This window comes from Caballeronia cordobensis (assembly GCF_001544575.2).
Taxonomy (GTDB): Bacteria; Pseudomonadota; Gammaproteobacteria; order Burkholderiales; family Burkholderiaceae; genus Caballeronia; species Caballeronia cordobensis.
Genome location: NZ_FCNY02000018.1, coordinates 1 through 55,706, shown reverse-complemented (window position 1 = coordinate 55,706; position 55,706 = coordinate 1). Strand labels below are relative to the sequence as shown.

The window sequence follows — 55,706 nt, the reverse complement described above, 5'->3', positions numbered from 1 at the left end:
GGGCGCAACAGACTGAAGAAATTGAAAGTAATTGTTAACGCCATTGCGCCCGGCGGCTCGTGCACTGCACTATGCCGCTGCAAATCTTTCCGGGGACGCATCGAATCGGGCAGATGGACGTCTTTCTCATTATTGTAGAGGCTCGTCCAAAGGCTCGTCCGAAGACCCTTTCGCACTGTCGGCGCCATTTGCCGAATCCGCTTGTCGATTCAAAGGAGATCGTAGATGAACACTAAACTCTTGACCCGTCTGTCCGTATTCGTCGTCGCTGGCGCGCTGCTGGCGGGCTGCCAGACGCAACAGGGCACCAACACGGCGGTCGGCACCGGCGCTGGCGCGGCAACCGGCGCCGCGATCGGCGCGATCTTCGGCGGCGGCAAGGGCGCGGCGATCGGCGCGGCTGCGGGCGCGGCCACGGGCGGCATCGTCGGCTACAACTGGCAGTCGATCAAGAACAAGATTTCGGGCGACTCGAAGGGCACGGGCACGCAAGTGACCGAACAGCAAGACGGCTCGCTCAAGGTGAACATTCCGAATTCGATTTCGTTCGACACGAACAGCTACGCGATCAAGCCGTCGTTCGATCCGGTGCTCAATTCCGTCACGCAGACGATGCAGCAGCATCCCGAGCTGATCGCCAACGTCATCGGCCATACGGATAACACGGGCCAGCCGGCGTACAACCAGACGCTGTCGCAGAATCGCGCGCAGAGCGTCGCTTCGTACATTTCGACGCACGGCGTCCCGGCGCAGCGTTTGTCGTCGCAGGGCATGGGCCAGAACCAGCCGATCGCGGACAACTCGACGGAAGCCGGCCGCGCGCAGAATCGTCGCGTGGAAATCTATCTGCGCGCGACCGCGCAGCCGGGCCAGCAAGTTCAGTAAAGCGCTTGATTTGAAAGAGGAAACCGCCGCCGCGACGATGGCGGCGCGAACCGGCCGGCAGGTGCGCGCATCAGGCTGAAAAAAAATTGAAACTTGGGCGTGCGGCGCTTGTCTGTTCTTACGGTAGGTGGATGGCGAGGCCATCACCTGCCATTCTCCTCTTGTCGTTGTTGCTCCGGGGCCCGATTGGACCCCGGTTTTTTTTGCGCGCGCGATTTTGCGCGACGCTCACGCAACCGAGATATTCAGGCGCTTGCCGAGCGAACGGAAAGCCGCCTCGATCGCTTCGATCTTCGACGAATGACGCGGGTCGAGCAGACGGTCCACCTGAGGCATATGCACGTTCAGACGACGCGCGAGTTCGGACTTGCGCACGCCCTGGCGGATCATTTCGTTCTGAAGCGTCGCCAAAGCCCCGCCACGCCACCCTGCTAAAATCAAAATCCGCGTATTTTCGCAACCCAAGCATTTCAAACCCCAGGCCGCGCCCTCTATGTCAGCACCGATTTCAGCCACTGCCTCCGCCGCGCCGACCGCTTCGGCCCACGAAAGCGGCCGCCGCCAGATCCTCGTCACGTCCGCGCTGCCGTATGCGAACGGTCAGATTCATATCGGCCACATGGTCGAATACATTCAGACGGACATCTGGGTTCGGGCGCTGCGAATGCATGGCCACGAGGTCTACTACGTCGGCGCCGACGACACCCACGGCACGCCGATCATGCTGCGCGCCGAGAAGGAAGGCATCACGCCGAAACAACTGATCGAGCGCGTGTGGAAAGAGCACAAGCGCGACTTCGACAGCTTCGGCATCTCGTTCGACAACTACTATTCGACCGATGCCGAGGAAAACCGCGTCCTGTGCAACTCGATCTACACCTCGCTTCAGGCGGCGGGCCTGATCGAAGCGCGCGATATCGAGCAGGCTTACGACCCGGTCAAGGAAATGTTCCTGCCGGACCGCTTCATTAAGGGCGAGTGCCCCAAGTGCGGCGCGAAGGACCAATACGGCGACAACTGCGAAGTCTGCGGCTCGACCTATCAGCCGACCGAACTCATCAATCCGTATTCGGTCGTCTCGGGCGCGACGCCGATCCGCAAGACGTCGACGCACTACTTCTTCAAACTGTCCGATCCGCGCTGCGAGCAATTCCTGCGCGGCTGGGTCAGCGGCCTTGCGCAGCCGGAAGCGACCAACAAGATGCGCGAGTGGCTCGGCGACGAGGGCGAAGCGAAGCTCGCCGACTGGGACATCTCGCGCGATGCGCCCTACTTCGGCTTCGAGATTCCCGGCGCGCCGGGCAAGTACTTCTACGTCTGGGTCGATGCGCCGGTCGGCTATTACGCGAGCTTCAAGAATCTCGCCGACCGCGCGGGCATCGACTTCGATGCGTGGATCGCGCCCGGCTCGAAAGCCGAGCAGTATCACTTCATCGGCAAGGACATTCTGTATTTCCATACGCTGTTCTGGCCGGCGATGCTCGAATTCTCCGGCCATCGCACGCCGACGAACGTGTTCGCGCACGGCTTTCTCACCGTCGACGGCGCGAAGATGTCGAAGTCGCGCGGCACGTTCATCACCGCGCAGAGCGTGATCGACACGGGCCTCAACCCGGAGTGGCTGCGCTATTACTTCGCGGCGAAGCTCAACAGCACGATGGAAGACATCGACCTCAATCTCGATGACTTCCAGGCGCGCGTGAACAGCGATCTCGTCGGCAAGTACGTAAATATCGCGAGCCGCGCGGCGGGCTTTCTGATCAAGCGCTTCGACGGCCGCGTGCAGGACAGCGCGATGCATCATCCGCTGCTCGGTCAACTGCGCGCCGCGATTTCGCAGATCGCCGCTTTCTACGAATCGCGCGAGTACGGCCGCGCGCTGCGCACGACGATGGAACTCGCCGACGCCGTCAACGCCTACGTCGATACCGCGAAGCCGTGGGAGCAGGCGAAAGACCCGGCGAACGCCGTCGCGCTGCACGAGACATGCAGCGTGAGCCTCGAAGCGTTCCGCCTGCTGTCGCTCGCGCTGAAGCCGGTGTTGCCGAAGCTCATCGAATCGGTCGAGTCGTTCCTGGGCATCGCGCCGCTCGTCTGGGCCGACGCCGCGAAGCCGTTGTCGTCGGAAAACGCGATCAATGCGTACAAGCATCTGACCACGCGGGTCGATCCGAAGCAGATCGAGGCGTTGCTGGCGGCCAATCGCGAATCGCTCGCGCCGGCCGCGGAAACGGCGACAGCGACGGCGGCGGCCGCTCCGGCCAAGACCGTCGCGAAGAAACAGGACGATGCCGGCGTCATTTCCATCGACGACTTCGCGAAGGTCGATCTGCGCATCGCGAAGATCGTCGATTGCAAGGCGGTCGAAGGCTCCGACAAGCTGCTGCAACTGACGCTCGATGTCGGCGAAGAGAAGACGCGCAATGTGTTCTCCGGCATCAAGTCGGCGTATCAGCCGCAAGATCTGATCGGGAAGCTCACCGTGATGGTCGTCAATCTCGCGCCGCGCAAGATGAAGTTCGGCCTGTCCGAAGGGATGGTGCTGGCGGCGTCGGCGGCTGACGAGAAGGCTGAACCGGGCCTGTATATCCTGGAGCCGCACGGCGGCGCAAAGCCGGGCATGCGCGTGAAGTAAGGCGCGCCGTCCCAACGTCCCGCCGCCACGAAAAGGCTACGCACAACGTGCGTGGCCTTTTTTTATGCCAATTGGCAAGCGTTGATTCTTCTGCGCGTCTGCGTTTTACTCTGCTTTCCTGATCAAACAAAAAGCAGACGCGATGACAGATGAACGACCCAAAAATTCATCACGCGCGACGGCGCCGAACGGTGCATTCGTCGACATTCCCGGTGGAAAACGCACCGATTTTCCCGATGGCAGTCAGTTGATCGAAGGCAGAGACGGAGACAAGTACATCCTCACCGAAGACGGATCCATCAGCGGGACGATCCCCGAGATTCGTCAGGTGCAGATCGGCGATCTCGCGCAGGTTTTACGGCATGAAGTCGTGACCACGTCTGATACGACCTCTCACACGCTGCATTTCATCGGCGGCGGCGTGCTCGCTTTTCTGCATCACCGCGATGGCCGCGGCATGTCGTTCGAAGCAAGCCGGATCATGTTGCGCACGCTGCCCAATGGCGTATTCGTTGTCTGCGGCAGTCATGCCTGATCCGGCGATCAGTCCGAATCCACCGCCGTAGCCGATGCCCCGAACGGCGCGCTCACCCCCGACGCGCCCGAAGCTGCCGACGGCTGCACGGCCTGCGTTCCCGGCGAGCCGGACCACAACCGCGCCCACGAATTGAACCTGCGCGTGTACGACAGATCGACGCCCTGATACGTGCCGCCATACGCCGTCACCGACCAGAAGCGCGAGAGGCTCAGCGTCGCCTTGACCGCGTTGCTCGCCGATTGCAGTCCCTGTTCGTAGCCGATCACGAGCCGCTCGTTGATCGCTTTGGACAGCAGCACGACTTGCGGGTCGGTCAGCCCGACTTCGCTCGAACCGACGGTGAACTCGTCGAGCCCGACCGTCTGCGCGATCTTCGCGCCGCCCTTGCTGCCGAGCAGCGCGAGCGCGCTCGTCATGGCACTCTGCTGGCCAACGTTATTGCCCTGATCCGTGCCGTGGCCGAACAGCAGCCACGAGAGCTTTTCGTTGTCGGTCACGTTCGGCTCGGAGATCAGCTTGGCGACGGGCGCCTGCACCGTACCCGTCACCTGCACGCCCGCCTCGACTTCCTGATTGCGCCGCATCGCCAGAATGTTGATGCCGGGATTGGCCACCGGTCCGTTGAACGTGAAGAAGCCGTTCTCGATATTCAGCTTGCGGCCGAACGCCGTGTACGAGGAACCCGGCGTCGTCACGCGGATATTGCCGACCGCGCGCAGCGGCATGTTCGGCGCGCTCGTCGCGGTGATGGTGCCCGCGAGCCCGAGATCCGCGCCCGCGCCCTTGAAGCGGAATTTCTGCCCCAGGTTGATCTCGATGTTCGCGCGCGGCGTGAACGGCCCGACCGGCTTCTCGCTCGCCGCCACGATCTGCTTGTCCGTGTTTTCTCCCTTGATGGTGCCATCGGGGCGTTCGATCACGACATCGTCGCCGAGCGAGGGCGCGGACGATTCGGGCAGATCGATCAGCGCGTGATCGACGGTGAAACTGCCGTCGATCGCCATGCCGCCCTGCAAGCCCGCGTTCGCGATCTTTGCTTCGCCCGACAGCATCAGCTCGCGGTCCGGCGACGCGAACAGTTCCAGCTTGTCCGCGATGATGCTCGCCGTGAGATCGGGGTTTTGCTCGTCGAGCCGCACCTTGCCGGTCGCGCGCAGCGTGCCGCTCGCGCCGTGGAATTCGACGCGCTGGAGATCAACGAGATTCTCCGACAGCGCGATACGGATCGTGCCGTCCTTCAGTTGCACGCCCTGATCGACGACGGTCGCCGAGACGTTGTCGCCGGTGAGCGAGCCCGACAGATTCGGCTTCGCGACGATGCCCGCGATCACCAGCTTGAGCGCGATCTTGCCGCCGAGCAGATAGTTCGCGCCGAGCAGCCCGCCGGTCGTGCGCAGTTCGGGAATGTTCGCGTCGATGCCGCCGGTGAGCGGCGCGTTATCGTCGATCGCGAGCATGCCGTCGCGATTGACGAGCGGCGTGTGCACGTTCGCGTCGATCACGCCGATGCGGCTCGCCTGCGCATGCAGCGACGCGTTCAGGCGATTGCCATCGGTGAAATTGGCGCGCGCCGTGATGTCGGTGATGCCGAGCGCGGCAAGCCCGCGCGCGCCGTCGATGGTCACGTCGCCGCTGCGGCGCTTGATCTGCGCGTAGCCCGTCGCGGTCGCGCCGAGCGCGAAGTTCCAGTCGCCGTCGAAAACGAGATCGGTGCGAATCGGCGGTTCCGCGCCCGTCAGCTCCCGGCGCACTTCGAGCAGATGCGGCACCGACAGGTTCGTGAGCGTCCCCGTCGATTGCACGCGGCCGTTTTCCATTGCGAACGATTTCAGATTCAGCACCGCGCCTTCCGCGACGAGCCGCGTCGCGCCGAGCACGAGCCGCTGCGGGCCGTAGCTCACCGACAGCGGCGCTTCGAGATTCAGCGACGGCGTGCCCTTGTTCGACAGCTTGGTGATCGCGCCGTCCCAGTGCGGGCCGTCGGGCGCGTCGGTGAACTTGCCGTTCGCCGCGGCCGCGAGATTCACCGGCTGGCCGCGCACCTTGCCTGTCGCGGTCAGGTCGAGCGTGTGATGCAGGCGCGTGCCGTTCAGATTCGCGTCGAGATTCGCGACTTCGACGTCTTGCGTGCTGAAATCGCGCGCTTTCAGCGTGAAGACGAGCGGGCCGTTCGCGCCGTCGCGGATATCGGCGTGGCCTTCCGCGTGGCCGAGGCGGTTCGCGCCGAACACGACGCCATCGGCCTGATAGTTCGCCACGACATTCGGATGCGCGATCGAGCCGGTCAGATCGCCGTCCGCCTTCACCGTGCCCGCGATGCCGAAGCCGAGCCGTTCGAGCGCGGGCGCATCGACCTTGAAGCGCAGGCGATCGCCCGGCGCGCCGAAGCTGCCGTTCAGATCGACGTCGTTGCCGGCGACCGAGAGCGACGCCTTGCTCGGCAACAGCCGCGTGCCCGCAACCTGCACGGTGCCTTCGCCCGTGAGCGGCAGGTTGTCGTACATGCTGTCGTTGAGCTTGAACGCGGCTTTCGCCGTGAGCGTCGGCGCGAGCTGGCCGGACGCCGCGAGCGTGCCGTTCACGCGCGCCTCGATCGTGCGCGGCGGCGCAGCCGCCTTTTTCGTCGCACCCTTCTTCGCCGGCGCGGGCTTCGGCGCGATCAACTGCTGTTGCAGCAGAAGCGGATTGAAATCGACGAACTTCGCCTTCAGGTCGTAGCTCGAATGGGCGTCTTTCTTGAGCGCGCCGCTTGCTTCCACGCGGCCTTTGCCGACCGTCAGCTTCACTTCGTCGAGCAATGTCTGCTTCGGGTCGAGCTTGACTTTCGCCTGCGCGCGCAGCGCCGCTTTCGGGTCGTTGAGATCGGCGGTGATCGTCTGTGTGTCGCCCGCGAGCACGACGCTGATCGGCCCGGCGAAATCGGTCGGACGCAGCATGGGTTCGATCGCGTTCAGATCGAGCTTCGCCACCTTCAGGTCGAATTTGCCCTTGCCGCCCGCGAGCGATCCGCCGCCCGTGACGGACGCGTTCTTCAGGAGCCGCACATTCAGATCGGTGATGCTTTGCTCGGCGGCGTCGAGCCGCACGTTCGCGCGCGCGTCGATGAGCGGCAGCAGTTTCTTGTCGATGGAACCGGGCTTCGCGTTCACGATCGACACCGGCCCGGCGACGACGAACGCTTTCGGGTCGGCGCTCTCGACCGGCTTCACTTCGGCGCGCACGGCGAGATCGGCCTCGGGCGCGCCCGGCGCGAACGACTGCGGATTGACGTGATCGAAGGTGACGAGCGCGGACTTGAGCGGCACGTCGGCAAACGGCAGCGCTTCGACGTGCGCCTGGCCCTTGAGCTTCATGCCGCTCGCGTCGATATCGGCGATCAGGTCTTCCAGCGAGCCCGAGAGCCGCGCGCTCACGTTCACCGCTTCGCCGGCGACCTTGCCGGCGTAACCCAGGTCGCCGGACAGCGGAAACGGGCGCGCGCCGCCGTCGAGCTTCGCCGCCGCCGTGACCGAGCCGAACGGCGTGTCGAGGCGCTGGACCGTCGCTTCGTGATGCTGGCCGTCGCTGCGGCCATTGAACAGCAGGCGCGAGAATTCGGTCGTCGTCGTGCCCTGATGCAGACGCAGCTTCTCGACCGACAGATCGCGGATCGCGAGCTGGATCGGAATGCGCAAATCGTTGGGCAACGCCGTTTTCTTGCTCGGCTCGTTCGATGGCGCGATGCGCGCGTCGATCGTCCCGACATGCAGATAGTCGATCGTGAAGCGCAGCGGCTCGCGCGTGAGTGCCCAGCGGCCCGAGACGCTATCCACCGCGATATCCGTGCCCTTGCCGTCTTTCCAGTGCACGTCGCGCAAGCGCAGGCCGGTCGCGATCGCGCCGCCGTCGAGCTTGCCGGTCAACTGCCCTTTGAGAAGCGAGGTCGCCGCGTCCCACGCGTAGCGCGTGCCGCGCTCGGTCGTCAGCACGAACAGCACGCCGCCGGCCGCGAGCGCGGCGATCAGCACGACGACGAGCACGAGCGCGCCGATCCAGCGCGCAAGGCGCCGCCAGCCGCTCTTTTTCGGCGGCGTCTCGTTGTTGCCCGCGTTGCCCGCGTTGCCGTCGCCGGAAGCGGGCGCGTCGGCGGAATGAGTCGAATCCGTCATGCCTTTTCCATCAGAACGCGATGCCGAGCGTCAGATACGGCTTGATGCTCTTGTTCTTCAATCCATACGCCAGGTCGACGTTCACCGGTCCGACCGGGCTGCGCCAGCGCGCGCCGACGCCCACGCCCGGCTGGAACACGCGCTCGCCCCAGGTATCGGTCGCCGTGCCGATGTCGAAAAACACCGCGCCGCCCCAGTCGTGCGTGAACCAGTGCTGATACTCGCTGCTTCCAGTCACCATATATTTGGTCGGCAGAATCGAGCCCGACACGTTATTGCCGATACTCAGATAGCTGTAGCCGCGCACCGAGTTCGCGCCGCCCGCGCGGAACAGCAGCGATGCCGGCACGCCGCTCGACGGCCCGCTCGTGAACACGCCGCCGAACTCCGCGCGAAACAGCAGCAGGTCGTTCTTGCCGAGCGGGAAGTACTGCACCGCGTTGGTATAAAGGCGCGCGAAGGTCTGATCGGTCATCACGCCTTTCACGGCGAAGCCCGCCTCCGCGCGGATGATGTTGCCGCGGCGCGGAAAGAGCGGATCGTCGACGTCGCGCCGCACCCACGTCCACGCGGGCACGAGCGCACGCGCCGACGACGGATTCGGCTCGTTCTGCGTCAGGCGGTCGTCGTAGAACGTGAGCGAAAACGTCGTGTCGATGTTCTGGCGCGAGCGCGAGCGCTGCACGCCGACGCGCGCGCTGTAGATATCCGTGTCGGATACATCCGTGATCGTGTAGGAGCCGAACACCGCGTTCACCCAGCCGTGCGAATCCGGCGGCATGGCGAGCTGCACGCGGCCGTACTGCTGCGTCTGATCGAGCCGGCCCGAGATGGTGAACGGATACGCCGCGTTGAAGGTGTTCAGATAGCTATATGCGCCCTGAATGTGAAATCCCGTGTCCGTCGCGTAGCCCACGCCGTAGCGGATGCTGTTGTACGGATACTCGCTCACCTTCACATGCAGCGTCGTGTCGACCGGCTTGTTGACGTCGGCGTCCGCGTCGATCGCGACGCTCGCGTAATACGGCGTGTTCTGGATCTGGCGCTGCAACTCGTTCACGCGCGCGACATCGTAGATTTCGCCTTGCCGGATCGGATTGACGTGATCGATGATCCACGCGGGATAGCGCTTCGGCCCGCTCACGTCGAGCTTGCCGAGCGTGAAGGTCGGGCCGCTGTCGAACGTGACCGAGAGATCGGCGATATGCGCGCGCGGATTGATGCGCGCCTGCGAGCGCACGATCTTCGCACCCAGATAGCGCCTGGACTGCAGCGCCCGCAGCGCCGCATTTTTCGCGTCGCTCCAGCCGTCTTGCGTGAAGGGATCGCCTTCATTGACCGAAAAAGCGAAACGCGCGGCGTTCTCCTGCGCGCGGTCTTCGGTCGTCACCGCGCCGGTGAAATGCAGTTGCACGGAGGCAACCGTCGTCCGCGGGCCGGGATCGACGCTCACCTTGACCTTGCGCTCGTCGCCCTCGGTCGTCACGTCGGTGCGCACGACCGGCGAGAAATAGCCTTCGGTCGCGACGAGATCGCGCACGTCCTTCGGCGTCGCGGTGACGAGGAACTGGAACTGGTCGTCGCTCACGTCGTCACGCTTGGCGAAACGGGCGATATCGAGGTTCTCCTTGAGGAGCTTCTTCACGCTGCGCGGCGCATCGACATCGACTTCGTATTTGGCGAAAGCGGGCGCGGCGCAGCCGAACGCGGCTAACGCGACGAACACCATCGAGAAGACGGACATGCGCCTCGGGCCATGCGGCTTCACGCGCTTCGCGCGCAGCGTATCAAACGAACGGCCCGCCAAACGTGACCTCCGGCATCGGGATGAGTGACATGGAATGGTAAAACTTGCAGCGCCGCGAATAGGACGCAGGCGCTATTTCACCACATCGGCACGCGCCGACGCCGTAAAGCGGCCCGGCGCGCGCAAAACGTGCGCCATTGGACGGCTTTCCTCCGGCCGGGTTCCACGAAACCGGCACGCGCGTGCGGCGCTCAAGGCACGGAACACATGCGCCACGCGATGCCTTGCCGCGGCACGCTTGCGGTAAAATTGCGGCGCACGGGCGAAAAGCGGCTTGGCCGCCCACGCGAACTTCGCCCCACGAACACGCCTCGACTCAACGGAAGCCGGATCATGTATCAATCGGATATCACCCAGTTCATCAATCAGTTGAAAGAGCAGAAGCCCTCGCTGGAAGAAGAGCAGCGCCGCGGCCGCGCGCTGTTGTGGGACAAGCAGCCGATCGACCTCGACGAGCGCAGCAAGCAGCAGCAATCGCGCGTGAACCAGACGCCTTACGTCTACTACCAGAACTTCTGAACGTGAGCGCAGCCGGCCGCGAACCGCATTCGCCTAACGAGGCGAAGCGGGACGACGCACGCGAAGACCGCGCCGTGGCGCTCGCCACGCCCGCGACCGATTCGACGCCCGACACCGTCGACGGCGTCGCGATCGCGCATCTGTACGGCGAGCCGCTGTGGAAGCTGCCCACCGACCTGTACATCCCGCCCGACGCGCTCGAAATCTTTCTCGAAGCGTTCGAAGGCCCGCTCGACCTGCTGCTCTATCTCATCCGCAAGCAGAATTTCAACGTGCTCGACATTCCGATGACGGATGTCACCGCGCAGTATCTCGGCTATGTCGACCAGATCCGCGAGTCGAATCTGGAGCTCGCGTCGGAATATCTGCTGATGGCGGCCATGCTGATCGAGATCAAGTCGCGCATGCTGCTGCCGGTCAAGAAGGCCGACACCGGCGAGGACGCCGAAGACCCGCGCGCCGAACTCGTGCGCCGCCTGCTCGAATACGAGCAGATGAAACTCGCCGCGCAGAAGATCGACCAGTTGCCGCAACTGGGCCGCGACTTCCTGCGCGCGGACATCTATATCGAGCAGGCCGCGGAGCAGCGTTTTCCCGACGTCGACATGAACGACCTGCGCGCCGCGTGGGCCGACGTCATCAAGCGGGCGAAGCTCGTGCAGCATCACAAGATCACGCGCGAGGAGCTCTCGGTGCGCGAGCACATGAGCGTGATCCTGCGGCGCCTGCAAAGCGCGCGCTTCATGGAATTCACCGAGCTTTTCGACACCTCGCGCGGCGTGCCGGTGGTCGTGGTGAACTTCATCGCCATGCTGGAGCTGTCGCGGGAATCGCTGATCGAGATCACGCAGCCCGAGCCTTACGCGCCCATTTACGTGAGACTCGCGTACTCTCCCGCCTGAGAATTTCCTTTACCCTTGTTTCGCCGCGCCGCGTCCCGCCGCGCAGACAGGAGACACCCGCTCGATGAAAGTCATCAGCTCCATCCATGAACTGCGCGACCAGTTGCGCGGCCAGAACCGAACCGCCTTCGTTCCGACGATGGGCAATCTCCACGAAGGCCATCTTTCGCTGATGCGCCTCGCGCGCCAGCACGGCGATCCGGTCGTGGCGAGCATTTTCGTGAACCGCCTGCAGTTCGGCCCGAACGAAGATTTCGACAAATATCCGCGCACGCTTCAGGACGACATCGAAAAGCTGCAGCGCGAGAACGTCTACGTGCTCTTCGCGCCGACCGAGAAGGACATGTATCCGGAGCCGCAGGAGTATCGCGTGCATCCGCCGCACAATCTCGGCGATATCCTCGAAGGCGAATTCCGCCCCGGCTTCTTCACGGGCGTGTGCACGGTCGTGATGAAGCTGATGTCCTGCGTGCAGCCGCGCGTCGCGGTGTTCGGCAAGAAGGACTATCAGCAGTTGATGATCGTGCGCGCCATGTGCCATCAGTTCGCGCTGCCCACCGAAATCGTCGCGGCGGAGACCGTGCGCGACGAAGACGGCCTCGCGCTGTCCTCGCGCAACCGCTTTTTGTCGGCCGATGAGCGCGCCGAAGCGCCGAAGCTCGCCGAGCAGCTTCAGCGCGTGCGCGAGGCGGTGCTGTCGGGCAATCGCGATATCGCCGCGCTCGAACGCGACGCGATGAACGCGCTCGCCGAACGCGGCTGGAAACCCGATTACATCAGCGTGCGCAAGCGTTCGAACCTGCTCGCGCCCGGCGCGGATGAAACCGGCGCGCCGCTCGTCGTGGTCGCGGCGGCGAAACTGGGCGCGACGCGTCTCATCGACAATCTCGAAATCTGAAGCACATCAAGGCAATTAGGAAGGAGGCGTCATGCAGCGCACCATGCTGAAATCGAAGATTCACCGCGCAACGGTCACGCATTGCGAATTGCACTACGAAGGCTCGTGCGCGATCGACGAAAACCTGCTCGAAGCCGCGAACCTGATGGAGAACGAGCAGATCGACATCTGGAACGTCAATAACGGCGAGCGTCTGACCACGTACGCGATCAAGGGCGAGCGCGGCAGCGGCATGATTTCGCTGAACGGCTCCGCCGCGCGCCGCGCGCAACTGGGCGATCTCGTGATCATCGCGGCGTTCGCGTCGGTCGACGAAGAGGAGATCAAGGCGGGCTGGAAGCCGGACCTCGTGTTTGTCGATGAAAAGAACCGCATCAAGGGCAGCCGCGATCACGTGCCGACGCAGAACTGGACCTGAGCGTTCTCGTCATGCAAGAAAAGCCGGCGTTTTTCACGAAACGCCGGCTTTTTACTTTTTGGCGACCCACTCGATGATCGGCTCCCACTGCTCCAGATCCTTTTCGACGCGGCTCTTCGCCACGTCCCAGATCGTGAGGCCGTGCGCGGCAAGCTGCACGTAGTTCTGGGTATCGCGCACAAAGCCGAGCACCGGCAGATCGAGCCCTTCGACGAAGCGATGCAACTGGTCCGCCGAACGCGTGCGCGCGTCCACGCGCATGCCGACCACGCCGACCTGGATCGAACCTTTGCGCACCGCCTTTTCCTTCGCCAGCTTGGCGAGAAAGTCCTGCGTCGCGAGAATGTCGAACATGGACGGCTGCAGCGGCACGATCACCTTGTCCGCCACGTCCAGCGCGAGCGCGAGCCGGTTGCCGTGCACGCCGGCCGGCGTATCGACGACGGCTTTCTCCAGACCTTTGGGCGGCTTCGCGGGAGAATCGACGTCGATGGCCCATTCCTCGATTTTCGGCAACGTGTCGGCGCGCAGCGTCAGCCACGCATGCGACGAGCGCTGCTTGTCGAGATCGGCGAGCGCGACCCACTCGCCCTGCGCGGCGAAATAGCCCGCCAGGTTGGTTGCGAGCGTGCTTTTGCCGACGCCGCCCTTCGGATTTGCCACCACGATCACGGTCATGAAGTGTCCCGGATTTTGTTGGGCGCGCCGGTTTCGCCGCGCGCACGATTTCGTCTTTAGAAGAACAGGTGCATGAGTCGAGCGTTGATATTATCGGCAAAACGGGTGCATCCGGCATACTGGCCGAACGGCCGTACTCCTTTTTTGTTCATTTTGGATTCAACGCCATGACGACGATGCTCCGCCCCGACGTTACGCTCGACTTCCTGCGCAACCGCCAGAAGGGCCGCCTGCCCGACCTGCTCGGCGTGCAATTGCTCTCGCTCGACCAGGGCCAGTTGACCGGCGAGCTGACGATTCGCCCGGAGCTGCTCGCGCCGAACGGCTTTCTGCATGCGGCGACGGTCGTCGGTCTCGCCGATACGTGCTGCGGCTACGCGTGCATCGCGCATTTGCCGGAGAAGGCGCAGAACTTCACCACGCTCGAACTGAAGAGCAATCACGTCTCGACGGCGCGCGAGGGGAAGATCATCGCGAAGGCAACGGCCGTGCATCTCGGGCGCAGCACGCAAGTCTGGGACGCGACCGTCACGAATGGCGACGGCAAGCTCATCGCCATGTTCCGGTGTACGCAGATGATTCTTTATTGAGCGAAGGCCGCCTGCAACGCGCCCAGATCCAGCGCTTCCGCAAACGAATCCGCCAGCCTGTCCAGCGACGCTTCGCGCAGCGCCGGGTAATCGAGCGGCGCGGCGTCGTTCACGCCCGCCCACGCGAGCAGCGCGGCGCAGGCTTCGGGTGTATCGAAGACACCGTGCAGATACGTCGCGGCAATCTGGCCGTCGTCCGACAACGCGCCGTCCACGCGCCCCGCATCCAGCGCAACGAAAGGCCGCGAAAGCGCCGCGCCATGCGTGCGGCCCATATGGATCTCGTAGCCTCGCACGGGCGCTCGCGTGTCGCCGAACATCAATTGGCCGCTTACGTTCTCCAGTTGCTTGTGCGCCGTGAGCTCGGTGAACAGTTCGAGCAGCGCCAATCCCCGGACGCGCCCCGCCGCGCCTTCGACGCCCGCCGGATCGTCGATCTCGCGCCCGAGCATCTGCATGCCGCCGCAAATGCCGAGCACCTTGCCGCCGTAGCGCAGATGCCGCTCGATCGCGCGATCCCAGCCGTTGTCGCGCAGCCACGCTAAATCGCGCTGCACGCTTTTCGAGCCGGGCAGGACGATGAGATCGGCAGCAGGCGGCGCAATGCCCGCGCGGACATACGAGAAATCGACCTGCGGATGCGCCCGCAAAGCATCGAAATCGGTGTGATTGCTGATGCGCGGCAGCGCCGGCACGATCACTTTCAGCACGCTCTCGGCCCCGCGCGCGTGAGGCTGGCTCGGCAGCATGTCTTCGGCATCGAGCGTGAGGCCGTGCAGATACGGCAGCACGCCGAACACCGGTTTGCCCGTCTGCGCTTCCAGCCAGTCGAGCCCCGGCTGCAACAGGCCGATATCCCCGCGAAACCGGTTGATGACAAACCCGCGCACGCGCGCGCGCTCGCTCTCCGACAAACACGCGAGCGTGCCGACGAGATGCGCGAACACGCCGCCGCGGTCGATATCCGCGACGAGCACGACCGGGCAATCGACGCGTTCGGCGAAGCCCATGTTGGCGATATCGCCGTCGCGCAGATTGATTTCGGCGGGACTGCCCGCGCCTTCGACGATCACCGCATCGAACTCGCCGCGCAAACGCTCGTAGGAGGCGAGCACGGCATCGAAGGCGATGCGCTTGTAGTCGTGATACGCACGCGCATCGAGATTCGCGTGCGCGTGACCGTGGATGATGACCTGCGCGCCGCGATCGCTCGTCGGCTTGAGCAGCACCGGATTGAAGTCGATGCGCGCCTCGACGCCCGCCGCGACCGCCTGCAGCGCCTGCGCGCGGCCAATCTCGCCGCCATCGACGGTCACTGCGCTGTTGAGCGCCATGTTCTGCGGCTTGAATGGCGCGACGCGCACGCCGCCGCGCCGCGCCAAACGCGCCAGGCCCGCGACGAGCGTGCTCTTGCCGGCATCGGACGTCGTGCCCTGAATCATCAGCGAGCCGCGTGGCGTGAATGGCATTCTCAAAATCCTCTTATGCGACAACGCGCTATCTTAGCCCGCCGGTACAATGGCGCGATGAATCCACGGGATATCACCTTCGGGCGCGCTCGGGCAAGAGCGCGCATGCCGAGCGGCTCGCGAGCGAGAGCGGCTTGCCCGTGACCTATATCGCGACGGCGCGCGTTCATGACGACGAATTCGCGCAACGCATTCGCCATCACGTCGAACGGCGGCCCGCGCACTGGACGCTTCTCGAAGCGCCGCTCGATCTCGCGGGCGCGCTGCGCGACGCGGATCGCGCGGGACATTGCGTGCTGATCGATTGCCTGACCTTATGGCTCGCGAATCTGCTTTTCACGCCCGAAAGCGCGGACGAAGACATCGCCACCTTGCCGCCATCCGCGCAGCAGGCGTTCGATGCGTTCGATGCCGCGCTCGCCCGAACGCGCGGGAAGGTCATCGTCGTGAGCAATGAAATCGGGCTGGGCGTCGTGCCGCTCGGCTCGGTCACGCGGCTTTATGTCGATGAGCTCGGGCGGCTCAATCAGCGCGTCGCCGCCGCGAGCACGCGCGCGGTCATGATGGTCGCGGGCCTGGCCGCCGTGCTCAAGGGCTGAACCGCCATGCTTCTCCTCTCCGCCTACGCGATGGCCCTGCTCGCGGTGCTCGGCGTGATCGTCGACCGGATTTTCGGCGAGCCGCGCGCGCGGCATCCGCTCGTCGCCTTCGGCAACCTCGCGACGAAGCTCGAAGCGCGCCTGAACACCGGCTTTCGCGCGCGGCCCGCGGGCATGCTCGCGTGGTTCATCGCGGTCGCGCCGCCGGTCGCGATCGCGTGGGCGCTCGTCGGCGCCCTGCCCTTCGGCTACGCGTGTCTCGTGCACGTCGTGCTGCTGTGGTTCGCGCTCGGCGCGAAAAGCCTGCGCCAGCATATCGCGCCGATCGCGCGGGCGTTGAGCTTCGGCGATATCGAGAACGCCCGGACGCTGGCCTCGCGCATCGTGTCGCGCGACACGTCACGCGCCGACGAAAACGCCCTTTCGCGCGCCGCCGTCGAATCGGCGCTGGAAAACGGCAACGATGCGATCTTCGGCGCGCTCTTCTGGTTCGCCGTCGCGGGCGGGCCGGGCGCGCTCATGTTCCGCCTCGCCAACACGCTCGACGCGATGTGGGGTTATCGCACGCCGCGCTATCTGCGCTTCGGCTGGGCCGCCGCCCGCATCGACGACGTCCTCAACTTCGTTCCCGCGCGCCTCACGGCGGCGACCTACGCGCTCGCCGGCGACACGCATATGGCCTGGCATTGCTGGCGCACCCAGGCGCGCTCGTGGGACAGCCCGAACGCGGGGCCGGTGATGGCGTCCGGCGCGGGCAGCCTGAACGTGCTGATCGGCGGCGCGGCGGTCTATCACGGCGTACTCGAAACGCGGCCGACGCTCGGCGCGGGCCACAGCGCGAGCCCGAAACACATCGTCGCGGCGTTGCGGCTCGTCGAGCGCGCCACCCTCATGTGGCTCGCGATGCTGCTGATCTTCGCCGCGCTCTTCGCAACCACGGGCAGTTGAGATGACGCATTCCATCCGTCACGGCGGCAATCTGCGCGAAGCCGCGCGCCGCTACGCGATTCCTTTCGACGACTGGCTCGATCTCTCGACGGGCATCAATCCGCACGGCTATCCGGTGCCGCCCGTGCCGCCGGATGCATGGCGCCGCCTGCCCGAAGACGACGACGGTCTCGCCGGCGCCGCCGCGCGTCATTACGGCGCGCCTCACGCGCTGCCCGTGGCGGGTTCGCAGGCCGCCATCCGCGCGCTGCCCGCGCTGTTGCCGCGCGGCACGGCGGGCGTCGCGCCGCTGACCTACGGCGAATATGCGCCGGCGTTCCTGCGCGCGGGCCACACCATCGCGACGCTCGACGTCACTGCGCACGACGTGCCCGATACCGTCGATCACGTCATCGTCGCGAATCCGAACAATCCGACGGCGGAGCGCCTCACGCGCGCCACGCTCCTGCGCTGGCATGCGCAGCTGGCGGCACGCGGCGGCACGCTGATCGTCGATGAAGCGTTCGCCGATGTCGATCCCGCGGCGTCCCTTGCGAGCGAAACCGCGCGCGACGGGTTGATCGTGCTGCGCTCGGTCGGCAAGTTCTTCGGGCTCGCGGGCATTCGCGCGGGCTTCGTGCTGGCGTCGCCTTCTGTCATCGGTCCGTTGCGCGATGCGCTCGGCGCGTGGACCGTGAGCGGCCCCGCGCGCCACGCGGTAGAGGCCGCTTTCGCCGATGCCGAATGGCAGCGCGCCACGCGCGAACGCCTGCAACGCGACGGCGCGCGCCTCGCGGCGCTGATCGCGGGCCATGGCTTCGACGTGCGCGCGACGCCGCTTTTCGCCTGGACGCCGACGCCCGACGCGCCCGCGCTCCATCACGCGCTCGCGTTGCGCGGCATCTGGACGCGTCTTTTCGATCTGCCCGGCATGACGCCGAGCCTGCGCATCGGCTTGCCGGGCGCGGAAGGCGACTGGGCGCGTCTGTCGCGCGCCTTGCAGGAGGTATGCGCGTGATGTTGCGCTGCGCGCTGGGCTTTTTGATCAGCGTCTTCATGACGCAAGCGCATGCGATCACCGTCACCGATGACAGCGGCGCGTCCGTCACGCTGACGAAGCCCGCCGAACGGGTCGTCAGTCTCGCGCCGCATGTCACCGAATTGCTGTTCGCGGCGGGCGGCGGCGCGCGCATCGTCGGCGCGGTGACGTACAGCGATTATCCGAAGGAAGCGCAAGCGATCCCGCGCGTCGGCGACAACAAGGCGCTCGATCTGGAACGCATCGTCGCGCTGCATCCGGATCTGATCGTCGTATGGCGGCACGGGAACGCGGCGCGTCAGATGGACCGCCTTCAGGCGCTCGGCATTCCGATCTATTTCAGCGAACCGAAGCACCTCGACGATATCGCCGCGAGCATCGGCAAGCTCGGCGCGTTGCTCGGCACGCAGACAAGCGCGCAGGCGGCATCGAACGCGTTCACACGCGATATCGCGCAACTGCGTGCCCGCTATGCGCAAAGACCGCCCGTCTCCGTGTTCTATCAGGTCTGGGACGATCCGCTGATGACGCTCAATCGCGACAATGTCTTCGATGAAGTGATCGGACTATGCGGCGGCGTGAACGTGTTCGCGGAGGAAAAACCCCGCGTGCCGACGATATCGACCGAAGCCGTACTCGCGGCGAATCCCGAAGCGATCGTCACCGCGACGCCCGGCGCGACGAAGCCCGAGCGCACGTTACCCGCGCTCGACCGATGGAAACGCTGGCCAGCGCTCACCGCCGTGTCGCGCGGCAATCTCTTCGGCATCGACGGCGATCTCATCAACCGGCCGACGCCTCGGCTCGCGCTGGGCGCGGCTGAGTTGTGCCGCGATCTCGATGCAGCGCGCGAGAAACGACCGAAGTAGTCACGCGTTCCAGCGCACGAGCAGCCACTCTCCGCGCACGCGTCTGAACCACGCGATACCGCCGAAATCGAGCGGCCATTGCAGCGCGTTCTCGCGCGCGATGCCGAGCAGATGCGCCGCGAGCACGCGCACGACGCCCGCATGCGCGAGCACATGCACGGCTTCGTCGCGGTTCTCGCATGTTTCGCCGAACCATGCCAGCACGCGACCGGCGAACTGCGCGAGGTTCTCGCCGCCGTGCGGACGCGCGTGCTCGATATCGGCGGCCCAGGCATCGATGAGCGCGCAATCGATCGAGTCCCATGCGCGGCCCTCCCACGCGCCGAAGTGCATTTCGGCGAGGCGTGCGTCGATATGCGCATCGGATGAAAGGGCTTGAGCAAGCGTTGCGCATCGCTGCAAGGGACTCGCGTGCCAGCCATCGGTGCAAGCGGGCACGTTCAGCGCGTGCATGCGCGCGTTGAGCTTGCCGGCCAGATCGTGTACGTCGCATCGCAAAGGCACATCGGTTTGTCCATAGCAGACACCCGCTTCGATGGCGACTTCCGGATGCCGGATCAGGACGAGATCCATGCGAGCCCGATGAGATAGATGGCGATTTCGAACACTTGCTGCGCGAAGCCGAGGCAATCGCCGGTATAGCCGCCGATGCGCCGCACGAAGCAGCGTCCGATGAAAAAGCGCAGGACCGCGAGCACGACGAGGGTCACGCACGCGAGCCTGATGTCGATCAGGAAAAGCCACGGCAGGCCGAACACGAGCGCCATGAAGAACGACGGCCAGCGCATGCGCTGCGCGACCGGCTTCGCCTTGCCTTCGGCGCGCACGTAATCGAGCGTGACGAGATAGCTGATCGCGAAGACGCGGCTCGCGGCGTGCGCGGCGATCATCGTCCATGCGACGCGTTGCGGTGGCAGCGAAGCCAGCGTCTGCCACTTGAGCGCCAGCGCGACGACAAGCGCGATCGCGCCGAACGCACCGATGCGCGAGTCGTGCATGATGCGCAACGCGTCGTCGCGGGTATAGGCGCCGCCGAATGCATCGACGCAATCGGCCAGACCGTCTTCGTGGAACGCGCCTGTGAGAACGAGCGTCGCGGCCATCGACAGCAAAACCGCCACGCCCGCAGGAAACACGCGCAGCGCCGCGAGATAGACGAGCGCCGCGACGCCGCCGACCATCGCGCCGACAAGCGGAAAATAGCGCGCCGCCGCGTTCAGGTACTCGCGCTCGAAGCCGACCCAGCGCGGCACCGGCACGCGCGTGAAATAGCCGAGCGCGGTGAAGAAGTAACGCAGTTCGTCGAGCGGACGGTTCATCTCAATCGGCTTGGTTCGCTTCCTTGTTCGATACGCCCGCCGACTCGAAGCTCGCCATTTCATCGACGAACGCGACCGCCGCGCGCAGGACCGGCAGCGCGAGCGCCGCGCCGGTGCCTTCGCCCAGGCGCAAGTCGAGTTGCAGGAGCGGCGCGGCATCGAAATGCGCGAGCATGCGCCGGTGCCCCGCTTCGTCTGACGCATGCGCGAACACGCAATAGTCGAGCACGTCGGGCGCGATCTTCGAGGCGACCAGAAGCGCGGAAGTCGCGATGAAGCCATCGACGAGTATCGTCATGCCTGCGCAGGCGGCGGCGAGATAGGCGCCCGTCATCGTCGCGATTTCGAAGCCGCCGAAGGTCGCGAGCGTGTCGATGGCATCGCCTTCGCCGCGATGCAGCGCCAGCGCTTTCGAGAGCACATCGCGCTTATGCGCGAGACCTTTGTCGTCGAGGCCGGTGCCGCGGCCCACGCAATCTTCGATCGGCACGTCGCACAGCCGGCTCATCAGGCACGCCGCCGCCGACGTATTCGCGATACCCATCTCGCCGAAGCCGATCACATTGGTGCCGAGCGCCGCATGATGCCGCACGCGCGCCGCGCCCCGCGCGATGCCTTCGAGCGCAAGCTCGCGCGACATCGCGGGCTCGTGCGCGAAGTTGCGCGTGCCCAGCCCGAGCGACAGACGTTCATAGCCATGATCGATAGGAATGGGCGTCGCGACGCCCGCATCGACCACTTCGAGCGTCATGCCGACCGAACGCGACAGCGCGTTGATCGCCGCGCCGCCGGTCAGGAAATTCGCGACCATCTGCGCGGTCACTTCCTGCGGAAATGCGCTCACGCCCTCTTTCGCGATGCCGTGATCGCCGGCGAAGACGATCATCGCGGGACGCTCGATGCGCGGCTTCGTCGTGCGTTGAATCAGGCCCATCTGCAGCGCGAGAGATTCGAGCCGCCCGAGGCTGCCGGGCGGCTTCGTCTTCATGTCGATGATGCGGCGCAGTTCCGCTTCGAGGGTGCGGTCGAGCGCGCGGGGCATGGGAATGTCGTTCTGCATCGGAAGTCCTTCAGAGGCGATGAATGGAAGGCACGAGCGCTTCGTGCTCGCCGTCGCGGATCAGCGCGAGCGGATAGCCGAACGCGGCGCTCGCGCGCTCGGGCGTCAAGACGTCGGCGACGAGGCCCGCATGTGCGCCGCCGTGGCCGTCGAGCAACAGCGCGTGCGTCGCGAAACGGCGCGCGAGATTCAGATCGTGGCACGAGAACACGATGGTGCGCTTCTGCTCGCGCGCCGCATCGCGCAACGCGTGCAGGCAGTCGATCTGATGATGCAGGTCAAGATGCGCGAGCGGTTCGTCGAGCAGCACGAGCGGCGCGTTCTGACAGAACGTGGCGGCCAGCGCGACGCGTTGACGTTCGCCGCCCGACAGCGTCAGCACGTCGCGTGACGCGAACGCGGCGAGCCCGAGCATGTCGAGCGCCGCGCGCGCCGCAATGCGGTCGTCTTCGTTCTCCCAGCCCCATCCCGTCAGATACGGAAAGCGGTTGAGCAGCACGGTATCGAGCACGGTTGCGCTGAACGCGTCGTGCGTGGCCTGCGGCATCAGCGCGCGTTGGCGTGCGAGGTCCGCCGCGCGCCATGTCGCGAGCGCGCGGCCATCGAGCGACACGACGCCCGACGCCGGTTTCGACAGCCCCGCAAGCACGTTGATGAGCGTGGTCTTGCCCGCGCCGTTCGGCCCGGCGATGCACCACACCTCGCCCGCTGCGATGGATTGCGTGAGCCGGTCGATGAGCGTGCGTGCGCCCACGCGAAGCACGAGATTGTCGAGATGCAGCGTCATCGCGGTCTGCCCAGCAGCATCCACAGGAACATCGGCACGCCGATCAGGGCTGTCACGACACCCACCGGCAATTGCGCCGGCGCGATGACCGTGCGCGCGGCGAGATCGGCGGCCATCACGGCGAGGCCGCCCGCGAGCGCGGCGGCGGGCACGAGCATGCGCTGGTCGTTGCCGAACGCAAGGCGCAGCAGATGCGGCACGACCAGGCCGACGAAACCGATGGTCCCCGCCGTCGTCACCGCCGCGGCGGCCGCGAGCGACGCGACGAGATACACGCGCAAGCGCAGGCGCGCGACCGGCACGCCGAGCGACTGCGCGGCCGCATCGCCACGCAGCAGCACGTTCAGTTGCGGCGCGGCGGGCACGATCGTCACGAGCACGACAGCGAGCGCGGCCAGCGCGGGCCACGGCGCGGCCGCGCCGTTCAGGTCGCCCGTGAGCCAGAAGATCATGCCGCGCAAGCGGTTCTCGGGCGCAATGCTCAGCATCAGCGTGATCAGCGCGCCCCATCCCGATGCGATCACGACGCCCGTCAGCAAAAGCCTTGGCGATGCGTCCTGGCCGCTGCGCCAGACATCGCCGCGCGCAAGCCCGAGCACGAGCACGATCGAGGCCAGCGCGCCCGCGCATGCCGCGATATCGACGCTCCACCACGGCAGCGAGGCGAGCATCGCGGCGAGCGCGAACGCCGCCGCGCCGCCGGATACGCCCAGCACATACGGCTCAGCGAGCGGATTGCGCAACAGCACTTGCAGCAGCGCGCCCGCCGTCGCGAGCAGCGCGCCCGATGCGAAGCCCGCGAGCGCGCGCGGCAAACGCAGCGTGAGCACGATGTCATCGGCGATATCGGGTGTTGCGGCGTGCATGTGAAAGAGCGCGCCGAGCGCGCGCGAGACCGGCAACGCGACGCTGCCCATCGCGAGCGATGCGACGAGCACGCACACGCACGCGGCGCCGAGTGCGATCCAGATGGTCGTGGCGCGAGCGGCGTTCATCGCATGGACGCGCGGAATGGCATCACTCACGACGGATGCCAGCCCAGCGTGATGTAAGCGCCGCGCCGTGGCGTGTTGTACGAGTACGCAAGTTCATAGTCCTTGTCGAACAGATTGTCGATGCGCGCCGTGACGTACCACGATTTCGATATGTCGTAACGCGCGGACAGATTCACGATGCCGTAACCGCCGAGCGTCGAGTCGTAATCGTGGCGCTCGCCGCTCACGATCCATTCGCCGCCGACGCGCCAGCGCCCGATGGTCCGATGCGCCGTGAGCGTCGCGAAATGCCGCGCGCGCCGCGTCAGGTCTTCGTTGTTCGTTTCATCGACGGGATTCTGGAACGTCACGCCCGCGCGCACGTCGGTTGCGCCGAGATGCCCCGCCCACGATCCTTCGATACCCTGCACCTTCGCGCGCCCGACGTTCTGCGCGACGTAATAGAAGCCGCCATCGGACACATAGTCGATCAGATTCGAATAGCGCGTCTGGAACAGCGTGACGCGCGCGACGCCCAGCGCATTCGATGCGTACTGCAACGCGGCCTCGACCGAATGGCTGCGCTCCGGCTGGATCGACGGATTGCCGCTCATCGGATAGTAGAGGTCGTCGAAGCTCGGCGCGCGAAACGACGCCGCGTAACTCGCGCTCGCGCGCCAGTGCGCATCGAAGTTGTAGGCGTAGCCCAGATAGTAGCTGTTCGCGCCGCCGAAATCGGAATACTGGTCGTGCCGCAGATTCGCCTGCAATTCACTCGCTCCGATGCGCCCGACATAGCCCGCGAACACCGAATTCACGTGACGGTCGGGCGCGTCGAACTGATCGGAGTCGAGCGTCTGATCGAGATGTTCGTAGCCGAACAGCAGCTTGTGCGCATCGCTCAGCCTGACATCGTTCTGCCAGGTGTATTGACGATTCTCCGAATTGAAGCGGCTCGTATAGACGCCGTTCTGCTCGATGTTCGAGCGGTCCTGCCCCTGCGCGATGGTGAAATGCGTGGTCCAGCTATCCGTGATCCTGCCGTTCGCGAACACCGACGCCGAGCGCACGCGATCGTGCGTTTCGTTGATGTCGGCCGGCAAGCCGTAGGCATCGTCGAAACTGTTGACGCCGTTCGATTGCAGAAAGCGCACGCCCGCATCCCACTTGTCGCTGAATTTGTGGCGCAGTGTCGCTGCGACGCTTTCGTTGAGATAGCCGTTCGCGTTCGGATTCGCGCTGGGCGCGATGTTCGGATCGATCGACGTGAAGCCGTCGGTCTTCTCGCGCGAGACGTTGACGCTGAAGGTCGTGCGGCCGTCCTTGTCGAGCGCGCCGTTCACGCCCGCCGACTGCCGCTGCGTGTGATAGCTGCCGTACTCGGCCTCGAAGTTGAAGCGCGGCGGATGCGGCTCGCCTTCCTTCGTGAAAATTTGCACGACGCCGCCGATCGCATTCGAGCCATAGAGCGCGGACACGTTGCCGTTCACGACCTCCACGCGCCCAATCTGATCGAGCATCAGTTGCGACAACTGCGCCGCGCCGAGCGATGCCGACTCCACGCGCACGCCGTCGATCAGCACGAGCGATTGCGACGAGGCCGCGCCGCGTATGTAGAGCCCCGAATTCGCGCCCGGCCCGCCGTTGCGCGTGATCTGCACGCCGGGCGCGAGCGCGACGAGGCCGAGGGCGTCGCTGGCGTTGGCGTCGGCGATATCCTGTTCGTCGAAAACGGAAGTCTGCGGAATGGAATCCGCGAGCGGTTGCGGGGCGCGCGTCGACGTCACGACGACGGGCGCAAGCGTTTGCGATGCATCATCCGCGGCGTGAGCCGCATGTGCGAACGGCAAGCCGATGACGGCGGCGGCGAGCGCGCCATGACGGGCGAGGCCGTCCCTGAGCGCGGCCAGTGGCGAAACCATGCGTGAAGTATCCGTGTCCGCGTGAGCGCGGCCCCGCTCCCCGCGAGGACGATGCGCGACGAAACGCAGCGCGCATCTCTGCGCGCAGGCGTCGAACTCTGGCCGGTATCCGGGCTGGCGACGCATCGTCTCGCCTTCCCGCGCATCGTGCGCAGTGGCGTCGTCACGTTTCTTGCAGTGAGGCGCGCGCGATACCGGATCGGCACGCACGCGCTGCAAAAACGCGCATGAGACGACTTGCAACTTGCGTTGCGGTCGCTTACCGTTGCGGGGGCAGCACAGGTTGGCTCGTCCGCGGCGAGTCCTGGTCGGACTTCGAGGACTTCACTCCCTGTTTCCCGTTTGACTGCATCCGCGAGAAACGCGAATGCGAGCACCAAAAGTGCGGCAAGTGTAGGAGCGCGGGTTGGGGCCGTCAAGAAAACGGCACGGACAACATGGCGCGGCGCACGACGAATCGAACAAGAACCGAACGCGCAGCCGAGCCGACCTGTCCTCACGAGTCGCACTCAGCGCTCGCGTTTTCTGCACACGAATGCACGCGATCGATGGTTTAAGCGCGAGATCGCGTGCTGTTACGTCTCGAAACGAGACATTTATCGGAAGCGCTGTTTAACCGCGCTAAAATGCGAGGTCTTTAGAGGACGCAGCACATGCTCAACGAACTCGAATCACTGTCAGGAAATATCGGCCGGCTGATCCAGATCAGCGAGCGCCACAAGCAGGCGCATCAGGCGCTGCAGGACCAACTCGCACAACTGCGCGCCGATTATGCGAACGTGCAGGCCGAGCTCGCGCAAGTGCGCGAAGAACGCGACACGCTGCAATCCGAACGCGATTCGCTCTCCGCCAAAATCGACGACGCGCAAGTGCGCCTCAACGCCATTCTCGAAAAGCTGCCGCGCGTCAAGTCCGGGCAGCATGCCGAATCCGACAATCAACTCGATCTCCTCGACGCCGATTCGCAGGAAGCACATGAAGCGGAGTTGCACGGCGAGCATCATCAAGGGGAGAAGGCATGACGACCACGCAGATCGAAGTATCCATTCTCGGGCAGCAATACCGCCTCGCGTGCTCGCCCGAAACGGAAGCCGCGCTGCGCGAAGCCGTCGCGCGCGTCGATGCCGAAATGAACAAGGTGCGCAACGCGAGCAGCGTGCGCGGCACGGATCGCATCGCGGTGATGGCGGCGCTTTCGCTGGCGTCGGAATTGCTTAAGCTGCAGGACAGCGTGCGCCACGGCGAAGCGTTTCCCGCCGAGGAGATCCGCCGCACCATGCACTCGATGAACGAGCAACTGGGCGCTGTGATCGCGCAATACGAAGCGCAGTAAGCAGGCACGGTGAAGCGCTTGCGCGTCGAGTCAATCAGCGCGCAATGTCAATCGAAAAAAGAAACCGCGCGAACGTCACCAGATAGCTGCAACGGGCAAACGATTGGTGTAAAGTGACGTTTCCCTGCCTGGTTCGCCAAGGTCATATATTCCTTGAACCAATGCTACATTGGCACGGTTGCGGAACCTTGCAGCACGGGCGCGCGCGTCGCTAGTCCGATGTACCCGAAGTGTTGCTTACCGCGACCAATCTTGAACCCAGGTTCAGGATGCCGGCCTAGCGGCTGTGGCGGGGACCTATCTCAAACGGCATCGGTTTTACCGATGCCGTTTTCATTTGCCTCGACGACTAGCCCCGACGATTTCCGCATAGCGAACAATCATGCGCTACTGGCTGATGAAGTCCGAACCGGACGAAGCGAGCATCGATCATCTCGCGCACGCGCCGAAGAAAACCTTGCCGTGGACGGGCGTGCGCAACTATCAGGCGCGCAACTTCATGCGCGATCAGATGAGCATCGGCGACGGCGTGCTCTTCTATCATTCGAGCTGCCCCGAGCCGGGCATCGCGGGCATCGCGAAAGTGTGCTCGACGGCCTATCCCGACCCCACGCAGTTCGATCCGGAAAGCGACTACTACGATCCGAAATCGACGCAGGAAACGCCGCGCTGGATGCTCGTGGACGTGAAGTTCGTGAAGAAGACGCCGCTCATTGCGCTCGCGGCGCTGCGCGAACACGAAGAGCTTGCCGATATGCAGGTGCTTGCGCGCGGCGACCGGCTGTCGATTACACCGGTCACACAAGCACAATGGCAATTCATTACCGAGCGCCTCGTCTAACACGGAACTTACTACTCGAAGGCAACGCCTAAACCGCGTCGTACATTACGCGATATTCGGAGTCCTTCGATGATCAAGAAAAAAACCGCAGCCGCGCTCGCGCTCCTCGCGATGTCCGGCGCCGCGCTCAGCTTCTCTCAATCCGCCGCCGCACAGACGGTGATTACCCAGCCGCAGCCTTCGGGCGTGCTCTCGCTCTCCGCACAGGCGAGCTCGCAGGTGCCGCAGGATGTCGTCAACATCACGCTCTTCTACGAGCAGGAAGCGGCCGATCCCTCCTCGCTCACCAACACGCTCAATCAGCGCGCGGAGGCTGCGTTGCGCGAAGCCAAGGGCGTCGAAGGCGTGACGGCGAAGAGCGGCTCGTTCACGGTGTATCCGTCGACGGATCGCGACGGCAAGATTTCCGCGTGGCGCGGGCGCACGGAAGTCGTGCTCGAATCGCATGACTTCGCGGCGGCGTCGAAGCTCGCAGGCAAGATGAGCTCGTCGATGCAGGTGGGCAGCGTGGCGTTCTCGCTGTCGCCCGAAGCGCAGCGCGCGGCCGAGCAGAAGCTCGTGTCGCAAGCCATCGATTCGTTCCGCAAGCAGGCGCAGACCGCCGCGCAGGCGTTCGGCTACAGCAATTTCACGATTCGGGAAGTGAACGTCGGGCGCAGCGGCAACCAGCCGCGCCCGATCATGATGATGCAATCGCGCGCAATGAGCGCCGACGCGAAGATGGCCGCGCCGATCGCGATGGAAGCCGGCACGGCGACCGTGACCGTCGACGTGTCGGGTTCGGTGCAGATGGGACGCTGATTACGTCCGGACAGGCTCGGGCGGCAGGCGCAGATTGCGCTTGTACGCCCAGATCATCATGATGACGCCCGCGATGATCATCGGCAGCGAGAGCCATTGACCCATCGAGAGATTGAGCGCGAGCAGGCCGAGGTAATCGTCCGGCTCGCGCGCGAATTCCACCGTGAAGCGCGCCAGTCCATAACCGATCAGAAACAGCGCGGAAATCGCGCCCACCGGCCGCTGCTTGCGCGAGAACGTCCAGATCACGACGAACAGCACGAGCCCTTCCAGCGCGATCTCGTACAACTGCGACGGATGGCGCGGCAGCATGTGATAGCGCTGAAAAATCTCGGTGAGATGATATTGCGCATCGAGCTGCGGATTTTTTGCGAGCCAGATCGCGTCGTCGTTCGTCGAATTCTGGAAGAGCATCGCCCACGGCGCGTTCGGGTCCGTCACGCGGCCCCACAATTCGCCGTTGATGAAGTTGCCGAGACGCCCCGCCGCGAGGCCGAGCGGCACCATCGGCGCGACGAAATCCGTCACTTGCAGCCAGGTGCGCTTGCGCTGAAACGCGAACAGCACCATCGCGAGCGTCACGCCGAGAAAGCCGCCGTGAAACGACATGCCGCCTTCCCAGACCTTGAAGATATCGAGCGGATGCGCCGCGTAAAAGCTCGCCTTGTAGAAAATCACGTAGCCCAGGCGTCCGCCGAGAATCGTGCCGAGTACGCCGTAGAACAGCATGTCGTCGATGTCTTTCGCGTTCCAGCCTTGAGCGGCGACGTAAGGCAGCCGCAGGCGCAGCCGGCCGATGACGATGGCCGACACGAACGCCACCAGATACATGAGGCCGTACCAGCGCACGGCGAGCGGACCGAGATGAATCGCGACGGGATCGAAATTGGGATGTATGAGCATTCTGATGTGGGGAGCTGAGCGACTTTCAAAGGCGAATCATACAGAACCGGCGCTTTCAGCCCGCGAACGGACGATTTCGATGAACCCGGCGAGCACGGGGCTCACTTCCGCGAAGCGCCATACCAGTCCCGTTTCCACGATGGGACCGGGGTCGAGCAACGGACGATACACGACGCCCGTGCGCCGCAGATGATGCAGCGACTGCGGCACGAGCGCGACGCCCATGCCCGCGGACACGAGGCTCACGATGGTCTGCATCTGGATCGCCTCCTGGCCGATGCGCGGCGTGAGCCCCGCCGCGCCGTAGCAACCCATGATGATGTCATACAAACCGGGCGCGAGCCGTCTCGGGAAGACGACGAGCGGGGCCGCCGCGAGATCGTGCAGATCGACGGGCGCATCCTCCGCCGAACCCAGTTCTTCCGCCTGTTTCTCCGACATCGCGATCATCAGCGGCTCGCGCGCGATCGGCACATACTGGAGCGAACTCGCGTAGCGCGGCGGCAGCGGCGGAATCACGAGGCCGGCGTCGATGCGCCCGGCGACGAGTTCCTCGATCTGCACGTCGCTCGTCGCTTCCGTCAGTTGCAGGCGCACGCCGGGATAGCGCGCGCCGAAATCGCGCAATAACGCGGGCAACAGGCCGTAATCGGCGGTGGAGACGAACGCGAGCGACAGCCTGCCCGCCTCGCCGCGCGCGAGCGATTGCGCGAGCGGGCGCAGCGCGTCGGCGGAAGCGAGCAGGCGGCGCACTTCCGGCAGCAGGTCTTTCCCGACCGGCGTCAGCTCCACGGTGCGTTTCGTGCGCGCGAAAAGCTGAACACCCAGCGCCTCTTCCAGCGCGCGGATCGCCTGCGAGAGCGGCGGCTGCGTCATCGCGAGACGCGCGGCGGCGCGGCCGAAGTGCATCTCTTCGGCGACCGTCGCAAAGTAGCGCAGCAGACGCAGTTCGATGGGCGGATCTCGCTGTTCCATTGATACATTCTGCGACCTAATAAGCCTTGAATAATATATTGGACAGACACATGCCGGGGCTGCATTCTTGCTGCACGAGATCAAAAACATCCCCTCAAGGAGCACATCATGGCTTTCAACCGCCGCTCGAAGAACATCACCCAGGGCGTCGCCCGCTCGCCCAACCGTTCGATGTACTACGCCCTCGGCTATCAGGAAGCGGACTTCGACAAGCCGATGATCGGCGTCGCCAACGGGCATTCCACGATCACGCCGTGCAACGCGGGTCTGCAGCGCCTGGCCGACGCCGCCATCGAATCGATCAAGAAGTCCGACGCCAATCCGCAGATTTTCGGCACGCCGACGATTTCCGACGGCATGTCGATGGGCACCGAAGGCATGAAGTACTCGCTCGTCTCGCGCGAAGTGATCGCGGATTGCATCGAAACCGCCGTGCAGGGGCAATGGATGGACGGCGTCGTCGTCATCGGCGGCTGCGACAAGAACATGCCGGGCGGCATGATCGGCATGGCGCGCATGAACGTGCCGTCGATTTACGTGTACGGCGGCACCATTCGCCCGGGCAACTGGAAGGGCCGAGATCTGACGATCGTGTCGTCGTTCGAGGCGGTCGGCGAGTTCACGGCGGGCCGCATGTCGGAGGAAGATTTCAAGGGCGTCGAGAAGAATGCGTGTCCGTCCACCGGCTCGTGCGGCGGCATGTACACCGCGAACACGATGAGCTCGTCGTTCGAGGCGCTCGGCATGTCGCTGATGTATTCGTCGACGATGGCGAATCCGGATCAGGAAAAGGTCGATTCCGCCGCCGAATCCGCGCGCGTGCTCGTCGAAGCGGTGAAGAAGGATTTGAAGCCGCGCGACATCATCACGAAGGAGTCGATCGAAAACGCGGTCGCGCTGATCATGGCGACGGGCGGCTCGACCAACGCCGTGCTGCACTATCTGGCGATCGCGCATGCCGCGGAAGTGGAATGGAGCATCGACGACTTCGAGCGCATGCGCAAGAAAGTGCCGGTCATCTGCGATCTGAAACCGTCGGGTCAATATGTCGCGACCGATCTGCACAAGGCAGGCGGCATCCCGCAAGTGCTGAAGATCCTGCTCGATGCGGGCCTGCTGCACGGCGACTGCATGACGATCACGGGCCGCACGATCGCCGAAGAGCTCAAGGACGTGCCGGGCAAGCCGCGCGCGGATCAGAAGGTCATCTTCCCGATCGAACAGGCGCTGTACAAGGAAGGGCATCTGGCGATCCTGCGCGGCAATCTGGCGGAAGACGGCGCGGTCGCGAAGATCACGGGCCTCAAGAATCCGGTCATCACGGGCCCGGCGCGCGTGTTCGACGACGAGCAAAGCGCGATGGACGCGATTCTCTCCGACAAGATCAAGGCCGGCGACATTCTCGTGCTGCGCTATCTCGGACCGCAAGGCGGCCCCGGCATGCCTGAGATGCTCGCGCCGACATCGGCGATCATCGGCAAGGGGCTGGGCGAATCGGTCGGCTTCATCACCGACGGGCGCTTTTCGGGCGGCACCTGGGGCATGGTGGTCGGGCACGTCGCGCCGGAAGCGTTCGCGGGCGGCACGATTGCGCTCGTGCACGAAGGCGATTCGATCACCATCGACGCGCACAAGCTGTTGCTGCAACTGAATGTCGACGATGCCGAACTGGCGCGCCGACGCGCCGCTTGGAAGCAGCCCGCGCCGAAGTACACACGCGGCGTGCTGGCGAAGTTCGCGGCGCTCGCGGGTCCGGCGAACAAGGGGGCGGTGACGGGCTGAATCGACCGCGGTGTTTCGACGTGAAAAAGGGGCGCGCGCGCCCCTTTCGTCGTTCTGCGTGCGGCTTACTCCCCGCGCTGCCGCCGCAACTCTTTCTCCACCGCCTCGCGCACCCATTCGCTCATGCGCCCCTCGAGCGCCATCGCGACTTCGCGCGTGATCGCGGAAACGAGCTGCGACGAATGCTCGCGCAGCACTTCGCGGCAGCGCTCTTCGATCAGCGCGCGCGCTTCGCCCGTCAGGAAATTCGTGAAACGGCCGCGCAGGCGGTCGGCGATCTGCTCGGCATCGTATTCGACCGCGGCTTCGCCGGCGGACGGCGCGCGCGCATATTCCGGCTTGCCGGGCACGACGACATCGGTCAGAACGGGAATGGATGGATCGAAGGATTCGGGCTTGTCGGTCATCTTGGGTGGCCTCCACTTTTATTGAAAGCGTAGCGCCTGGAGCACGCACGCTCTGTTCGCTCAACCGCCCTGATTGTGCGTTTCGATGGCGTAGCCGCGATCGCGATAGAAGCGATAGCGCTCGCGGCCCGCGGCGAGATCGTCGCCATCGCTGCCGACGATCTCCACCAGACGCTCGAAGCGCGCGAACTGCGCGGACACCGGCGCACCGAGATTCACGAGCACGTGATGATGCGGCGCTTCGTCGAGATTCGACGTGAGCACCACCGGCGTGTCCTCCGCGAGCGGACTCTTCGCCATGCAGTGCGGCACGAATTCGAGCGGCTGGAAGGTCCACAACTGCTCGTCGAACGCGGCGAGGCGCTGCGGTTCGGCGAGCACGACGAGCGGCTTGCCGCTCAGATACGCCTTGCGCGCGAGGCGGCAGGCGTACGCAAGCGGATCGCCGACGTTGGTGTGAAAGTCGATACGGGTCATGCCGCTCTTATGCGCCGGCGCGGTCGATCAGGAACTGCGACAGCAAGGGCACGGGACGGCCCGTCGCGCCCTTCGCCGCGCCGCTCTTCCACGCGGTTCCGGCGATATCGAGATGCGCCCACGGATAGTTCGTCGCGAAGCGCGAGAGGAAGCACGCCGCCGTCACGCTGCCCGCCGGACGGCCGCCGATGTTCGCGACATCCGCGAAATTCGACTTGAGCTGATCCTGATACTCGTCGTCGAGCGGCAGGCGCCACGCCGGATCGACCGCCTCGCGCGATGCGTCGAGCAACTCGCCCGCGAGCGCGTCGTCCTTCGAGAAGAGGCCCGTGTTGTGATGACCGAGCGCGATGATGCACGCGCCCGTCAAGGTCGCGATATCGACCACGGCGGCGGGCTTGAAGCGCTCCGCGTAGGTCAGGGCGTCGCACAGGATGAGGCGGCCTTCCGCGTCCGTGTTCAGCACTTCGATGGTCGTGCCGTTCATCGACGTGATGATGTCGCCCGGCTTCACCGCGTTGCCCGCAGGCATGTTCTCGCACGTGGGAATGACGCCAATGACATTGAGCTTGAGGCCCATTTCGGCGACCGCGCGCATGGTGCCGAAGACCGAGCCCGCGCCGCACATGTCATATTTCATCTCGTCCATCGCCTCGCCCGGCTTGATCGAGATGCCGCCCGAATCGAAGGTGATGCCCTTGCCCACCAGCACGATCGGCGCGTTCTTGCCCTTGGCCTTGCCCGATTCGGCGCCCGCGCCCTGATACTGCATGACGATGAATTGCGGCGGCTCCACCGAGCCCTTCGCGACCGACAGGAACGAGCCCATGCCGAGCGCCTCGATCTGCTTCTGGCCCAGCACCTCGACCTTCAGCTTCCAGTCGCGGCCGAGCTTCTTCGCCGTCTGGCCGAGATAGGTCGGCGTGCAGACGTTCGGCGGCAGGTTGCCCAGATCGCGCGTGAGATCCATGCCGTTCGCGATCGCGACGCCCTGCTTCAGCGCGGTTTTCGCGGCTTTCTCGTCGGCGGAATCGATGCTGAACACGATCTTCTTCAGCGAGCGAGCGCCGTTGTCGGGCTTGCTCTTCATCTGCGTGAACTTGTAGGTCAGCTCGCGCAGCGCGAGGATCGCGGCGCGCACGGCCCAGTCGCCGGTGCGCTCCTGAATGGGCAGTTGCGCGAGCGTGAACGTGGCCTGGCCGATCTTCGAGCCGAGCACCACGCGCCACGCGGCGCGCACGGCTTCACCATAGGCTTTCTGATTGAAGGCGTCCTGCTTGCCGAGGCCGACGAGCAGAACACGCGATGCGCCGATGCCGGTGACTTCGGGAACCATAAGCGTCGTGCCCGCGCGGCCGCTCATGTCGCCGGCTTTCACAACGCGCGAGATCAGGCCCTTGGTGGCGACATCCATGTCGCGCGCCGCCCCCGTGAGCGTCTGCGCTTCGAAGATGCCGAGCACGATGACATCCGACTTTCCGGTAAGGAAACCATTTGCCTCGCCTTTGCTCCAATCACAGGCTTTTATGCTAAAGTCCATCGCGCTTATCCTCGGATAAAATCTTGGCTGAAGGATGAAAGCCGCAATTATCCGCTATTTTTTCCGCGGCGGTCACAGGCGCGAAACGAGGATGAGCTGACGCCTTCCCGTTTGCCAGAGGTGCGCGCAAGATTTCCGCATCCCCCGCCGGCTCAAAGCTAACCAAATGATCTTCGAACGCTCCCTGCAGCGCGAACTCGCGTATACGGCCGGCGCCGTATTCATGGTGCTGCTCACGATCATGCTCACGACGATGATGATCCGCATCGTCGGCTTCGCGGCGCAAGGTCAGATCGACCCGAAAGACGTCGTCGTGCTGATCGGTCTCACCGTCATCGGCTATCTCGCGGTCATGCTGATCGTGACGCTCTTCGTCTCCATTCTCTTCGTGCTCACGCGCTGGTATCGCGACTCGGAGATGGTCGTCTGGCTGGCCTCGGGCGTGAGCCAGACGCAACTCATCAAGCCGGTCGCCGTCTTCGCCACGCCGATCATCATTCTCATCATCTTTTTTGCGTTCGTCGGCTGGCCGTGGTCGAACCAGCAAAGCAAGCTGATCAAGGCGCGCTTTCAGCAGCGCGATGAAGTGTCGCTGCTCGCACCCGGACAGTTCCGCGAGTCGCCGTCGAGCCATCGCGTGTTCTTCATCGAGAAGATGTCGCCGGATCAAAGCGCGGTGCAGAACGTGTTCGTGACGAGCACGGAAGGCGGCAAGGTGAGTGTGATCGTCTCGCAGACCGGCCACACGGAAACGCGCGAGGACGGCGACCGCTTCATCGTGCTCGACAACGGCCGCCGCTATGACGGCGAGCCCGGCCAGCCGAACTTCCGCATCATGGAGTTCGAGCGCTATGGTGTGAAGATTTTGAATCATCAGGTCGTCAACACGCCCACTACCACGGGCATTTCCACGCCGGACCTGCTCGCCGATCCGACTCAGCAAAATCTCGCGGAATTCGCGTGGCGCGCGGGCCTGCCGCTCATCGCAATCAACCTGATGCTGCTCGCCATTCCGCTTTCGTATCAGAACCCGCGCCGCAGCCGCACCATCAATCTCGTGATGGCCGTGCTGATTTATCTCACCTATTCGAACCTGCTGAACGTGGTGCAGTCGTGGATCGAACAGGGCAAGCTGTCGTTTGGCGTTGGGCTCGTCGGGCTGCATGTCATCGTGGGCGCGCTCGTCGCATTCATCTTCTGGCTGCGCGTGCGCAACCGGCCGCTTTTCAAGCTCTCGTCACTGACGGGTTCGAAGGGGGCCTGACGCAATGCGCATCTACGAACGATATTTCGCGCGCCAGATTTATCTCGCGTTCATCTTTATTCTGTTCGCGTTTTCGGGCCTGTTCTTTTTCTTCGATCTGATCAACGAACTGAACACGGTCGGGCACGGCAATTACAAATTCACGCTCGCGATCTTGCGGGTCGGATTGCAGACGCCTTCGCGCTTCTACGAGATCATTCCGGTCGCCGCGCTCATTTCCGCCATCTATGTTTTCGCGCAGATGGCCGCGGCGTCGGAATTCACGATCTTCCGCGTGTCGGGGCTTTCGACCGGCGCGGCGCTGCGCTCGCTGCTGAAGATCGGCGTTCCGCTCGTGCTGATTACGTACCTCATCGGCGAGGTGGTCGGGCCTTACACGGACCAGTTGTCCGAGCGCGTGCGGCTGGAGGCGCTCGGGTCGTCGGTGTCGTCGAACTTTCAGTCCGGAGTGTGGGTGAAGGACACGTTGACGGCGAAGGAAAACGGCGAGCAGGTCACGCGCTTCGTCAACGTGGGGACGCTCAATCCGGACACGACGATCGCCAACGTGCGCATCTACGAATTCGATTCGAAGTTCCGCCTGACCAACGTGCGCATCGCGAAGAGCGGCGTGTATGAGCCGCCGGGCCACTGGAAGCTCACGGGCGTCACCGACACGCAACTGAGGGACGCGCCGCCGCAAGCCGTGAATCCGGGCGATACGCTGAACCCGGTGTATCGCGCGACGCAGACGACGCTGCCCGAATATTCGCTGCGTTCGGAACTGACGCCGCAGATTCTCTCGGTGCTGCTGGTTTCGCCGGATCGCATGTCGATGTTCAATCTGTTCCGCTATATCCAGCATTTGACGGAAAATCATCAGGACACGCAGCGTTATCAGATCGCGTTCTGGCGCAAGATTCTGTATCCATTCGCGGTCTTCGTGATGCTGATTCTGTCGTTGCCGTTCGCGTATCTGCATACGCGCGCGGGCGTGGTCGGCGTGAAGGTGTTCGGCGGCATCATGATCGGCATGAGCTTCCAGTTGTTCAACACGCTGTTCTCGCACATCGGCAACCTGAATACGTGGCCCGCGCCGATCACGGCGGCAGCGCCTGCCCTTGCCTATCTGGCGATCGGGCTGATCGGGCTGAAGTGGGTGGAGCGGCACTGACGTTTCTTCCGGGGAGCGCGCGATGGGTAAGCACGGCATCATCCTGTTCGGCCACGGCGCGCGCGATCCGCGGTGGAAAGAGCCGTTCGAGCGGCTGGCGGCGAAACTGCGCGCTTCGCGCGGCGATCAGCCGGTGGCGCTGGCGTTTCTCGAGCTGATGTCGCCGGATCTGCCTTCGGCGGTCGCGTCTCTCGCTGACGATGGCTGCGATGCGGTTACGGTCGTGCCGGTGTTTTTCGGGCAAGGCGGACACGTGCGGCGGGATCTGCCGGAAATCGTCGAGACGTGTCGAAAAGCGCATCCGGGCGTCGCGATCCATTGCGCGACGGCCGTTGGGGAAGACGATGCGGTGCTGCAGGCGGTGGCGGAGTATTGTTTGCGGCTGGCTATCTGAAAGCTGCACCCTGGCCATTCGGCTGAGTTTTCGCGATCGACGACGCGGACTATGATGGATCTGAGTTTTCATCGTCAGTTCAGCGGAGTCCGCGATGTGTTTTCCTTCTCCTCGTCAGAATCGTCCTGACGCATGTCAACCGCTCCATGCGGAGCCGGTCACCATTCGTGAGTGAGCCAGAATGGCGCGCCACGTCTATAACGGTTTTGTTCGAGTCTTCCTCTACTTTCTGCCGTTCTGGCTAGGCGGTTTCGAGTTTACGGTTCATGAAGCGATGAACGAGAAAGACCCGCTATCGTTTCTCGCTCCGGGAGTCATGCTTAGCGCCATCGCCTTACTGGTTCCGCTCTGCCTCGCACGCAAGGAGCCCGGACCTTCCGCAACGACGACTGCACGATGGATGTATCGCTGCGACGTTACGTTGATAGCGGTTGCCTTCTCCTGCGCGATCGGCGGAATGCCGTTGTGGCATCTGACACTGGGCGCATCATTGTCGGGGAATTTCGACGGATGGCCCGCCGTGCACTTTTTCTTTTTCAGTGCCACGACCTCAATTGCTTTGATGTACTATGTTTTCGCCGTTATCCTGACCGAACTAAAGCGTCTGGCGACATGACTACTTTCCTTACCTATTTGCAGCACTACTATGGCCTGCTTGCCATTCCTTTGATCGGAATGGTAGTCGCGCAGGTCATCACATTCTTTGCTCGGCGTTTTTTGGATTCACTCCCCGATGAATCTCCTGCCGGAAGTCATGAGACTGCAGAGCAGTCGCAGCAAGTCATTCAGCTTGAGAATGAACTCAAACGCCTTCGCGCGGAGCTCGATTTCGTCGAAACGCGTTTGTCCGGGTATGCGAATCCGTCGCGAATGCGCTCGCGCTCTTCCACTGCTTTTATGGGCGCCTACGTCGGTGGATTAAGACACCGGCGTGCGAGACTGGCGATCGGTTGATCGGCCGCACAAATGAAAAAGCGCACTTCCCGGTGCGCTTTCTTGCAGCGAACAAGCCCGACAAATCTCAAGCCGCCGCCTGCATCCCCTTCAGATGCACCTTCGGCTTCGCCGAAGCAGCCCGCTCGCGAAACGCTTCTCCGATCATCAGCAAACTCGGCTGCGACGGGTCCAGCCATGCCTGCGCCTCGCCCAGCGCCATGCGCGCGAGCGTCAACGTCAGCGTGCGCTCGCGCGGCGTGCTGCACGCCTCGACGATCGCCACCGGCGTCGAACCCGGACGGCCCGCGTCGATCAATTGCTGCGCGATATCCGGCGCGCTGTCGCGGCCCATGTAGAACACGAGCGAATCCGCCTTCGCCTGCTCGCGGATATCGTCGCTGTCGGCGGCGCGCGAATGCGTCGCGAGCGCCACGCTGCGCGACACGCCGCGCAAGGTCAGCGAGCGCTTGAGCGTCGCGGCGCTGGCCAACGCCGCCGTGATTCCCGGCACCACCTCGTACTCGATGCCCGCCGCTTCCAGCGCGCGCATTTCCTCGTCGGCGCGGCCGAAGAGCATCGGATCGCCGCCCTTCAGACGCACGACGACACCATGCTCCAGCGCCGCATCGACAATCTGCTTGTTGATGAAATGCTGGGCCGTCGAGCGCTGTCCGCAACGCTTGCCGACCGCGATCTTCCTCGCGTTCGGCGCATAGTCGAGCATGGCCGGTTCGATCAGCGCATCGTGCAGGACGACGTCGGCCTGTTCGAGCAGCCGCATGCCGCGCACGGTGATGAGATCCGCCGCGCCCGGCCCCGCTCCGATGAGATAGACCTTGCCCATAAGCGTATTTGTCGATTAAGCCGCGATGGAACGAATCATACCGGCCGCGACCGTGTGGTGCGTCGCTTCGTCGATCAGCACGAACGCGCCGGTGCCCTGATGCGTATCGTACTCGTCCGCGACGATCGGCTTCTGCAGCGTGAGCGCCACGCGGCCGATATCGTTCATCGCGAGCGTGCTGCGATCGACCGAATGCGACAGCGTATGCACGTCCAGCACCTGCTTCACCGCGCCGATGCGCGCGAACACCGTGCTCGTCGTCTGCTTCAGCAGATACTTGCGCCGCGGCGAGAGCGGCTCTTCGTCGAACCAGCAGAGGTCGGCTTCGAGCTTCTTCGCCGGCTCGACCTTCTGCGTCGCCGGGACGAAGGTGTCGCCGCGCGAGACATCGACGTCTTCCGTCAGGCGAATCGTCACGGTCTGGCCCGCGAACGCGCGATCCACCGGCGCCACGCCGCCCGGCACCGGCGCGATGATCTCGGCGACCGTCGCTTCGCGGCCCGCCGGCAGCACGGTCAGCGCATCGCCGACGCGCACTTCGCCCGCCTCGACACGGCCCATGTAGCCGCGGAAATCGTCGGCCTGCGAGCCGTCCTGACGCGCGACCCATTGCACCGGGAAACGCAGCGCCTGATCGTTCGGCTGCGCGACCGGCAGCGACTCCAGCAGATCGAGCAGCGGCTCGCCCGCGTACCACGGCATGCGCTCGCTCGCCGTGACGATATTGTCGCCCTTCAGCGCCGACACCGGCACGAAACGCACGTTCGACAAACCGAGCTGACGCGCCAGCGTGACATACGAATCGCGAATCTCGTTGAAGCGCGCCTCGCTGTACTCGGCCAGATCCATCTTGTTGATCGCGACGATCACATGCTGCAAACCGAGCAGCTTGACGATCGCGCTGTGGCGCTTGGTCTGCGGCAGCAGTTGCGCGACGCCGTCTTCGAACGTGACGCGCGTCGCGTCGACGAGAATGATCGCCGCGTGCGCCGTCGATGCGCCCGTCACCATGTTGCGCGTGTACTGCTCGTGACCCGGCGTGTCGGCAATGATGAACTTGCGCTTGGCCGTGGCGAAATAGCGATACGCGACGTCGATCGTGATGCCCTGCTCGCGTTCGGCTTCGAGGCCGTCGGTGAGCAGCGAGAGGTCGATTTCATCGCCGACGGTGCGCTTGTTCTTCGCGCGCGAAATGGCGGACAGCTGATCCGACAGCACAGCCTTGCTGTCGTACAGCAGACGGCCGATCAGCGTGCTCTTGCCGTCGTCGACGGAACCCGCGGTAATGAAGCGCAACACGCCCAGATCTTCAGCTTGATAGATGCTCATGATTCGTTTCTTCCTGTGGCGTGTCGCTTAGAAATAACCTTGCTTCTTGCGCTGTTCCATCGCGGCTTCCGAGGCCTGATCGTCCATGCGCGTCGCGCCGCGTTCCGTGATTTCCGTCACGGCCGTTTCCGCGATGATCTTCTCGACGTCATCGGCATCGCTCGCAACCGGGCACGTGCAGCTGATATCGCCGACCGTGCGGAAACGCACCTGCGCGATCTCGGCGGTTTCGCCTTCGCGCACCGGCGTGAGCGGCGTCACCGGCACGAGCAGACCGTTGCGGCGCACGATTTCGCGGTCATGCGCGTAATAGATGTTCGGCAATTCGAGCTTTTCGCGTGCGATGTACTGCCACACGTCGAGTTCAGTCCAGTTCGAGATCGGGAACACGCGCAAATGCTCGCCGTTGTGCAGGCGCGCGTTGTAGATGCTCCACAGTTCCGGGCGCTGCGCCTTCGGATCCCATTGGCCGAATTCGTCGCGGAACGAGAAGATGCGCTCTTTCGCGCGAGCCTTCTCTTCGTCGCGGCGCGCGCCGCCGATCATCGCCGTGTAGCCGTATTCCTCGATGGTTTCGAGCAGCGTCACCGCTTGCGCGGCGTTGCGCGAATCCGTTTCGCGGCGCAGACGCACGGTGCCCTTCTTGATCGAATCCTCGACGTGGCCGACCACGAGTTCCGCGCCGATTTCCGCCGCGCGGCGGTCGCGGAAGTCGATCACTTCCTGGAAGTTGTGGCCCGTGTCGATATGCACGAGCGGAAACGGCAGCGTCGTCTTGCGGTTGCCGCCGAGGCCGAACGCCTTCAGCGCGAGCGCGAGCACGACCACCGAATCCTTGCCGCCCGAGAACAACAGCGCGGGCTTGCTGCATTCCGCGACGAGTTCGCGAATGATGTGGATCGACTCGGCTTCGAGCCAATCCAGGTGATCCATCCGGTTCGCCTTGTTGACGATCGGTGCGGTGACGGTAGAGTCGAGCGTCGTGCTCATGTTCGTCGATCCTTTTTTATGCAGCGCCATGGTTCACCTTGACGATGCGTTCAATGACAGGGTTTGATGCGGCGTCTTGTGCGCCTGTTAGATCGCTGAGCTTGGCGCTTCTTCGACGATCTTGATATTCGTGATGTGCAGGCCGCATTCCTTCGTATCGCGCGATTCCCACCACCAGCGTCCGGCCCGGCTGTCCTCGCCGGGACGCACCGCGCGCGTACACGGCTCGCAGCCGATGCTCGGATAACCGCGCGCATGCAGCGGATTCACCGGCACGTCGAGCGCCTTCAGGTAATCCCACACGTCCGTCTCGGTCCAGTCCGCGAGCGGATTGAACTTCGCGATGTTGCGCCCTTCGTCGCGCTCTTCCTCGTGCAGCTCGGCGCGCGTCACCGATTGCTCGCGACGCTGGCCCGTGACCCACGCGGACACATCCGAAAGCGCGCGGTCGAGCGGCTCGACCTTGCGGATATGGCAGCAACTCTTGCGCAAATCAATGCTTTCGTAGAACGCGTTCAGGCCGTGATCGCGCACGTAGGCATCGACCGCATCCTGTTGCGGATGAAACTGCTCGATGTCGTAGCCGTAACGCTGCTTCACGGTGTCGAGCATGCCGAGCGTTTCCGCGTGCAGACGGCCCGTGTTCAACGAGAAGATACCGATCGCAACGCCGCGCGAAAGAATGGCGTGCGTGAGCACCATGTCTTCGGCGGCGAGGCTGCTGGCTAGCTTGACGTTCTGGTGGCGCGCCGCGATCGAATCGAGCAGCGCATCCAGGCGTTCAACCTTGGCTTGCAATTCAGGCGTCATACATCAGGCTCCGAGAGCGGCGACGAGCGCGGCACGGCGGCGGAACAGCGGCTCCGGATTGTCGGTCGCGCCCTGATACAGATTGGTGAACTCGGTGAACGCGTTGAGCGCGTCGTTGATGTCCTTGTCGGCGCGCACGGCGAATGCGTCGAAACCACAGCGCGCGTGGAATGCGACCTGATCGCGCAGCACATCGCCGATGGCGCGCAACTCGCCCGTCCACTGATAACGCTCGCGCAACAGACGGCCGATCGAAAAGCCGCGTCCATCGCGGAACACCGGGAAATCGACGGCGATCACGGAGAGCGAATCGAAGTCCGGCACGAGGTCGGCAGGTTCGTCGTCGGGCGCGAGCCACACGCCGATCTCGTCCTTCGCACGCGATGCAACGATCGCTGCCTTGTGTTCCTTCCACAGCGCGAACGGCACGATGATCTTGCCGGCCGGAAGCGCATCGACGGCCGGCAGTGCGCCGTCTTCGGCTGCACGCACCACGGTGAAACTGTCTTCTACAATCGCGCGATTCTTGATAATCAACGTCATCTGAAATCCTTTAAGCGTGTGCCTGGCGCGATGCGTACACGCGCTCCTTGAACGGCGCGATGCCGATGCGGTTGAACGTCTCGATGAAGCGCTCGTCTTCGACGCGGTTATCGACGAAGGTATCGATCACTTGCGAGATCACATCCGGCATTTCTTCCGCCGAGAACGACGGGCCGATCACCTTGCCGAGATGCGCGCCGGTCGCGCCGGAGCTTTGCTCGCCGCCGAGCGTCACCTGATACCACTCGGAGCCGTCCTTATCGACGCCCAGAATGCCGATGTTGCCCACATGGTGATGACCACACGCGTTGATGCAGCCCGAGATGTTCAGCGACAGATCGCCCAGGTCGTGCACGTAGTCGAGATCGTTGAAGCGGTCCTGAATGGCGAGCGCGATCGGAATCGACTTCGCATTCGCGAGCGAGCAGAAATCGCCGCCCGGGCACGCGATGATGTCCGTCAGCAAGCCGATGTTCGCCGTCGCGAAACCCAGTGCCTTCGCGCGTTCCCACACCGTGTACAGGTCGTGCTTCTTCACGTTCGCGAGAATCAGGTTCTGCTCGTGCGACACGCGGATTTCGCCAAACGAGAACTCGTCGGCCAGCGCGGCGACGTCGTCCATCTGCTTGTCGGTGGCGTCGCCCGGCGCGATCTCGCGCGGCTTGAGCGACAGCGTCACCGACGCGTAGCCCGCCACCTTGTGCGGACGCACGTTGCGCTCGACCCAGCGCGCGAACGGCTTGCTGTCGATCAGATGCTTTTCATACGAGGCGTCGGTGTCCGCGAGCTTCTCGTAGGCGGGCGGCGCGAAGAACGTCGACACGCGATCGACTTCTTCCTGCGTGATCGTCGACGGGCCGTCCTTCAGATGCTGCCACTCTTCCTCGACCTGCTTGCTGAACTTCTCCGCCGACAGCGCCTTCACCAGAATCTTGATGCGCGCCTTGTACATGTTGTCGCGGCGGCCGTAGCGGTTATACACGCGCAGCACGGCTTCGCAATACGTAATCAGGTGCTGCCACGGCAGATCGCGCTTGATGATCGCGCCGACGATCGGCGTGCGGCCCAGACCGCCGCCCGCGAGAATGTCCATCACGACTTCGCCTTGCGCGTTCTTCTTCAGATACACGCCCATGTCGTGGATCTGCACGGCCGCGCGGTCTTCCGCCGAGCCGTTCACCGCGATCTTGAACTTGCGCGGCAGCCACGCGAATTCCGGATGGAACGTGGACCATTGGCGCAGAATTTCCGCCCACGGACGCGGATCGACCACTTCATCGGGCGCGACGCCCGCGAACTGGTCCGCCGTGATGTTACGAATGCAGTTGCCCGACGTCTGGATCGCGTGCATCTGGACGGACGCGAGCTTGCGCAGGATTTCCGGCGTTTCTTCGAGCTCGACCCAGTTGAACTGGATGTTGGTACGCGTCGAGAAGTGGCCGTAGCCGCGATCGTGCTCGCGCGCGATGGTCGCCAGCATGCGGAGCTGATCGCTGCGCAGGTTGCCGTACGGAATCGCGATGCGGTGCATGTACGCGTGGCGCTGATAGTACAGGCCGTTTTGCAGACGCAGCGGACGGAATTCTTCTTCGCTCAACTCGCCCGACAGACGGCGGCGGACCTGGTCGGCGTACTGCGCGACACGTTCGTCGACGATGCGTTGGTCGATCTGATCGTATTGGTACATTCGGGGGCCCCAAGTTCTTGTGTAAAGCGCGACGTCCTAGCTCGGTGTTCCAGACCCGTTGCGCGTCTCATCCATCGAATATCCATTGAGTGCCTGTCGCGCGAGCCGTTCAGACGGAACGCTCATTTGCTTATGACAGATAGAGATATGGATATTGGAAAAATTGGACTGATAGTAAAGAACCTGCTATATATTGCAAACGACTGAAAAATTACTTTGATATGCGGCTGAGTTATAAATGAATCTGCATCAGTTCCGCTTCGTGCGCGAGGCCGTCCGGCAGAACTTCAACCTGACGGAAGCCGCGAAAGCGCTGTATACCTCGCAGCCCGGCGTCTCCAAGGCGATCATCGAGCTGGAAGACGAATTGGGCGTCGAGATCTTCACGCGGCACGGCAAGCGCGTGAGATCGCTCACCGAGCCGGGGCGCATCATCCTCGCGTCGGTCGAGAAAATATTGCAGGAAGTCGAGAGCCTGAAGCGCGTCGGTAAAGATTACGCGGCGCAGGATCAGGGCAATCTCGTGATCGCCGCGACGCACACGCAGGCGCGCTACTCGCTGCCCGCCGCCATCGCCGAATTCAAGAAGCGTTTCCCGAAGGTCCACCTGTCGATTCTGCAAGGCAGCCCGACGCAGGTCGCGGAAATGGTGATCCACGATCAGGCGGATATCGCCATCGCGACCGAGGCCATCGCCAACTATAAGGAACTGGTGTCGCTGCCCTGCTTCCAGTGGCAGCATCTCGCGGTCATGCTGCCGGATCATCCGCTGCTGGAGCGCAAGACGCTCACGCTCGACGATCTCGCGCAGTACCCGATCATCACCTACGAAGCCTCCTTTGCCGGGCGCACGAAGATCAATCAGGCGTTCCAGTTGCGCAATCTGACGCCGGACATCGTGCTCGAAGCCATCGACGCGGACGTGATCAAGACTTACGTCGAGCTCGGTCTGGGCATCGGGATCATGGCGGATATCGCGTTCAATCCGGAACGCGACAAACATCTGCGCGCGATGCCGGTCGGGCATCTCTTCGGCACGAACGTGACGCGGCTCGCGCTGAAACAAGGCGCGTATCTGCGCAGCTATGTGTATACGCTCGTCGAACTGCTGTCGCCGTCGCTGAACCGCAAGCTGATCGAACAGGCGCTTTCCGGCGAGCACGAAAGCTACGAGCTTTAGAGAAACGGCGGCGCGCGCCGCCTCAAAAAAGAAGACCCTTCCCTTGGAGACCTTTCCGATGACGTTGTCGAAGTTCACGCGCCGGCTCGTGGCCGGCGTTGCCTTGTCTGTCTTGGCCGCCGCCGCGCAGGCGCAACTGAAAGTGGGCATCGATCTGTCGAGCACGGGGCCCGCCGCGGCGATCGGCATCACCAGCAAGAACGCGATGCTCATGTGGCCGAAGACCATTGCCGGACAGAACGCGGAATACATCATCCTCGACGACGGCTCGGACCCGGGCGCGGCGGTGCGCAATATCCGCAAGCTCATCAGCGAGGATCATGTCGATGTGATCGTCGGGCCGAACATCACGCCGGCCGCGCTCGCGGCGCTCGATCCCGTCGCCGAATCCGAAACGCCGATGATCACGCTGATCGGCTCGGCGTCGGTCGTGGAGCCGCAGGAAGGCAAGAAGGTGTGGGCGTTCAAGATGGCGCAGACCGACCGCGCGATGGCCGACGTGATGACGCGTTACATGGCCAATCACGGTGTGAAGACGGTGGGTTTCATCGGCTTCGCGGACAGCTACGGCGATAGCTGGCTCAACGAATTCACCAAGTTCGCGGATCTGCGGCATATCAGGATCGTGGCGAGCGAGCGCTTCAACCGGACCGATGCCAGCGTCACCGGCCAGATTCTCAAGCTGATGGCGGCAAAGCCGGACGCGGTGCTGATCGCGGGCGCGGGCACGCCTACGGTGCTGCCGCAGCGCACGCTCGTCGAGCGCGGTTACAAGGGCGCGATCTATCAGACGCACGGCATCGCGACGCCGGAGTTCATCAAGCTCGGCGGCAAGGACGTGGAAGGCACGCTCTTTCCGACGCAGCCGGTCGTCGTCGCGCGCACGCTGCCGGCGGATCATCCGTCGAAGAAGGCGGCGCTCGCGTTCGTCAGCGCTTACGAGGACAAGTACGGCAAGGGCAGCGTGACGCAGTTCGCGGGCGATGCGGCCGGCGTGTATCCGCGCTTGCAGGATGCCGTGGCCCGCGCGCTGAAGGCCGGCAAGCCCGGCACGAAGGAATTCCGCGTGGCGCTTCGCACGGAACTGGAGCGCGCGCATGAACTCGTCGTGCCGAACGGCGTGGTGAACACGAGCGCGACCGATCACGTGGGTCTGGATCAGCGCGCGAGCGTGATGGGCGTGATCAAGAACGGGCAATTTACGTATCTCGCCCAGTAATTTCCGAGTTTGTGAAACGGCGCTGCCGCCGCTTGCCGGCGACGGCGTTTTCGGTCATAATCGCCGACTCGATTGGTTCGTTATTGATTGTCCGTGCGAACCATTCAGGCCCAGGTGGTGAAATTGGTAGACGCAGGGGACTCAAAATCCCCCGCCGCAAGGCGTGCCGGTTCGATTCCGGCCCTGGGCACCACGATTTCCGAGAAAGCCGCTCCGTTGTGAGCGGCTTTTTTGCGTCTGGGCGGGCGGTTTTCTGGCTGGGTTCTGAAGGGTCGCGCGTGTTGCGTTCAATCGGGGCCGGGGTGATGGTCGGATTCGTCGGGAATCAGCTTCAGAGTGAGCTGTCCCAGCCACTTCCCTACGACCGGCGCGCCATACCATGCAAACGCGGACGCGAGCACGACGGGCCAATACTCTCTAAAGAATCCCAATACGAAGTTCAACATTTCTCCACCCTGGCCTTCCATTCATTCAAGGCAATCGTTAATACGTAGTACACCAAAGAATCCCGCAGTGGATCCATCGGCAGAAGACCCCTGACTTCGTCACTAAACGAAGCGACGAGCAAGTATAGCCACAGAAGCAAGCCAATCAGAAAGGCGAAGATTCCCATATTCGCGATAAGCGCCACGAGTGATTCGACGCCCTGTCGCCCAGCGAGAGAAGCCGCTTCGAAACTGATTCGGCAGTAAGGTCAGCGCCATGTTGAGGCTGACGCTCGATGCGACCAGCGAGATCGGGAAGAAATCGTCCCTTCCGGGCTGTTTCAGCGCCACGCGCAAGATATATTCGATCGCTCCCATGAAAAGCGGCAGTCCGACGATCAACTGCCGCGCGGTCCTATCGAAACCCTTCGATTGCATCGTCATCATCCGTTCGTACCCGATGGCTGAATGTCGCCGATGATGCGGCGCGCAGAAAGTCGTCCGAATGGCCAAACCGCTTTCGCCATCGGAATGTGCGCCATCGCGTATACGCGCGTCACCGCTCGCGCAAGAATCGGCCACCATCGGCATTCGAAATCCCGGCGCGCGGAGCCTCACGGGGATGCTCGCGCGCGCAGCGCCCGCATTTCGGGTTGCTTAGGACTTGCGATGCCGTGCGCCGCTCACGCGATGCGTCGAGCCATAACTCCAAAAAGGTGCGACATGAATCGACCTGAATACTCGCTGTCGCTCGACTCGGTGATCTGCCGCCGCTGCAGCACCGTTTCGGCGGCGGAGGAACTCACCTGCCCGGCGTGCGGCGCCGACCGTCAGGGCGCGATTTTCACGAGTCATGCCGATACCGCCGCCGCGCGCCTTCCCGCGCCGCTCGATATCGTGGATCTGAGCGACAGCGGCTGGCTGCAGCGCCTCGTGCGCCGCAAGATGCTGACGTCGTATCCGAACTTCGTCGAGCCCGGCGATCTGCCGGACGGCGAGCCGCGCAAGCCCGCGCGCACCGGCATCGCGATGCTGGTCGGCAGCGTGGTCGCGAGCATCGCGGCGGGCGGCTATTTCTATCTGACACTCGACGACAACGTCGCGCCGACGACTCCAGAGACCGGCATCAGCGCGGCGGGTTCGGTGCATGACGGCGCATCCGTCGCGCCCGCCGCCGAGAGGACGCGCCCTGCCGCTTTGACCCGGTCGCGAGACGACGCGCCCGCCCCGGCCAACGTGGCTAAGGCGAACGACGCGCCTGAAGCACACGCATCCGCGGCGCACGATGCGCCGGTCGCAGCACATGCGACGACTCAAGCCGCGCCGCTTCCGCCGCGCATCGAGACTCCGGTCGCCACGGCGAAGGCGCCTGCACACGATATCGCGCCGCCAGTGACGATCGTCGCGACGAAGCCCGCGCCAGCTCCGACGACGAGCGTGGCCGCTTCGAAGAGCGCTTCCGACGCCGCTGTGACGCCGTCGATCAAACCGCCTGCGCCGGCCATCGCAGTGGCACAGAAACCGGAACCGCGTGAGACCGCCGCGTTTGCGCAAACGCCCGTCGTCGCACCGGCACAAAAGCCGGCACCGCTCGAAAGCGCGAGGCTGCCGACGCCGGCACCGGTCCAAAGCACAGTGCTCGCGACAGCAAAACCTTCGACGCCCGCACCGGCACAAAAGCTGGAAGCGCCTGCAAGACCGGTCACGCAGCCGACCGCAACCGCCTCCCAACCAGCGAGCGTCAAAAGCAATCCGACCGTGGCCGCGCTCGACAAGCCCGCCGCGCCCGTCACGGAGCCGCTTCCCGCGGCAGTCGCGCACAGCATCGCGGCGGTCCAGCAAGCGCTGACTAACCGCGATCTCACCGCCGCGCGCCGTCACATGCGCGGCCTCTACGCGAGCCTGCCACGCAGTCCGGAAATCCAGCAGCTTGCGGCCGATGTGTCGCGACAGGAACGCGCGCGCGACAGCGCAATGGCCAGCGCCCGCTCCTGCGCTGTGAACCAGGACCCGGCGTGCGCGCTGCGCCATGCGCGCCGCGCGGTATCGCTCGATCCGCGCAACGCGCAGACGCAGGCGACGCTGCGCCGCGCGCTCGCTGTGCAGAACGAATCGAATACCGAGTACTTCCGTCAGGCCAGCGCGATACCGGCGCCGACCGTTCCGGCGATGACCTTCGACGGTCGCTGGAGCGCCGGCACGCGACACGGCGCGGCCTCCGGCGAGAACGGCGCGCCCAACTTCACGGTGTTCGGCTGGGGCGTGCCGACGGTCGCCAAGGGCCGCGGCGACGCGCACTGAAATGCGTCGGGAAATGCGTTGGAAACAGCTTGCCGGATTACAAACGGAATAAGCCCGCGGGCCTGTCCGTTTAGAGGTGACGAACGAACTGAGGGCGCGTCGCACCCGAGGAGTCACCATCATGCAAACCGGCTTGTGGAACCGTATCGTCGCTTGCGCCGCCGCGGTCGTGGCGCTCACGGGCCTCGCATCGTGCGGCGGCTCGGACGGAGACATGCCCGCGCCGACGCGCTTCAAGGCGTCGATCGTCGTATCGGACGGCGCCGTGCCCGCGCCGCACACGGACCCGAATCTGAAGAACAGCTGGGGCGTCGCGTTCAATCCGAACGGCTTCGTCTGGGTCGCCAATAACGGCACGCAGACGGCCACGCTCTACGACGGCAACGGCGTCGTGCAATCGCTCGTCGTGTCGATTCCCCCGTCCGCGACCGGTCCCGCCAGCCCGACCGGCATCGTCTTCAACAAGGGCCCGGATCTCACGCTCGCGCGCAACGGCAAGTCCGGCGTGGCGGCGTTCATTTTCGCGGGCGAAGGCGGCTCGATCACCGCGTGGGCGCCGGCGGTCGACACGACGCATGCGTTCACCGTCGTCGATTCGAGCGCGTCGGGCGCGATCTACAAGGGGCTCGCGATCGCGGTGAACGCATCGGGCGGCCATCGCCTGTATGCGACCGACTTTCACAACAACCGGATCGACGTGTTCGACGGCACGTTCACGAAGATCGCCGTGCCAGGCGGCTTCCGGGACACGCAGATTCCCGCGGGCTTCGCGCCGTTCGGCATTCAGGCGGTCGGCGCGAAGATCTACGTGACCTACGCGAAGCAGGACGACGACGCCGAGGACGACGTGCCGGGCGCGGGCCAGGGCTTCGTCGACGTGTTCGATATCGACGGCAATCTCATGCTTCGCCTCGCGCCGAACGGCCCGCTGAACGCGCCGTGGGGCGTCGCGCAGGCGCCCGGCAACTTCGGCACCTTCAGCAACGACATTCTCGTGGGCAATTTCGGCGACGGCACGATCAACGCGTTCGATCCGAACACCGGCGCGTTCGTCGGCCAGTTGATCAACACGGACGGCACGCCGCTCGTGCAACCCGGCCTGTGGGGCATCGCGTTCGGCAACAACCTGAACGCGCAGCCGTCCAACACGCTGTTCTTCGCGGCGGGGCCGAACGCGGAGGCCGATGGCGCGTACGGCCGCATCGACATGCAGTAACGCGCGTCGCTTTTCCTGGGCGATGACGCGAGCGCGGACAACTCCTCGTCCGCGTGCGCATCGCCAGCCTGTGCGCCGTCCGTTCGCGCGGACGGCGCTCTTTTTGCCGCTGCGGGGCGAAGAAAGCGCGGCTTGCTAGAATGCGCGCTTCAACTCCGCTCATCCGATGGACCTCGAAACCCTCCTCTTCTCCCAAGGCTTCGGGTCGCGCCGCCAGTGCCGCGGGATCGTCGCCGAAGGCCGCGTGCGCATCGGCGGTGAGACATGCGACGACCCGCGCGCCGATATTCCCGTCACACCCGGTCTCGAATTCGAAGTCGACGATCATCTCTGGATGTATCGCGAAAAAGCGTATGTCGCGCTCAACAAGCCCGCGGGCTACGAATGTTCGCGCGATCCGCAGCATCACTTGAGCGTGTTCCATCTGCTGCCGCCGCAACTGGCCGAGCGCGGCGTGCAGGCTGTCGGCCGGCTCGATCAGGATACGACCGGCCTGCTGCTGCTCTCCGACGACGGCGCGTTCGTTCACGCGTTCACATCGCCCAAACGCAAGGTGCCGAAGGTCTATCTCGCGACCGTGCGTCATCCGCTCGACGACGTGCAGCTCGCGAAACTGCGCGAAGGCGTGCTGCTGCACGGCGAAACGAAGCCGAGCGCCGCGCTCGCCGCCGCGCGACGAGACGAGCGGCTGCTGGAACTGACCGTGCTCGAAGGCAAATACCATCAGGTGAAGCGCATGGTCGCGGCCGCGGGAAACCGCGTGGAGCAACTGCATCGCGAACGGGTCGGCGGTTATGCGTTGCCGGCCACACTGGCCGAAGGCGCGTGGCGCTGGCTCGATGAAGGCGACCTCGCCGCGCTGCGTGGCGCCTGACGGGCGCTGCGCGCCGCCCGCGCACGACACCGCCTCCTTCATTCAGCATGCAAATCGGTGAAAGCCCCTAAATCCGCGCGCTGCGGCGCAGCATGCCTTCCTTCTGCCGTCCTCATATACTGGTCTAACGGATACCAATAATGACTATCAAAAAAGCAGGAGGGCATCATGGTCTCCCACTCGACCGTCGCACTGATCGCGTTCGTCGCGCTGAGTGTTGTCCTCATCGGGGTGCTCGCCGCCGTCATGCACGTGCGCCATAAATATTCGCCGAATCTCATCGGCGCATTGATTGGCGCGCTGATGTGCTTCATCCTGCTCGAAACGATTCCCGCGCTGATCTAGCGCCGCGCGTTCGCTTTCAGGAAATCGTCGACCGTCGGATGGCGCAGCACGTAGCCCAACTCGCGCTTCAGGCGCGCGTTGGACAGCCGCCGCGATTCGCGCATGAAGGAGAGCGTGATCGGCTCGAGACGCGCCTGCGCCTCTTCTCGCGTAATGCGCGGCACGCGCGGCAAGGCGTATGCATCGGCCACGCGATCGAAATAATCCGCCATGCGCAAGTCGGTGTCGTCCGATGCGTTGATCACGCGTTGCGGACGCCCGCGCGAGAGCGCGCGCACCAGAATCGCCGCGAGATCGTCGGCGTGGATATGGTTCGTGTAGACATCGTCGGATTCGACGAGCGCCGGCAATGCCCGCTCGATGCGCGCGACCGGCAGCCGGTTGCCCGCGTAGATGCCCGGAATGCGCGCGATCGAAACCCGCCAGCCGCTCCCCGCCCCCGCCGCGCGCAACTGCGTTTCCGCCGAGACGCGCCGCCGCGCGCGCTCGTTCTCCGGCCGCGCGGGCCGCGTTTCATCGATCCATGCGCCGCCGCAATCGCCATAGACGCCGGTCGTGCTTGCATAGACGAAGCGCAGGCCGGGGCGAAAGCCGGTCTTTCGAATGCTGGCCGGGAAAGGGCCGTCGGGTACAATGAAAGACGTTTTCGCGAAGGAACCCGGACGTCGAACGCGGCGTTTCAGCGGCGCGCCGGACGCATGCCGTTGCCGCATGACGGCCGACTGCGCCGGGCGCGCGGCCGAACGGCGCGGCGCGCGCAAGGTGGCGACGAGCGCGCGCGTGCGGCTGTCGATCAGGCCATCGCGCGGCGGCGGCGCGAGATGCAGCACGCTGCGCGCAACGCCTGCCAGACGCCGCAGGCTCGCGCGCACGTCGAGATCGCCGGGAACGGGCGTTGCACCCGCCGCACGCAACTCGCCCGCGCGCTCCGGATGATGCGTGAGCGCGATCACGCGGGGCGGCGCGGCACGCGCGTTGAGGATCTGCAGCGCACGCATGCCGACATCGCCGCAGCCGACGATCAGCACGCGCGCGCGGCGCAGGATTCGAGTGGCGATCATGCCGGTCATTGTATCCGCCGCTTCAGGAACGCGCGCTCGGCAGCATCGAGACACATTCACCCCATTGCATGACATCGATCTATGGCTTTTAACGTAACGCTCCGGCAAAGCGGCCGGCAGTTTCAAGTGGAACCCGACGAACCCGTGCTGACCGCCGCGCTGCGTCAGGGCATCGGCCTGCCGTACGGCTGCAAGAACGGCGCGTGCGGCTCCTGCAAAGGTGCCGTCGTGAGCGGCGAAGTCGAGCAGGCGCCGCATTCGTCGTCCGCGCTCTCCAACGATGAGAAAACGCGCGGCATGGCCCTCTTCTGCTGCGCGACCGCGCAGACCGACCTGACCATCGACGTGCGCGAAGTCGCGGGCGTCGGCGACGTGCAGGTCAAAAAGCTGCCGTGCCGCGTGAACGCGCTGGAGCGCCGTGCCGACGACGTCATCGAGTTGAAGCTGCAACTGCCCGCCAACGAGCGGCTGCAGTATTACGCGGGGCAGTACATCGAATTCATCCTGAAGGACGGCAAGCGCCGCAGCTATTCGATGGCGAGCCCGCCGCATCACGAAGGCCCGCTCGAACTGCATATCCGCCACATGCCGGGCGGCACATTCACGGATCACGTGTTCGGCGCGATGAAAGAGCGCGACATCCTGCGCTTCGAAGGCCCGCTCGGCACGTTCTTCCTGCGCGACGAATCGGAGAAGCCCATCGTGCTGCTCGCGTCGGGCACGGGTTTCGCGCCGATCAAGGCGATCATCGAGCATGCCGTCTTCAAGAACCTGAACCGTCCGATGACGCTGTATTGGGGCGGCCGGCGCGCGAAAGATCTGTACATGATGGATCTCGCCGAACAGTGGGCGAAAGAGATTCCGAACTTCAAGTTCGTGCCCGTGCTCTCCGAGCCCGACGCGAGCGACAACTGGACGGGCCGCACCGGCTTCGTTCATCGCGCTGTCATCGAAGATCTGCCAGACTTGAGCGGCTATCAGGTGTACGCGTGCGGCGCGCCCGTGATGGTGGAATCCGCGCAGCGCGACTTTACGCAGCATCACCGGCTGCCGGACGACGAGTTCTACGCCGATTCGTTCACGAGCGCGGCCGACCTCGCCCATCCGGTCTGAGCGGCATGCGATGCGCCGTGCGCGCGGAAAAAATCCGCGTGCACGGTTTACAGGCAGCAACCCCTTAACGTATCCTTCGCGAATGATCAAAATCCTGAACGCACTTCGACGTCGCCGCTCGCCGCTCCCCTAGGGATGCCGCTGGCACGTCATGCATTTGCGCTCACGTTCGGTCATTGCCGAAACGTACGAAATGAAGCCACGGACATTCCGTGGCTTTTGTTTTTTCCGCACCACTTCCTCTTTTGCCTTCGTGGAGCCCGCTGTCATGAATTTCAATGAGTACCCCGTTGATTCGCTGATGTACATCACGAACCGTCCCGAGATCGTCTTCACGCACGGCAAGGGTTCCTGGCTCTACGACAACACGGGCAAGCGCTATCTCGACTTCATCCAGGGCTGGGCCGTGAACTCGCTCGGCCACTGCAACGAAGGCATGATCGAAGCGCTGGAGAAGCAGGCACGCACGCTGATCAACCCGTCGCCGGCCTTCTATAACGGTCCGATGGCGCAGCTCGCGGGCCTTCTCACCGCGCATAGCTGTTTCGACAAGGTGTTCTTCGCGAACAGCGGCGCCGAAGCGAACGAAGGCGCGATCAAGCTCGCGCGCAAGTGGGGCAGGAAGTTCAAGAACGGCGCGTTCGAGATCATCACGATGGATCACAGCTTCCACGGCCGCACGCTCGCGACAATGTCCGCGAGCGGCAAGGCCGGCTGGGACACGATCTACGCGCCGCAAGTGCCGGGCTTTCCGAAGGCCGATCTGAACGACATCGCGTCGGTCGAGAAGCTCATCAACGAGAAGACGGTCGCCGTGATGCTGGAGCCGATTCAGGGCGAAGGCGGCGTGATTCCCGCGACGCGCGAATTCATGCAGCAGTTGCGCGCGCTGACCAAGCAGCACAACCTGCTTCTGATCGTCGATGAAGTGCAAAGCGGCTGCGGCCGCGCGGGAACGCTCTTCGCCTATGAGCTCTCGGGCATCGAGCCGGACATCATGACGCTCGGCAAGGGTATCGGCGGCGGCGTGCCGCTCGCGGCGCTGCTGGCGACGGCCGAGGTCGCGTGCTTCGAAGCCGGCGATCAGGGCGGCACCTACAACGGCAATCCGCTGATGACGGCAGTCGGCCATTCGGTGATCTCGCAACTCGTCGCGCCGGGTTTTCTAGAAAGCGTGCGCGAAAAAGGCGACTATCTAAAGCGCGAGTTGCTGAAGCTGTCGGACGAGCGCGGCTTCAAGGGCGAGCGCGGCGAAGGCCTGCTGCGCGCGCTGCTGCTCGATAGCGACAAGGGTCCGCAGATCGTCGAAAAGGCGCGCCTGATGCAGCCCGACGGCATGCTGCTGAACGCGGCGCGTCCGAATCTGCTGCGCTTCATGCCCGCTCTGAACGTGACGAAGGACGAGATCGACCAGATGATGTCGATGCTGCGTTCGGTGCTCGATTCGCTGTGATCATCCGCGCGTTCGAGCCGGGCGATCGCGACGCCGTGATCGCCCTGTGGCGCGATGTGTTTCCGGAGTACGCGGATACATCGCGGCCGCAGCGCGATCCGGCGCTGTCGATCGCCAACAAGATGAAGACGCAGCCGGAACTGTTCTTCGTCGGCTTGCTCGATGGAGCGATCGCCGGCACGGTGATGGCCGGTTACGACGGGCATCGCGGATGGGTGTATTCGCTTGCGGTCGCTATGTCATTGCGCGGCAACGGCTACGGCAGCGCGTTGATGCAGCACGCGGAACGCGCGCTCGCGAAGCTCGGTTGCCCGAAAGTCAACTTGCAGATTCTGAGCGTGAAGACGGAACTGCGCGGGTTCTATGAGAAGCTGGGGTATCGGATGGATGAAGTCGTGAGCCTCGGCAAACGGCTATGAAAAAAGCCGACCGTCTCACGACGGTCGGCTTCAGACTGCTGACAAAGCCCTGGCTCTTGCCAGGGCTTTGTCGTTAAATGAGCGCCATGCTCAAGAAACCGACGCCTA

56 protein-coding genes, 1 tRNA gene, 1 other RNA gene and 1 riboswitch are annotated in these 55,706 nt (G+C 64.3%); of the genes, 33 read left to right on the top strand and 25 right to left on the bottom strand.

The features are described 5' to 3' along the window. Positions 1-225 precede the first annotated feature (225 nt). Positions 226-885 carry a YiaD family glycine zipper/OmpA-like lipoprotein gene (locus tag AWB70_RS28380; protein WP_014190690.1) on the top strand — a complete coding sequence of 220 codons (660 nt, stop codon included), beginning with the start codon at positions 226-228 and terminating at the stop codon, positions 883-885. Positions 886-1,113: 228 nt separating this feature from the next. On the opposite strand, the gene AWB70_RS39640 is transcribed toward AWB70_RS28380, so the two are convergent. Beyond that, a complete protein-coding gene (locus tag AWB70_RS39640) occupies positions 1,114-1,401 on the bottom strand; it encodes a hypothetical protein (protein WP_200826446.1) in 288 nt (95 codons plus the stop codon). On the opposite strand from AWB70_RS39640, the gene metG reads away from it, so the two are divergent. Both metG and AWB70_RS28365 read left to right on the top strand, forming a co-directional pair. Beyond that, positions 1,379-3,520, top strand: a complete 2,142-nt coding sequence (metG, locus tag AWB70_RS28370) for a methionine--tRNA ligase (protein ID WP_053567654.1) — start codon at positions 1,379-1,381, stop codon at positions 3,518-3,520. The genes AWB70_RS39640 and metG overlap by 23 nt on opposite strands. A 142-nt stretch (positions 3,521-3,662) precedes the next feature. Further along, the gene (locus AWB70_RS28365; RefSeq protein WP_053567653.1) at positions 3,663-4,055 is read left to right on the top strand and encodes a hypothetical protein; all 393 of its coding nucleotides are present in this window, start codon (positions 3,663-3,665) and stop codon (positions 4,053-4,055) included. Between the two features lie 8 nt (positions 4,056-4,063). On the opposite strand, the gene AWB70_RS28360 is transcribed toward AWB70_RS28365, so the two are convergent. Together AWB70_RS28360 and AWB70_RS28355 are read right to left on the bottom strand one after the other, a co-directional pair. Next, on the bottom strand, positions 4,064-8,206 hold the full coding sequence (locus tag AWB70_RS28360; RefSeq protein WP_053567652.1) for a translocation/assembly module TamB domain-containing protein: 4,143 nt from the start codon (positions 8,204-8,206) through the stop codon (positions 4,064-4,066). 10 nt (positions 8,207-8,216) lie between these two features. After that, positions 8,217-10,013, bottom strand: coding sequence for an autotransporter assembly complex protein TamA (locus AWB70_RS28355; RefSeq protein WP_053567651.1), 1,797 nt, complete (start codon positions 10,011-10,013; stop codon positions 8,217-8,219). Between the two features lie 330 nt (positions 10,014-10,343). Between AWB70_RS28355 and AWB70_RS28350 the strand changes: the two genes are divergently transcribed. From AWB70_RS28350 to panD, 4 genes are all read left to right on the top strand, one after another. Beyond that, positions 10,344-10,532: a DUF3460 family protein gene (locus tag AWB70_RS28350; protein ID WP_175582480.1), complete on the top strand. Its 189-nt coding sequence runs from the start codon at positions 10,344-10,346 to the stop codon at positions 10,530-10,532. 74 nt (positions 10,533-10,606) lie between these two features. After that, positions 10,607-11,434, top strand: coding sequence for a segregation and condensation protein A (locus AWB70_RS28345; RefSeq protein WP_041730950.1), 828 nt, complete (start codon positions 10,607-10,609; stop codon positions 11,432-11,434). Between the two features lie 64 nt (positions 11,435-11,498). Then, positions 11,499-12,332 carry a pantoate--beta-alanine ligase gene (gene panC / locus AWB70_RS28340; protein ID WP_053567650.1) on the top strand — a complete coding sequence of 278 codons (834 nt, stop codon included), beginning with the start codon at positions 11,499-11,501 and terminating at the stop codon, positions 12,330-12,332. Between the two features lie 31 nt (positions 12,333-12,363). Beyond that, positions 12,364-12,750 (top strand): aspartate 1-decarboxylase, encoded by a 387-nt coding sequence (gene panD / locus AWB70_RS28335; protein ID WP_014190681.1) that lies wholly within the window; start codon positions 12,364-12,366, stop codon positions 12,748-12,750. A gap of 51 nt (positions 12,751-12,801) precedes the next feature. On the opposite strand, the gene AWB70_RS28330 is transcribed toward panD, so the two are convergent. Next, positions 12,802-13,428, bottom strand: coding sequence for a ParA family protein (locus tag AWB70_RS28330; protein ID WP_014190680.1), 627 nt, complete (start codon positions 13,426-13,428; stop codon positions 12,802-12,804). Positions 13,429-13,595: 167 nt separating this feature from the next. On the opposite strand from AWB70_RS28330, the gene AWB70_RS28325 reads away from it, so the two are divergent. Next, positions 13,596-14,018, top strand: a complete 423-nt coding sequence (locus AWB70_RS28325; RefSeq protein WP_014190679.1) for a PaaI family thioesterase — start codon at positions 13,596-13,598, stop codon at positions 14,016-14,018. On the opposite strand, the gene AWB70_RS28320 is transcribed toward AWB70_RS28325, so the two are convergent. Next, positions 14,012-15,487, bottom strand: a complete 1,476-nt coding sequence (locus tag AWB70_RS28320; protein WP_053567649.1) for a cobyric acid synthase — start codon at positions 15,485-15,487, stop codon at positions 14,012-14,014. The genes AWB70_RS28325 and AWB70_RS28320 overlap by 7 nt on opposite strands. On the opposite strand from AWB70_RS28320, the gene cobU reads away from it, so the two are divergent. The 4 genes from cobU to AWB70_RS28300 are packed head-to-tail and all read left to right on the top strand — an operon-like array spanning position 15,481 to position 18,921. Further along, positions 15,481-16,086 carry a bifunctional adenosylcobinamide kinase/adenosylcobinamide-phosphate guanylyltransferase gene (gene cobU, locus AWB70_RS28315; protein ID WP_374730262.1) on the top strand — a complete coding sequence of 202 codons (606 nt, stop codon included), beginning with the start codon at positions 15,481-15,483 and terminating at the stop codon, positions 16,084-16,086. The two genes, AWB70_RS28320 and cobU, sit on opposite strands and share 7 nt — an antisense overlap. Before the next feature lie 6 nt (positions 16,087-16,092). Beyond that, positions 16,093-17,034: an adenosylcobinamide-phosphate synthase CbiB gene (cbiB, locus tag AWB70_RS28310; RefSeq protein ID WP_053567647.1), complete on the top strand. Its 942-nt coding sequence runs from the start codon at positions 16,093-16,095 to the stop codon at positions 17,032-17,034. Between the two features lies 1 nt (position 17,035). Further along, positions 17,036-18,031: a threonine-phosphate decarboxylase CobD gene (gene cobD / locus AWB70_RS28305; protein ID WP_053567646.1), complete on the top strand. Its 996-nt coding sequence runs from the start codon at positions 17,036-17,038 to the stop codon at positions 18,029-18,031. Beyond that, positions 18,031-18,921: a cobalamin-binding protein gene (locus AWB70_RS28300; protein ID WP_082378033.1), complete on the top strand. Its 891-nt coding sequence runs from the start codon at positions 18,031-18,033 to the stop codon at positions 18,919-18,921. The genes cobD and AWB70_RS28300 overlap by 1 nt, the downstream gene beginning before the upstream one ends. Here AWB70_RS28300 and AWB70_RS28295 read toward each other — a convergent pair whose 3' ends face one another. The 6 genes from AWB70_RS28295 to AWB70_RS28270 are packed head-to-tail and all read right to left on the bottom strand — an operon-like array spanning position 18,922 to position 24,983. Beyond that, the gene (locus tag AWB70_RS28295; protein WP_053567644.1) at positions 18,922-19,494 is read right to left on the bottom strand and encodes a histidine phosphatase family protein; all 573 of its coding nucleotides are present in this window, start codon (positions 19,492-19,494) and stop codon (positions 18,922-18,924) included. It abuts the gene before it with no gap. Next, entirely contained in the window at positions 19,479-20,240 is a 762-nt protein-coding gene (locus tag AWB70_RS28290; RefSeq protein ID WP_053567643.1) for an adenosylcobinamide-GDP ribazoletransferase, read from the bottom strand. The genes AWB70_RS28295 and AWB70_RS28290 overlap by 16 nt, the downstream gene beginning before the upstream one ends. A gap of 1 nt (position 20,241) precedes the next feature. After that, on the bottom strand, positions 20,242-21,300 hold the full coding sequence (gene cobT, locus AWB70_RS28285; RefSeq protein WP_053567642.1) for a nicotinate-nucleotide--dimethylbenzimidazole phosphoribosyltransferase: 1,059 nt from the start codon (positions 21,298-21,300) through the stop codon (positions 20,242-20,244). Positions 21,301-21,310: 10 nt separating this feature from the next. Further along, positions 21,311-22,087 carry an ABC transporter ATP-binding protein gene (locus tag AWB70_RS28280; RefSeq protein ID WP_053567641.1) on the bottom strand — a complete coding sequence of 259 codons (777 nt, stop codon included), beginning with the start codon at positions 22,085-22,087 and terminating at the stop codon, positions 21,311-21,313. Continuing rightward, positions 22,084-23,082, bottom strand: a complete 999-nt coding sequence (locus tag AWB70_RS28275) for a FecCD family ABC transporter permease (protein ID WP_053567705.1) — start codon at positions 23,080-23,082, stop codon at positions 22,084-22,086. Before AWB70_RS28275 ends, AWB70_RS28280 begins: the two co-directional genes overlap by 4 nt. A gap of 26 nt (positions 23,083-23,108) precedes the next feature. After that, positions 23,109-24,983 (bottom strand): TonB-dependent receptor domain-containing protein, encoded by a 1,875-nt coding sequence (locus tag AWB70_RS28270; RefSeq protein ID WP_053567640.1) that lies wholly within the window; start codon positions 24,981-24,983, stop codon positions 23,109-23,111. An 84-nt stretch (positions 24,984-25,067) separates the two neighbouring features. Next, a riboswitch (cobalamin riboswitch) is annotated at positions 25,068-25,379 on the bottom strand. 257 nt (positions 25,380-25,636) lie between these two features. Between AWB70_RS28270 and AWB70_RS28265 the strand changes: the two genes are divergently transcribed. The 5 genes from AWB70_RS28265 to AWB70_RS28245 all read left to right on the top strand — a co-directional run bounded on the left by AWB70_RS28265 (position 25,637) and on the right by AWB70_RS28245 (position 27,958). Then, complete coding sequence (locus AWB70_RS28265) at positions 25,637-26,005, top strand: hypothetical protein (RefSeq protein WP_053567638.1); 369 nt, start codon at positions 25,637-25,639, stop codon at positions 26,003-26,005. Further along, entirely contained in the window at positions 26,002-26,316 is a 315-nt protein-coding gene (locus tag AWB70_RS28260; protein WP_014190666.1) for a cell division protein ZapA, read from the top strand. Before AWB70_RS28265 ends, AWB70_RS28260 begins: the two co-directional genes overlap by 4 nt. Before the next feature lie 118 nt (positions 26,317-26,434). Then, positions 26,435-26,616, top strand: a non-coding RNA gene (gene ssrS / locus AWB70_RS28255) — 6S RNA. 82 nt (positions 26,617-26,698) lie between these two features. Continuing rightward, positions 26,699-27,157, top strand: a complete 459-nt coding sequence (locus tag AWB70_RS28250) for an EVE domain-containing protein (RefSeq protein WP_053567637.1) — start codon at positions 26,699-26,701, stop codon at positions 27,155-27,157. Between the two features lie 111 nt (positions 27,158-27,268). Beyond that, on the top strand, positions 27,269-27,958 hold the full coding sequence (locus tag AWB70_RS28245) for an SIMPL domain-containing protein (protein WP_374730263.1): 690 nt from the start codon (positions 27,269-27,271) through the stop codon (positions 27,956-27,958). On the opposite strand, the gene lgt is transcribed toward AWB70_RS28245, so the two are convergent. Continuing rightward, on the bottom strand, positions 27,959-28,861 hold the full coding sequence (gene lgt / locus AWB70_RS28240; RefSeq protein WP_014190663.1) for a prolipoprotein diacylglyceryl transferase: 903 nt from the start codon (positions 28,859-28,861) through the stop codon (positions 27,959-27,961). 36 nt (positions 28,862-28,897) lie between these two features. After that, a complete protein-coding gene (locus tag AWB70_RS28235; protein ID WP_053567636.1) occupies positions 28,898-29,836 on the bottom strand; it encodes a LysR family transcriptional regulator in 939 nt (312 codons plus the stop codon). A 108-nt stretch (positions 29,837-29,944) separates the two neighbouring features. Between AWB70_RS28235 and ilvD the strand changes: the two genes are divergently transcribed. Next, complete coding sequence (gene ilvD, locus AWB70_RS28230; RefSeq protein WP_053567635.1) at positions 29,945-31,618, top strand: dihydroxy-acid dehydratase; 1,674 nt, start codon at positions 29,945-29,947, stop codon at positions 31,616-31,618. Between the two features lie 65 nt (positions 31,619-31,683). On the opposite strand, the gene AWB70_RS28225 is transcribed toward ilvD, so the two are convergent. From AWB70_RS28225 to AWB70_RS28215, 3 genes are read right to left on the bottom strand one after another with little or no spacing between them, the layout of a single operon-like run. Continuing rightward, a complete protein-coding gene (locus AWB70_RS28225; RefSeq protein WP_053567634.1) occupies positions 31,684-32,025 on the bottom strand; it encodes a DUF2486 family protein in 342 nt (113 codons plus the stop codon). Positions 32,026-32,085: 60 nt separating this feature from the next. Continuing rightward, the gene (locus AWB70_RS28220) at positions 32,086-32,502 is read right to left on the bottom strand and encodes a DNA polymerase III subunit chi (protein WP_014190658.1); all 417 of its coding nucleotides are present in this window, start codon (positions 32,500-32,502) and stop codon (positions 32,086-32,088) included. 7 nt (positions 32,503-32,509) lie between these two features. Next, positions 32,510-34,042, bottom strand: a complete 1,533-nt coding sequence (locus tag AWB70_RS28215; protein ID WP_053567633.1) for a leucyl aminopeptidase — start codon at positions 34,040-34,042, stop codon at positions 32,510-32,512. Between the two features lie 166 nt (positions 34,043-34,208). Here AWB70_RS28215 and lptF point away from each other — a divergent pair, with 166 nt between their 5' ends. The 5 genes from lptF (at position 34,209) to AWB70_RS28190 (ending at position 37,807) form a co-directional block, all read left to right on the top strand. After that, the gene (gene lptF / locus AWB70_RS28210) at positions 34,209-35,306 is read left to right on the top strand and encodes an LPS export ABC transporter permease LptF (protein WP_014190656.1); all 1,098 of its coding nucleotides are present in this window, start codon (positions 34,209-34,211) and stop codon (positions 35,304-35,306) included. Between the two features lie 4 nt (positions 35,307-35,310). After that, positions 35,311-36,459 carry an LPS export ABC transporter permease LptG gene (gene lptG, locus AWB70_RS28205; protein WP_014190655.1) on the top strand — a complete coding sequence of 383 codons (1,149 nt, stop codon included), beginning with the start codon at positions 35,311-35,313 and terminating at the stop codon, positions 36,457-36,459. 22 nt (positions 36,460-36,481) lie between these two features. After that, entirely contained in the window at positions 36,482-36,853 is a 372-nt protein-coding gene (locus tag AWB70_RS28200) for a sirohydrochlorin chelatase (RefSeq protein WP_053567632.1), read from the top strand. A 181-nt stretch (positions 36,854-37,034) separates the two neighbouring features. Continuing rightward, a complete protein-coding gene (locus AWB70_RS28195; RefSeq protein ID WP_053567631.1) occupies positions 37,035-37,469 on the top strand; it encodes a hypothetical protein in 435 nt (144 codons plus the stop codon). Next, a complete protein-coding gene (locus AWB70_RS28190; protein WP_053567630.1) occupies positions 37,466-37,807 on the top strand; it encodes a hypothetical protein in 342 nt (113 codons plus the stop codon). Before AWB70_RS28195 ends, AWB70_RS28190 begins: the two co-directional genes overlap by 4 nt. 67 nt (positions 37,808-37,874) lie before the next feature. Here AWB70_RS28190 and cobA read toward each other — a convergent pair whose 3' ends face one another. The 6 genes from cobA to AWB70_RS28160 form a co-directional block, all read right to left on the bottom strand. Further along, positions 37,875-38,633, bottom strand: coding sequence for a uroporphyrinogen-III C-methyltransferase (cobA, locus tag AWB70_RS28185; protein ID WP_053567629.1), 759 nt, complete (start codon positions 38,631-38,633; stop codon positions 37,875-37,877). A 15-nt stretch (positions 38,634-38,648) separates the two neighbouring features. Further along, on the bottom strand, positions 38,649-39,962 hold the full coding sequence (locus AWB70_RS28180; RefSeq protein WP_053567628.1) for a sulfate adenylyltransferase subunit 1: 1,314 nt from the start codon (positions 39,960-39,962) through the stop codon (positions 38,649-38,651). A gap of 27 nt (positions 39,963-39,989) precedes the next feature. Continuing rightward, the gene (gene cysD, locus AWB70_RS28175) at positions 39,990-40,952 is read right to left on the bottom strand and encodes a sulfate adenylyltransferase subunit CysD (protein WP_014190649.1); all 963 of its coding nucleotides are present in this window, start codon (positions 40,950-40,952) and stop codon (positions 39,990-39,992) included. Positions 40,953-41,039: 87 nt separating this feature from the next. Then, a complete protein-coding gene (locus tag AWB70_RS28170) occupies positions 41,040-41,762 on the bottom strand; it encodes a phosphoadenylyl-sulfate reductase (protein ID WP_053567627.1) in 723 nt (240 codons plus the stop codon). Between the two features lie 3 nt (positions 41,763-41,765). Then, positions 41,766-42,305 (bottom strand): DUF934 domain-containing protein, encoded by a 540-nt coding sequence (locus AWB70_RS28165; RefSeq protein ID WP_053567626.1) that lies wholly within the window; start codon positions 42,303-42,305, stop codon positions 41,766-41,768. 10 nt (positions 42,306-42,315) lie between these two features. After that, positions 42,316-43,992 carry a nitrite/sulfite reductase gene (locus AWB70_RS28160; RefSeq protein WP_014190646.1) on the bottom strand — a complete coding sequence of 559 codons (1,677 nt, stop codon included), beginning with the start codon at positions 43,990-43,992 and terminating at the stop codon, positions 42,316-42,318. Positions 43,993-44,230: 238 nt separating this feature from the next. Between AWB70_RS28160 and AWB70_RS28155 the strand changes: the two genes are divergently transcribed. The 3 genes from AWB70_RS28155 (at position 44,231) to AWB70_RS28145 (ending at position 46,584) form a co-directional block, all read left to right on the top strand. Next, positions 44,231-45,172: a CysB family HTH-type transcriptional regulator gene (locus AWB70_RS28155; RefSeq protein ID WP_014190645.1), complete on the top strand. Its 942-nt coding sequence runs from the start codon at positions 44,231-44,233 to the stop codon at positions 45,170-45,172. 58 nt (positions 45,173-45,230) lie between these two features. Continuing rightward, positions 45,231-46,391 carry an ABC transporter substrate-binding protein gene (locus AWB70_RS28150; protein ID WP_014190644.1) on the top strand — a complete coding sequence of 387 codons (1,161 nt, stop codon included), beginning with the start codon at positions 45,231-45,233 and terminating at the stop codon, positions 46,389-46,391. A gap of 108 nt (positions 46,392-46,499) precedes the next feature. Continuing rightward, positions 46,500-46,584, top strand: a tRNA-Leu gene (locus AWB70_RS28145). 94 nt (positions 46,585-46,678) lie between these two features. Here AWB70_RS28145 and AWB70_RS38890 read toward each other — a convergent pair. Continuing rightward, positions 46,679-46,834, bottom strand: coding sequence for a hypothetical protein (locus tag AWB70_RS38890; protein WP_159680328.1), 156 nt, complete (start codon positions 46,832-46,834; stop codon positions 46,679-46,681). 105 nt (positions 46,835-46,939) lie between these two features. Then, on the bottom strand, positions 46,940-47,407 hold the full coding sequence (locus AWB70_RS28140; RefSeq protein ID WP_235024379.1) for a hypothetical protein: 468 nt from the start codon (positions 47,405-47,407) through the stop codon (positions 46,940-46,942). 132 nt (positions 47,408-47,539) lie between these two features. Here AWB70_RS28140 and AWB70_RS28135 point away from each other — a divergent pair, with 132 nt between their 5' ends. The 4 genes from AWB70_RS28135 to AWB70_RS39105 all read left to right on the top strand — a co-directional run bounded on the left by AWB70_RS28135 (position 47,540) and on the right by AWB70_RS39105 (position 51,552). After that, positions 47,540-49,117 (top strand): hypothetical protein, encoded by a 1,578-nt coding sequence (locus AWB70_RS28135; RefSeq protein WP_053567623.1) that lies wholly within the window; start codon positions 47,540-47,542, stop codon positions 49,115-49,117. Positions 49,118-49,238: 121 nt separating this feature from the next. Then, entirely contained in the window at positions 49,239-50,333 is a 1,095-nt protein-coding gene (locus tag AWB70_RS28130) for a TIGR03118 family protein (protein ID WP_053567622.1), read from the top strand. 166 nt (positions 50,334-50,499) lie between these two features. After that, a complete protein-coding gene (locus tag AWB70_RS28125) occupies positions 50,500-51,207 on the top strand; it encodes a pseudouridine synthase (protein ID WP_053567621.1) in 708 nt (235 codons plus the stop codon). Between the two features lie 168 nt (positions 51,208-51,375). Beyond that, positions 51,376-51,552, top strand: coding sequence for a hypothetical protein (locus AWB70_RS39105; protein ID WP_014190639.1), 177 nt, complete (start codon positions 51,376-51,378; stop codon positions 51,550-51,552). Here AWB70_RS39105 and AWB70_RS28120 read toward each other — a convergent pair. Beyond that, complete coding sequence (locus AWB70_RS28120) at positions 51,549-52,613, bottom strand: NAD-dependent epimerase/dehydratase family protein (RefSeq protein WP_053567703.1); 1,065 nt, start codon at positions 52,611-52,613, stop codon at positions 51,549-51,551. The genes AWB70_RS39105 and AWB70_RS28120 overlap by 4 nt on opposite strands. Positions 52,614-52,694: 81 nt before the next feature. Here AWB70_RS28120 and AWB70_RS28115 point away from each other — a divergent pair, with 81 nt between their 5' ends. The 3 genes from AWB70_RS28115 (at position 52,695) to AWB70_RS28105 (ending at position 55,598) form a co-directional block, all read left to right on the top strand. Continuing rightward, positions 52,695-53,726, top strand: a complete 1,032-nt coding sequence (locus tag AWB70_RS28115) for a CDP-6-deoxy-delta-3,4-glucoseen reductase (protein ID WP_014190637.1) — start codon at positions 52,695-52,697, stop codon at positions 53,724-53,726. A gap of 268 nt (positions 53,727-53,994) precedes the next feature. After that, entirely contained in the window at positions 53,995-55,179 is a 1,185-nt protein-coding gene (locus AWB70_RS28110; RefSeq protein WP_053567620.1) for an acetylornithine transaminase, read from the top strand. Then, on the top strand, positions 55,176-55,598 hold the full coding sequence (locus tag AWB70_RS28105; RefSeq protein WP_053567619.1) for a GNAT family acetyltransferase: 423 nt from the start codon (positions 55,176-55,178) through the stop codon (positions 55,596-55,598). Before AWB70_RS28110 ends, AWB70_RS28105 begins: the two co-directional genes overlap by 4 nt. Positions 55,599-55,706: the final 108 nt, after the last annotated feature.

Coding starts and splice junctions, on each gene's coding strand:
- AWB70_RS28125 (WP_053567621.1), top strand. CDS start 50,500: ATGGACCTCGAAACCCTCCTCTTCTCCCAAGGCTTCGGGTCGCGCCGC.
- AWB70_RS28360 (WP_053567652.1), bottom strand. CDS start 8,206: ATGACGGATTCGACTCATTCCGCCGACGCGCCCGCTTCCGGCGACGGC.
- AWB70_RS28250 (WP_053567637.1), top strand. CDS start 26,699: ATGCGCTACTGGCTGATGAAGTCCGAACCGGACGAAGCGAGCATCGAT.
- lptF (WP_014190656.1), top strand. CDS start 34,209: ATGATCTTCGAACGCTCCCTGCAGCGCGAACTCGCGTATACGGCCGGC.
- AWB70_RS28265 (WP_053567638.1), top strand. CDS start 25,637: ATGCTCAACGAACTCGAATCACTGTCAGGAAATATCGGCCGGCTGATC.
- AWB70_RS39105 (WP_014190639.1), top strand. CDS start 51,376: ATGGTCTCCCACTCGACCGTCGCACTGATCGCGTTCGTCGCGCTGAGT.
- cobA (WP_053567629.1), bottom strand. CDS start 38,633: ATGGGCAAGGTCTATCTCATCGGAGCGGGGCCGGGCGCGGCGGATCTC.
- AWB70_RS28290 (WP_053567643.1), bottom strand. CDS start 20,240: ATGAACCGTCCGCTCGACGAACTGCGTTACTTCTTCACCGCGCTCGGC.
- cobU (WP_374730262.1), top strand. CDS start 15,481: ATGGCATTCTCAAAATCCTCTTATGCGACAACGCGCTATCTTAGCCCG.
- AWB70_RS28195 (WP_053567631.1), top strand. CDS start 37,035: ATGGCGCGCCACGTCTATAACGGTTTTGTTCGAGTCTTCCTCTACTTT.
- AWB70_RS28120 (WP_053567703.1), bottom strand. CDS start 52,613: ATGATCGCCACTCGAATCCTGCGCCGCGCGCGCGTGCTGATCGTCGGC.
- lgt (WP_014190663.1), bottom strand. CDS start 28,861: ATGCTCATACATCCCAATTTCGATCCCGTCGCGATTCATCTCGGTCCG.
- AWB70_RS28225 (WP_053567634.1), bottom strand. CDS start 32,025: ATGACCGACAAGCCCGAATCCTTCGATCCATCCATTCCCGTTCTGACC.
- cbiB (WP_053567647.1), top strand. CDS start 16,093: ATGCTTCTCCTCTCCGCCTACGCGATGGCCCTGCTCGCGGTGCTCGGC.
- AWB70_RS28220 (WP_014190658.1), bottom strand. CDS start 32,502: ATGACCCGTATCGACTTTCACACCAACGTCGGCGATCCGCTTGCGTAC.
- AWB70_RS28365 (WP_053567653.1), top strand. CDS start 3,663: ATGACAGATGAACGACCCAAAAATTCATCACGCGCGACGGCGCCGAAC.
- AWB70_RS28130 (WP_053567622.1), top strand. CDS start 49,239: ATGCAAACCGGCTTGTGGAACCGTATCGTCGCTTGCGCCGCCGCGGTC.
- AWB70_RS28260 (WP_014190666.1), top strand. CDS start 26,002: ATGACGACCACGCAGATCGAAGTATCCATTCTCGGGCAGCAATACCGC.
- AWB70_RS28200 (WP_053567632.1), top strand. CDS start 36,482: ATGGGTAAGCACGGCATCATCCTGTTCGGCCACGGCGCGCGCGATCCG.
- AWB70_RS28115 (WP_014190637.1), top strand. CDS start 52,695: ATGGCTTTTAACGTAACGCTCCGGCAAAGCGGCCGGCAGTTTCAAGTG.
- AWB70_RS28165 (WP_053567626.1), bottom strand. CDS start 42,305: ATGACGTTGATTATCAAGAATCGCGCGATTGTAGAAGACAGTTTCACC.
- cobD (WP_053567646.1), top strand. CDS start 17,036: ATGACGCATTCCATCCGTCACGGCGGCAATCTGCGCGAAGCCGCGCGC.
- AWB70_RS28325 (WP_014190679.1), top strand. CDS start 13,596: ATGACGACGATGCTCCGCCCCGACGTTACGCTCGACTTCCTGCGCAAC.
- AWB70_RS28155 (WP_014190645.1), top strand. CDS start 44,231: ATGAATCTGCATCAGTTCCGCTTCGTGCGCGAGGCCGTCCGGCAGAAC.
- AWB70_RS28190 (WP_053567630.1), top strand. CDS start 37,466: ATGACTACTTTCCTTACCTATTTGCAGCACTACTATGGCCTGCTTGCC.
- AWB70_RS28135 (WP_053567623.1), top strand. CDS start 47,540: ATGAATCGACCTGAATACTCGCTGTCGCTCGACTCGGTGATCTGCCGC.
- AWB70_RS28180 (WP_053567628.1), bottom strand. CDS start 39,962: ATGAGCATCTATCAAGCTGAAGATCTGGGCGTGTTGCGCTTCATTACC.
- AWB70_RS28280 (WP_053567641.1), bottom strand. CDS start 22,087: ATGACGCTGCATCTCGACAATCTCGTGCTTCGCGTGGGCGCACGCACG.
- lptG (WP_014190655.1), top strand. CDS start 35,311: ATGCGCATCTACGAACGATATTTCGCGCGCCAGATTTATCTCGCGTTC.
- cobT (WP_053567642.1), bottom strand. CDS start 21,300: ATGCAGAACGACATTCCCATGCCCCGCGCGCTCGACCGCACCCTCGAA.
- panD (WP_014190681.1), top strand. CDS start 12,364: ATGCAGCGCACCATGCTGAAATCGAAGATTCACCGCGCAACGGTCACG.
- AWB70_RS28320 (WP_053567649.1), bottom strand. CDS start 15,487: ATGCCATTCACGCCACGCGGCTCGCTGATGATTCAGGGCACGACGTCC.
- AWB70_RS28295 (WP_053567644.1), bottom strand. CDS start 19,494: ATGGATCTCGTCCTGATCCGGCATCCGGAAGTCGCCATCGAAGCGGGT.
- AWB70_RS28380 (WP_014190690.1), top strand. CDS start 226: ATGAACACTAAACTCTTGACCCGTCTGTCCGTATTCGTCGTCGCTGGC.
- ilvD (WP_053567635.1), top strand. CDS start 29,945: ATGGCTTTCAACCGCCGCTCGAAGAACATCACCCAGGGCGTCGCCCGC.
- panC (WP_053567650.1), top strand. CDS start 11,499: ATGAAAGTCATCAGCTCCATCCATGAACTGCGCGACCAGTTGCGCGGC.
- AWB70_RS28235 (WP_053567636.1), bottom strand. CDS start 29,836: ATGGAACAGCGAGATCCGCCCATCGAACTGCGTCTGCTGCGCTACTTT.
- AWB70_RS28275 (WP_053567705.1), bottom strand. CDS start 23,082: ATGAACGCCGCTCGCGCCACGACCATCTGGATCGCACTCGGCGCCGCG.
- AWB70_RS28300 (WP_082378033.1), top strand. CDS start 18,031: ATGTTGCGCTGCGCGCTGGGCTTTTTGATCAGCGTCTTCATGACGCAA.
- AWB70_RS28110 (WP_053567620.1), top strand. CDS start 53,995: ATGAATTTCAATGAGTACCCCGTTGATTCGCTGATGTACATCACGAAC.
- AWB70_RS28150 (WP_014190644.1), top strand. CDS start 45,231: ATGACGTTGTCGAAGTTCACGCGCCGGCTCGTGGCCGGCGTTGCCTTG.
- AWB70_RS28330 (WP_014190680.1), bottom strand. CDS start 13,428: ATGACCGTGATCGTGGTGGCAAATCCGAAGGGCGGCGTCGGCAAAAGC.
- AWB70_RS28270 (WP_053567640.1), bottom strand. CDS start 24,983: ATGGTTTCGCCACTGGCCGCGCTCAGGGACGGCCTCGCCCGTCATGGC.
- AWB70_RS28140 (WP_235024379.1), bottom strand. CDS start 47,407: ATGCCGATGGTGGCCGATTCTTGCGCGAGCGGTGACGCGCGTATACGC.
- cysD (WP_014190649.1), bottom strand. CDS start 40,952: ATGAGCACGACGCTCGACTCTACCGTCACCGCACCGATCGTCAACAAG.
- AWB70_RS28245 (WP_374730263.1), top strand. CDS start 27,269: ATGTCCGGCGCCGCGCTCAGCTTCTCTCAATCCGCCGCCGCACAGACG.
- metG (WP_053567654.1), top strand. CDS start 1,379: ATGTCAGCACCGATTTCAGCCACTGCCTCCGCCGCGCCGACCGCTTCG.
- AWB70_RS28215 (WP_053567633.1), bottom strand. CDS start 34,042: ATGGACTTTAGCATAAAAGCCTGTGATTGGAGCAAAGGCGAGGCAAAT.
- AWB70_RS28160 (WP_014190646.1), bottom strand. CDS start 43,992: ATGTACCAATACGATCAGATCGACCAACGCATCGTCGACGAACGTGTC.
- AWB70_RS28170 (WP_053567627.1), bottom strand. CDS start 41,762: ATGACGCCTGAATTGCAAGCCAAGGTTGAACGCCTGGATGCGCTGCTC.